Origin of the sequence: Brevundimonas sp., from assembly GCF_051858995.1 — a bacterium.
Taxonomy (GTDB): domain Bacteria; phylum Pseudomonadota; class Alphaproteobacteria; order Caulobacterales; family Caulobacteraceae; genus Brevundimonas.
Window position 1 is genome coordinate 1 of sequence record NZ_JBHYGN010000003.1, and the last position, 55076, is coordinate 55076.

The following is a 55076-nucleotide window of genomic DNA, read 5'->3' on the forward strand; positions in this document are numbered from 1 at the left end:
CGATGGTGTGGTAGCCGGCGTCGATCGCCCCATACCAACCATTCGGCTCGGCAGCGGCGACACCGGCCGACAGGGCGAGGGCCCCGGCGGCGCTCGACGCCAGAATGAAAGTCTTAACGCGCATTGGTGGATGCCCTCCGCAGCCAGGATGAATTCAGCGCGACGTACGTAACGCCGCTAAGCTTTCATAACAGCCCGTTCCGCGAAGGTCGAGCAGCCACAAACAGAACAATGTTCAGCGTGGCTCGAGGGCTACACGGGCAGAACTGACTATAAATTCGACCCCTTGAAGGACAAGCCGGTTCGCTCCGCCGAACCCCTTCGGCGGAGCGCCGGTCAATCCTGTCAGGCCCACGGATCGTGGGCGTGGCCACCCGCCGGAGCGTGGGACAGCAACACACCGTCATCCCCGCCGTGCAGGGTCGGGTGTCCCCGCTCTTCCAGCAGCCAGATCAGACCGTCCCCGAAGCCGGCCACGCCTTCGCGAACCAACAGCAGGTCGTCGGTCGTGACCGGCAAGACCTGCGGGCCGTCATCATGGCCCGCGACGAGGATGAAGTCGTCGTGCGCCATCGGCAGGACCTGCGGCCCACCTTCAACGGAGGCCTTGTCGGCGGCCGGCAGGACCAGCGGCGCCGCGTCCACATCCTTGTCGGACAAGGCGGGCATGACGAAGGCGCCCAGTTCCTTGTCGCTCGGAGCCACGTTCGGCGGCGGCGCGTAGGTCAGGGTCTGGGTCGAACCGTTGCCGAAGCGCAGGGTCTCGATGCTGCTCAGCAGCAACGATCCGTCGCGCCCGGCGACCGTGTCCACCACCCGCCAGTTGTTGCCCTCGGCGGTGATCGTGTACTGGCCCGAGGTCCCGGCCAGCACCACGGTATCGGCGCCGAGACCGCCCTGTAGGGTGTCGTTGCCGCCGCCGCCGCGCAGGACGTCGTCACCGGCGCCGCCGACGATCAGGTTGTTCAGGCTGTTGCCCGTGCCGTTGAAGGCGCCCGTGCCGTTGAAGATCAGGTTCTCGACGTTGGCGGCCAGGGTGTAGGTGTTGATCCGCGCCTCGACCGTGTCGGTGCCCCCGCCCGCCGCCTCGATGACGGTGTCCGCGACCTGAAGGATGTAATAGTCGTCGCCGTCGCCGCCGTAGAGCTCGTTGGCCGCGCCGGTTCCGCCCATCAGGATGTCGTTGCCGCCCAGCCCCATCAGGGTGTCACGGCCCGTGCCGCCGCGGATCAGGTTGTTCTGGGCGTTGCCGACGCCGACGAAGGTTCCCGTGCCGGTGTAGACCAGCTCCTCGACATTGGCGGCCATATTGATCTGCGACAGGGCCGACCGGATGGTGTCGTAGCCCTCGCCCGCATTCTCGATGATCGAGTCCGAGCGGTGCTCGACGATATAGGTGTCGTCGCCGGCGCCGCCGTAGAGCTCGTTCGGCACGTCGCCGCCGCCCATGATGGTGTCGTTGCCGCCCAGCCCCAGGATGACGTCACGACCGGCGCCGCCGATCAGGATGTTGTCCCCGGCGTTGCCGAACAGGGTGTCGTTGAAGGCCGAGCCCGTCAGATTCTCGATGCCGTTGAAGGTGTCGGAACCGCCGTCGCCGTCGTTCGACGCCACGCCGGTGTCGAGACGGGCGGTGACGCCGCCCGCCGCGAGGCTGTAGTCGGCGGTGTCATTACCCAGACCGCCGATCAGGGTGTCATTGCCGCCCCGGCCGCGCAGGACGTCATTGCCCACGCCGCCCGTCAGGACGTTGTTCAGGGCGTTGCCGCCGGCGGTGAAATTCCCCGTCCCGGTGTAGGTCAGGTTCTCGACATTGGCGCCCAGGTTGTAGGCGGCCAGGACCGAGGTGATGACGGTGTCGGTTCCCTCGCCCGCGTTCTCGATGATCGAGTCCGCCGCATCGAGCATATAGGTGTCGTCGCCGAGGCCGCCGTACAGCTCGTTGGCCGCGCCCGCGCCGCCGTACAGGGTGTCGTTGCCCGCCCCGCCCAGCAGGGTGTCACGCCCGGCGCCGCCGCGGATGACGTTGTCCTGAGCGTTGCCGACGCCGACGAAGGTTCCCGCGCCGGTGTAGACCAGCTCCTCGACATTGGCGGCCATGTTGATCTGCGACAGGGCCGAACGAATAGTGTCGTAGCCCTCGCCCGCATTCTCGATGATCGAGTCCGAGCGGTGCTCGACGATATAGGTGTCGTTGCCCTGACCGCCGTACAGCTCGTTCGGCACGTCGGCGCCGCCCATGATGGTGTCGTCGCCGCCCAGACCGAGGATGACGTCGCGACCGGCGCCGCCGATCAGAATGTTGGCGCCCGCCGACCCGATCAGGGTGTCGTTGAAGGCCGAGCCCGTCAGGTTCTCGATCGAGGTGAAGATGTCGGTTCCGCCGTCGCCGTCGTTCGAGGCCGTCTGGCTGTCGAGACGGGCCGAGACGCCCGCCGCCGCACCGGAGTAGTCCGCCGTGTCGGAGCCCGCGCCGCCGTTCAGCACATCGGTCCCCGCCCCGCCGGCCAGGACGTCATCGCCGTCACCGCCATTCAGGGTATCCGCGCCGCCGAAGCCGTAGAGGCGGTCGTTGGTCGCCCCGCCGGTCAGGGTCTCGCCGGTATTGGCCCCGATCAGGGTCAGCCCCCCCAGGGCGCTGACCGCCAGCTCGACGCCCGCGAAGCGCAGGCGTTCGACATTGGTCAGGGTGTCCACGCCGTCCGAGCTGGTCACGGTGACCGTGCCGCCGCTGACTGTGACGGAGTAGGAGACCCCGCCCACGGCGAAGACCGCCGTGTCCGTGCCCGCGCCGCCATTGATGGTGTCCGAGCCCACGCCGCCGGTGATGACGTCGTCGCCGTCGCCAGCGTTGATGGCGTCATTGCCCGCGCCGCCGTCGATGATGTCGGCCCCGGCGCCCGCCTCGATCTGGTCGTTGAAGGCCGTGCCGTTGATGGTGTCGGCGTTCGAGGTGCCCGCGAAATACTGGCCGCCGCCCGCCCCGACGATCAGGGTGATGTCGTCGAAGCGCAGACGCTCGACATTGGTCAGGGTGTCCACGCCGTCCGGACCGGTGACCGTGGTCACGCCGCCCGTGGTGGAGACCGTATAGGCCGAGGCCAGGCCGGCGAAGACGGCCGTATCCGTGCCCGCGCCGCCGTCGATGGTGTCATTGCCCGCCGCGCCGGTGATGATGTCATCGCCATCGCCGCCGTTGACGGCGTCCACGCCCGAGGTCCCGTTCAGGGTGTCGGCGTTGGGCGTGCCGTTGATCGTGTTGACGATCGGCGCGCCCGTCATGTCGTAGAAACCGTCGGCGAACTGCAGCCGCTCGACGTTGACCAGGGTGTCGATGCCGTCCGGACCGGTGATGGTGGTGACGCCGTCCGTGGTGCGCAGTTGGTAGTCGGCCCGAACGCCCGTGAAGACGGCGGTGTCGGCGCCCGCGCCGCCGTCGATGGTGTCATCGCCCGCGCCGCCGGTGATCGTGTCATCGCCGTCGCCGGCGTTGATCGTGTCATTGCCCGCCGCGCCGTTGACGGTGTCGGCGCCGGCTCCGGCGTTGATCGTGTCGTTGAAGGCGGTGCCGGTGAGGGTGTCGGCATTGGCCGTGCCGGAGAACAGCTGGCCCCCGCCCGCGCCCACGATCAGGGTGCCGTCAGCGAAGCGCAGGTATTCGACGTTGCTCAGCGTATCCGTGCCGTCCGGCCCGGTGACCGTAGTGGTTCCGCCGGTGGTCGAGACCGTCGACTGGGCGACCGTACCGCCGAACACCGCGGTGTCCACGCCGTCGCCGCCGTCGATGGTGTCGTTGCCCGCGCCGCCGGTGATCGTGTCATCGCCGTCGCCGGCGTTGATCGTGTCATTGCCCGCCGCGCCGTTGACGGTGTCGGCGCCCGCTCCGGCGTTGATCTGGTCGTTGAAGGCGGTGCCGGCCAGGGTGTCGGCGTCGGGCGTGCCGGTGAACAGCTGGCCGCCGCCGGCGCCGACGATCAGGGTGCCGTCCGAGAAGCGCAGGTACTCGACGTTGGTCAGGGTGTCCGTCCCGTCCGGGCCGGTGACCGTAGTCGTGGCCCCGTTGGTCACGGCGGTCGATCCCGCGATCGTGCCGCTGAACACCGCGGTGTCGACGCCGTCGCCGCCATCGATGGTGTCGTTGCCCGCGCCGCCATTGATGACGTCGTCGCCGCCCAGACCGTTGATCACGTCCGCATTGGCGGTGCCGTTCAGGGTGTCGGCGTTGGGGGTGCCCTGGATCGGAGCCTCGCCCTGGACGGGGTTGCCCGCAATGTCGAACAGGCCGTCCGAGAAGCGCAGCCGCTCGATGTTGGTCAGGGTGTCCGTGCCATCCGGCCCGGTGATGGTGGTCGTGCCCGAGGTGGTGCTGATCGTATAGGCCGAACGGGCGCCGCTATAGACGGCGGTGTCCGTGCCGTCGCCGCCGTTCAGGGTGTCGTTCCCCGCGCCGCCGGTCAGCGTGTCATTGTCCGCCCCGCCGTTCAGGGTGTCCGGTCCGACACCGCCGTACAGGGCGTCGTTGCCGGCGCCGCCGTTCAGGGTCGAGCCGGACTCGACCTGCGGCGTGACCGGCTGGTTGGGAGCCGAGACGTGCAGGGTGTAGGTGGCCCCCACCGCCGGTCCCACGGTGGTGAAGGTGCCGTCCGGGTTGTTGGCCTGCCAGCGACCGACCTGGATGTAGAAGGTGCCCCCCGTCGGGAAGACATAGGTCAGCTGGGAATCCGTCTGGGACCCGCCGTCGCTCGCGTCATCATCGTTGTTGGCCAGCTCGGCGCCGCTCGAATCGAACAGCCGCAGCGTCGAGTCGAAGCTGGCGTTGTCGATATCGAAGGTCACGCCGACGTTCGTGCCGATGACGTTGATCGCATAGTATTCGACGCCGCCGTGGCTCGTCGCGACGACCGTGGCGTGCGGAATGAGCGTCGAGTTGCTGACGTCAGGGCGCGCGATCAGATCGAAGGCTCCGTCCAGGGACACCGCGGTCGCCCGGGTCGAGTTGTTGGTGGACTGGGACTTGAGAATGTCCGGAGCACCGCCCGACAGGCCGGGCGCGCCGGCGTAGAGCTGATCGTCGCCGCCGCCGCCGTTCAGGGTGTCCACCCCGCCGCCGCCGCGCAGGATGTTGGCGTTGCCGTCGCCGGTGATGGTGTCGGCATAGGCCGTGCCGGTGACGTTCTCGATTCCACTGAGGGTATCAGTCCCCGCGCCGCCGCCGGCCATGCCGCCCGCCAGATCGACGATGACCGCCGCGCCGGCGCCGGAGTAGTCGGCGGTGTCGATGCCCGCGCCGCCGTTCAGGGCGTCATTGCCCAGACCGCCGATCAGGACGTCATTGCCGTCGCCGCCGTTCAGGGTGTCGTTGCCCGAGCCGCCGTCCAGGAGGTCCTCGCCGTCCAGACCGTTGACGGTGTCATTGCCGCCCAGACCGCCGAGGGTGTCGCCCAGGGCCGAACCGTTGATGGTGTCCACGCCCGCGTCGCCGCCGACGATCAGCCCGCCCGTCGGGGCGGCCGCGATGGTCATGTCGGAGAATTTCAGGAACTCGACGTTGGTGACCGTGACCGGCGCCTGGCCGGTGGCGGTGATGGTGCCGACGCGGCCGTTCCAGGTGATGGTGTAGTTGGCGCGCGGGCCCGAGAAGACCACCGTATCCGTGCCGAGGCCGCCGTCGATGACGTCCGCCCCGCCGTTGCCGGTGATGGTGTTGTCGGCCGAGTTGCCGCGGATGGTGTCCGCGCCCGTGCCGCCGATGACGTTCTCGATGATCGCGCCCAGAGCGATGGAGACGTTGCCGAGCATGCCGCCGACGCTTGAGAAGGCGCCCTGACGCAGGTCGATGGTCTGGGCCATGCTGTAGCCCGAGAAGTCGAAGGTATCGACGCCGCCCGCATCCCAGACCGCGAAGACCAGCGGGCTGCTGGACGTCGTCGCCTGGAACCAGGGCAGGCCGGCGTTGGAGTTGAAGCCGTAGACGGTATCGCCCGTCCGGGTCGTGGTGTTGGCGCCGTAAAGACGCTGGACGGCGGCGATGTCGTCCAGCATCGGGGCCGAGGCGTAGTAAACCGAGCCCGTGCCGTTCAGGCGATAGTCAGCGCCGGTTTCCCGCTCGCTGAAATAGCTCATCACCGTGTACTGGCGGCTGTCCTCGAAATAGATGGCGTGGGCGCCGTAGGTGACCTGCTGACCCGCGCTGGCGTTATAGGCCGCCGGGTGGCTGAGGCCGATGGCGTGGCCGATCTCGTGCAGCAGGGTCTGCTGGCCATAGCCGTAAAGCACCGGGTTGACGTTGTAGGACAGCGACTGGTTCACCCAGACGTCGCCCTGGACCATGTTCGCGGCCGTCGCGCCGGGCATTCCGCCGGGCAGATAGGCGAAGGCCGCCGCCCCGTCCTGGCCGGTCGAATAGTTGGCGAACAGGATGGTCGCGTTGTTCGAATAGTCGCTGGGCCCGTCGGTGACGCGGTTGAAGGTGATGTTGGCGACGTCGGACCAGGCGGACAGGGCCAGCAGGGTTGCGGCGATCTGGACCTGGCTGAACTGTTCGAAGCCAGTCGTGCCGGCGGGCATGCTGGTCACCGAGGCGCGGAAGGCGAAGGTGACGGTGGCCGCCTGACCAAGTCCCGTGGCCCAGCTGCTATTGGTGCGGGTGATCTGATCCGCGGCGTCGAGGGTGGTCAGCGACGGCTTGCCGTTCGCGCCGTACACGCCACGGTCGTCCCCGGTCGAAACCGCGCCGAACGGACCGCTGATATCGCCATTGGACGCGGCGCCGTGGAAACGGGCGCAGCAGCCGCAGACCTGATAGCTGGCGATCGCTCCGAAGGCGGACGAGACGCCCCCGACCTCATTGGGACCGTTGCCCGAGGCGTAATCGCCGTCGAACGTCTCCACGACACGACCGGAGAGACTACCGCCAGCGCGATTGATGAAGCTATCGAACATCCTGGGACCCACCCGACCGAGAAACGAAGACGGTCAACGTAACGCCGCGCGCCGAAACGACAAGCGTCAGCGCAGCCTTCTCTGCAGGCCGACATTCTGCGCCTCCAAAGAACCCGCCAGGGTTGCGAAATGTCAGCCGCCGCCGCTGCGTCCGGTGGCCTTTCCGGAGCCTTCGCAGACGGGACAGGTCTCGCCGGAAACCCTGACGCCCGCGCCCTGACACTCCGGGCAGAGGGTCGGATCGCCGTGCTGGAGAGACGCCGGATCCGCCGGGTCTGAGGGCGCCAGGTCGCGGTCATCGATGTCGTGCTCGTTCATATTGTCGGAACGGGGCCGGAGAGGTCCGGTTTCATGATGACATGCCGGCCCCTTGGCATTAGGGACCCGCTCGTGATGGACGAGAACGAACGCCAATCCGAGGAACGGGGCTGGGCCACGGCGAAAACGCTGGCCGAGGCGCTGCCGTATATCCAGGTTTACGACCGCGAGACCGTGGTCATCAAATACGGCGGCCACGCCATGGGCGAGGTCGCGGTGGCCAAGCAGTTCGCCGCCGATGTGGTGCTGCTGAAGCTGATGGGCGTGAACCCGGTCGTGGTGCACGGCGGCGGACCGCAGATCAGCGCCATGCTGGACAAGGCCGGGGTGAAGTCGAACTTCGTCGACGGCCTGCGCGTGACCGACAGCGACACCATGGCGGTGGCAGAGATGGTCCTGTCCGGGGCGGTCAATAAAGAGATCGCCCACTGGATCACGGTGGCGGGCAAGGAAGCGGACGTCCGGGGCGTGGGCCTGTCGGGCAAGGACGCCGGCCTGCTGACCGTCGAGAAGACCCGCCGGACCAAGCGCGACCCCGACAGCATGATCGAGCATGAGGTCGATCTTGGCTTCGTCGGCGATCCGACCAAGGTGGACGCCAAGCTGATCAAGGGGCTGATCGCCTCGGAGACCGACGACTGGGTGCCCGTCGTGGCCCCCATCGGCGTGGCCGAGGACGGCGCGACCTACAACGTCAACGCCGACACCGTGGCGGGCGCCCTGGCCGGAGAGCTGAAGGCCAAGCGCATGCTGCTGCTGACCGACGTGCCCGGCGTGAAGGGCGCGGACGGCGAGATCATCCGCCAAATGTCGGTCGGAGAGGCCTCAAAGCTGATCGAGGACGGCGTCGCCACCGGCGGCATGATCCCCAAGCTGCAGACCGCCATGGCCGCCGTGCGCGCCGGGGTCGAGGCCGTGGTCATCCTGGACGGCCGCCGCCCCCACGCCATGCTGGTGGAGCTGTTCACCGAATACGGCGCGGGCACCCTGGTGAAGGCGTCTTGATCGACCTGTCGCACCTCAACACCTGGGTGTTCGACATGGACGACACCCTGTATCCGCGGGAACAGGGGCTGATGCGGCTGGTCCAGGCGCGGATCAACGCCTACGTCGTCGAGGCCGTGGGGCTGAACCCCGACGAGGCCCGGGTGCTGCAGCGGCAGTTCCTGGACGAGCACGGGACGACCCTGGCCGGGCTGATGGCCAACTACACCATCGACGCCCCCCATTTCCTGCACGACGTCCACGACGTGCCGATGGACAGCCTTGAACCCAATCCGGCGCTGGCCGAGCAGCTGCGCCGCCTGCCGGGCCGCAAGATCGTCTTCACCAACGGCGCGCGCGAGTATGCGGGCCGGGTGCTGGACCGGCTGGGCGTGACCGACTGCTTCGACGGCCTGTTCGCCATCGAGGACGCCGACCTGACGCCCAAGCCCGAGCCGTCGACCTTCCGCAAGGTGATTGAGCGCTTCGGCTTCGAGCCCCGGCTGGCCGCGTTCTTCGAGGACACGCCGCGCAATCTGGAGCCCGCCAAGGCGCTGGGCATGACCACCGTCCTGATCGGGGACGGGCACGGCAAGCCGCTGGGCGACCATATCGACCACATCACCCCCGATCTGACAGACTTCCTGACCGACCTGACCTTCAAGGACGCCGCCGCATGACCGACCTGAGCCATCTGGAATCCGTCATCGAGGGTGCGTGGGAAGACCGCGCCAACGTCTCGGCCTCGACCCACGGCGACGTGCGCCACGCCGTCGAGACCGCCCTGGCCCTGCTGGATTCCGGCCAGGCCCGCGTCGCCTCGCGCGGCGAGGACGGCGTCTGGACGACGCACCAGTGGCTGAAGAAGGCGGTGTTGCTGTCCTTCCGCCTGAACGACAACGAGATCATGCGCGCCGGCGACCGGGGCCCGACCAGCCATGCGCCGGGCGTCGGTCCCTTCTGGGATAAGGTGCCGAACAAGTTCGGCGACTGGACCGCCGCCGACTACCAGAGCGCCGGCTTCCGCTCGGTGCCGGGCGCCATCGCCCGCCGGGGCGCCTATATCGCGAAGAACGTGGTCCTGATGCCGTCGTTCGTGAACATCGGCGCCTATGTGGATGAAGGCTCGATGGTCGACGCCTGGGCCACCGTCGGCTCCTGCGCCCAGATCGGCAAGAACGTGCACCTGTCGGGCGGCGCGGGCATCGGCGGGGTGCTGGAGCCCCTGCAGGCCAATCCGACCATCATCGAGGACGGCTGCTTCATCGGCGCCCGCGCCGAGGTGGCCGAGGGCGTGATCGTGCGCGAGGGCGCGGTACTGGCCATGGGCGTCTATCTGTCGGCCTCGACCAAGATCGTGGACCGGGAGACCGGCGAGATCTTCCGCGGCGAGGTTCCGGCCTACAGCGTCGTGGTGCCGGGCAGCCTGCCGGACCCGAAGGGCGGGCCGAGCCTGTACTGCGCCGTCATCGTCAAGCGCGTGGACGCTCAGACCCGCGCCAAGACCGGCGTGAACGAACTGCTGCGCGACTGAGAAAGTCGCGGCCGAAATTCGGGGTCTAACTCGTCCAATTGGACCAGATTGACCACTTTCGGGATTGGCTCTGACGTTAAGCTCCATGGCCCCGGAGCCTAACAGGCCGATGCGTCAGAAACGGACGCATCGACCCGGGGCCTGCGCGTTTTATCGCGCCGACAGGCGGACCAGCTTGCCGTTCTCTTCGTCGGTGATGGCCCAGACCGCGCCGTCGGGGCCAACGGCCACGTCGCGGACGCGTTCGCCCAGGTCGGTCAGCAGGCGCTCCTCGCCCACGACCCGGCCGTTCTGGCGCACCAGACGGGCGATGTGCTTCTCCTTGAGGCCCGCGACCAGCAGATTGCCCCGCCAGCCCGGGAACATGGCGCCCTCGTAGAAGGTCATGCCGCCCGGCGCGATGACCGGATCCCAGTAGTAGACCGGCTGCTCGGTGCCCTCGCGCGCCGTGTTTCCGGCGTTGATGGGGGTGCCCCGGTATTCGATGCCGTAGGCGGCGTCGGGCCAGCCATAGTTCAGGCCCCTGCGGTCAAGGTTGATCTCGTCCCCGCCGCGGGTGCCGTGCTCGACCGTCCAGACGTCGCCGTTCGAGGCGACGGCGATGCCCTGCATGTTGCGGTGGCCCAGCGACCAGATCTCGGGCAGGGCGCCGTCGCGATTGACGAAGGGGTTGTCGGACGGAACCGTGCCGTCGGCGTTGATGCGGATGGTCTTGCCCATATGCGAGCCCAGATCCTGGGCCTGCGGGCGCATGGGGGCGTCGGAACGCTCGCCCAGGGTGATGAACAGGTGACCGGCGCGATCGAAGGCCAGGGCCGATCCGAAATGCTTGTCGCCGTCATACGTGGGCTGGGCGGCGAAGATGACCTGCACGTTCTCGACGCGGGTCCCGTCATCGGACAGGCGGCCGCGCGCCACGGCGGTGCCGTTGCCGCCGTCACGCGGCTGGGCGTAGCTCCAGTAGATCAGGCGGTCCTGACCGAAGGTCGGGCCGACCGCCACGTCCAGCAGGCCGCCCTGCCCGCGCGCGGCGACGGCGGGCAGGCCCGCCAGCGGCTCGCTGACCCGGCCATCGGTTCCGACGATGCGCAGGCGGCCCGGGCGCTCGGTGACCAGCCAGCGCCCGTCCGGCAGCAGGGCCAGCCCCCACGGATGCTCCAGCCCCGAGGCGACCACCGCGTGAGTCAGCGCCGCTTCGGTGCGGACGGCGGGGGCGCGGGTCTGGCCGGCGAAGGCCGGTTGCTGGTCCGCGCCATTGGCGGGCCGGGTCTCGAGCGGTCCGGCGGCCTGACCGGCGGCGGGCTCGTCCTGCCCATTGGCCCCGCAGGCGGCGGCCAGGGTGACGAGGGATACGGTGGCGGCGAGGGCGATCAAACGCATGGTCGGACTCCGGTCAGAACGGTTCGCCGCGGAACGGCTCAGCTGTCGTTACAGTTCCTGCGGAGAGCCGTCACGGGGATGCGGCGGATCGCCCCGATCAAGATGGTCGCGGAAGCGACTTGATCCCGCCCCGTCTCGCCTCTATAGGCACGCCTCTTCCGGCGGTCAGACCAGTTCCCGCCGGGACTCGAGAAATCGGGGCTGGGTAGCTCAGCTGGTTAGAGCGGTGGATTCATAACCCACAGGTCGGCGGTTCGAGCCCGCCTCCAGCCACCATTTCCTTTAGGCATCCGGACATCAAACAGCCTTGGCGGCGGCCTCGGGCGACGTGCATGACGCCAACATCGTCGCGCCCGAAATGACGAGGCCCGAACAGATAAGTTGGCGCAACATCCGGCTCGTTTCCCCCAAGGCCCAGGTCACTGCAGAGCTTCCGCCTTCCGGCGTCACATGCCACATCCGGTAAGGCAAACGAAGGGACCTTGCGGTATCGCGGATCGTTGGTCGGAGAGCCTCTGAATGGTGAGATGTCTTCCCACACTCATCCTTGCCGTCGCGACTCTGTCCGCCGGGACAGCGAACGCCTGTCCGGCGCCGAGGCAGCCGCCTGTCGAGGAGGCTCGCGGCGCCGATGCGGTCTTCGTCGGGTATGTCACCGCCTTTGAGCCCGGGGCCCGGATAGACGTCAAAGTCGACCACGTCATTTCGGACGAGGCGCCGGAACGCGTTACGGTCCTGTGGAGGCGCGCCATAAATTATGGGCCGCCTCAAGAGATGGAAGGGGACTATCTCTTCGCCGTAGACCGACTGGAGGGCACTGCATCGATCTATGTGGTCAATCAGAGATCCTGCGTCCCCGGGCTGGTCTTTGAGAGGGGCAGCTTTCACGCCAACGCGATACGCGAAATGTTTGGCCTGTGGCCCGAACCGGAAGCGCCCAAGAAGAGCGAGCCAGCCGCCGCGCCGGTTCCGGTCGGCCCGGTCGCGGGCCTTCTGCTTCTTCCGCCTGTTCTCGCTGCGGGCGCGATCCTCCTGCGCGGGAAGAGGTGCAAGCGCGCAGACCGGATCGGGCTCTGACGGCCTGACAGAGAAGGAGTCCCCTCGCCCGCCCGTATGATCCGTGAGCGTCCGGTATTCACTCATTCAGCCCGTCGGGCGTTCCGGCGGCTCGGCCCGAACGCCCGACGTGGCGCGAGCCTCAGTCGCCCGCCGCCCCATTCGACGCCTACCGTTCCTGCCGCGCCACGAGCGCGTCGATCACAAGGGAGACGACGGTGATCACCAAGAGTCCGGCGACAAATCACATTGGCGTCGATCCTGGCGCGGACACTGGCCAGGTCGAAAAATCACAGCAGCGCGGCGCCGGCGTAGACGAAGCAGACGACGCCGAAGAGTCTTCGGAAGCTTCCCATTCCTTCGATCCGATCAGGGCTGCGAGACCGTGCAAGCCTACGTTCAGGATAGGGTTTCCGCCAAGGGGCTCAGCTCTCGGCCCGCGATAGGCTCCGTGACACAATCGGAAGCCGACGATGATTTGTGTCGGCGAAGTCCGGAGGCTTTGTTGGGGGCATGCGCATCTTCTCCGGCCTGTCCGCCTTTCCCATCACCCCCATGACCGCGTCTGGCGAGGTCATCGCCGAGGACCTGGCGGGCCTTGTCCGCTGCATAGAGGCCGGCGGGGCCGACAGCGTCGGGCTGCTGGGCAGCACGGGGAGCTATATGTTCCTGACCCGCGAGGAACGACGGCGGGCCGTCGCCGCGGCGGTGGGCGCGGCCAGCTCCATCCCGGTGATCGTCGGTGTCGGGGCGATTAGGACGGACGAGGCCTGCGCCTTGGCCCGGGACGCGGCGTCCGAAGGCGCGGCCGGCCTGCTGCTGGCCCCGGTGAGTTACACGCCCCTGGAGGAGGCCGAGGTGTTCGCGCATTTCGAAGCCGTGGCCTCGGCGACCACCCTCCCCCTGTGCATCTACAGCAACCCCAGCACGACGAAGTTCACCTTCAGTCCGGAGCTCGTGGCCCGACTGGCGCGCGTTCCGGGGATCGCGGCGATCAAACTGCCGCTGCCTTCGGGCGACTTGGCGACGGACCTGGCCGCCTTCCGGGCCGCCGCCCCGGCGCTCTCGATCGGCTATAGCGGGGACTGGGGCTGCAAGGACGCGCTGCTGGCCGGATGCGACGCCTGGTTCAGTGTCGCAGGCGGGCTGCTCCCAGAGGCGGCGTCCGCGCTGGCCCGCGCCGCCATGGCGGGCGACCGGGACGAGGCGGACAGGCGCGACTCGGCCTTCGCGCCCCTGTGGGACCTGTTCCGGACGCACGGCAGCTTGCGCATCGTCTATGCGGCCGCCCAGATGATGGGCCTGACCACGGCGGAACCACCCCGCCCGCTACTGGCGATCAACGACGACCTGCGGGCCAAGGTGGCGGCGGCGCTGCTTTAGGCGGCTTGGAACCGGTGAGACGGAATCCCCGCGCCCATCCGTATCACCCGTGAGCGTCCGGTATTCACTCATTCAGCCCGCCGGGCGTTCCGGCGGCTCGTCCCGAACTCCTGAAGGCGGGGCGGGCCGCTGTCAGTTGGGGGCCTGGGTCTGGTTGCGGCGGCGCAGGATGTCGGCCCAGTGATCGGCCAGGACCAGCAGGGCGCGGCGGCGCTCCTCATCGGGCTCGGCGACAGCGTCGGCGATCAGGGCCGCCATTTCGCGTCGCACTTCCGGGGCTGATCTCAGCTGGCTCATGCGACGTTGACGCGCAGACCTGCGGCCAAGTTTCAGGGAAAACTCAAAAAATCCGGAGGTGTGACCCTAGCCCCGATACCGCAGCGCCTCGACCAGCAGGGCGAAGGCCGAGGTCGGCTGGCGGCGGCTGGGGTAGTAGAGGTGGTAGCCCGGGAACGGCGGACGCCAGTCCTCCAGCACCGGGACCAGCCGTCCTTCGGCGATGGCCGGGGCGGCCTGGTCGGACATCAGGAAGGCCAGGCCGTGGCCCGCCTCCGCCGCCTTCTGGATCAGGGTCATGTCGTTGAAGACCAGCGGGCCGTCGACGCGGACGTTGAGCTGACGCCCGTCCTTCTCGAACTCCCAGGCGTAGAGGCCGCCGCGGGTGGGCAGGCGCAGGTTGATGCAGGCGTGATCGGTCAGGTCATGCGGGGTGACCGGCTTCGGATGCGTCGCGAACCACGACGGGGCGCCGACCACCGTCATGTTCACGTCCGGGCCGATCGGGACGGCGATCATGTCGCGGGCCACCTGCTCGCCCAGCCGGACCCCGGCGTCGAAACGGCGCTCGACGATGTCGGCGTAGCCCAGCTCGGTGGTGATCTCGACCTTCACCTCCGGATAGAGGGGCAGGAAGCGCTCCAGCGCGGGCCAAAGGATGGTGTGGGCGGCGTGTTCGCCCGAGTTGATGCGGATGGTCCCCATGGGGCGGTCGCGCAGCTCGCCCAGCGCCTCGATGCGGGTCTCGATGTCCGAGAAGGCCGGGCGCAGGGTCTCCAGCAGCCGCTCGCCCGCCTCGGTGACCGAAACGCTGCGGGTGGTGCGCAGCAGCAGGCGCAGGCCCAATCGGGCCTCGAGCCGCCGGATGGTGTGGCTGAGCGCCGACGGGGACTGGCCCAGACGGAAGGCCGCCTTGGTGAACCCCCGCTCCTCGGCCACGACCATGAAGGTGGCCAGGTCGCCCAGTTCGTCCCGCTTCATTATTGAATTCCATTCATAGGTTCATGCGGATCATAACGGCTACTCGTCTGGAGATGCGCGTCCTATCTTCATCTGCTCCGGTTGCGGGATCGCGCCTCCGGATCCGCCTAGCCTTTGGAGCCCCCATGAAATCCTACGGATACGCCGCCCCCGCCGGTGACCAGCCCCTCGCGCCGTTCAGCTTCGAGCGCCGTGACCCGCTGGCGACCGACGTGGCCATCGACATCCTCTACTGCGGCGTCTGCCATTCGGACCTGCACACCGTCCGCGCCGAATGGGGCGGCACCCTCTTCCCCTGCTGCCCGGGCCACGAGATCGTCGGTCGCGTGAGCGCTGTCGGCGGTCAGGTGACGCGCTTCAAGGAAGGCGATCTGGTCGGCGTCGGCTGCATGGTCGACAGCTGCCGCACCTGCCCGTCCTGCGTCGCCGGCGAAGAGCAATACTGCACCGGCGCGGGCGCGGTCATGACCTACAACGGCCCGGACAAGGTCCTGGGCGGCCACACCTTCGGCGGCTACTCCAAGCACATCGTGGTGGATCAGGACTTCGTGCTGAGCATCGGCCATGACGCCAGCCAGCTGGCCGCCGTCGCGCCCCTGCTGTGCGCCGGGATCACCACCTGGTCGCCGCTGCGCCACTGGAAGGTCGGACCGGGCCAGAAGGTCGGCGTGGTCGGCCTGGGCGGTCTGGGCCACATGGGCGTCAAGCTGGCCGCGGCCATGGGCGCGGAAGTCTGGGTTTTCACCACCTCGCCGGGCAAGGCGGAAGACGCCGCGCGCCTGGGCGCCACGGGCGTGGTCCTGTCCAAGGACAAGGCCGACATGAAGGCCCACATGGGCAGCTTCGACTTCATCCTGAACACGGTGGCGGCGTCCATCAATCTGGACCCCTATGTCGGCGCCCTTAAGCGCGATGGGACGATGGTGCTGGTGGGCGTGCCCGCCGAGCCGCATCCGTCGCCCTCGGTCGGCAACCTGATCTTCGGCCGTCGCTCGATCGCCGGCTCGCTGATCGGCGGCATCGCCGAGACGCAGGAGATGCTGGACTTCTGCCGGGACCACAACATCGTCTCGGACGTCGAGATCATCCCGATCGACCAGATCGAGGCCGCCTATGAACGGATGATCAAGGGCGATGTGAAGTACCGCTTCTCGATCGACATGGCCTCGCTGACCGAGGCGGCGTGAACCTGATGCGGCCAGCGTCGCCTTGACGCTGGCCGCAACCGCTCGGGCCGGGCCTGCGTTAACCGCGCAGGTTCAAATTGAGAGGACAACGCCATGCGTATTCGTATCGCCGCCCTGACCGCCATCGCCGCCCTGTCGCTGGGCGCCGCCGCCTGCACCCAGGCGGAGCAGGACGAGGCCCAGGCCGACGCCAACGCCGCCGGTGAAAAGGCCGGAGACATCGCCTCACAGGCCGGTGAAGTGATCGAGTCCGGCGCGATGAAGGCCGCCCAGGCGACGGAAGAAGTCGCGGGCAACGCCGCCGACAAGCTGGAAGACAATCAGGCTGAAGCCGCCGCCGAAGGCCGCCCGGGCGCCGTCAATCCGGCCACGGACGAGCGCGTCCCGGTCCCGGCGCACTAAGGCTCAGGCCGGTTCCGCGAGCAGGGCGTCGATCAGCGCCTTGGCTTCGGGACTGGCCCAGTCGGCCTCACCCGAGAAATAGGCTCGAATACGCCCCTGACGGTCAAGCAGGATCGTCTGGGGCATCTTGCCCTTGCCCGGCAGTTCGAAGGGCAGCTGGAATTTCGGGTCGCTGTACATGGGCAGCGGCTCATGCACGTCGATGAAGCTGCGGCCGTCGGCGATGGCGTCCTCGGTGGCGTCGACGTTGATGGGCAGGACCACGACGTCCTGACCGACGTAGGCCTCGGCCAGGGTGGCCAGCGTCGGCATCTCGGTGCGGCAGGGCGCGCACCACATGGCCCAGAGGTTCACCACCACCACCTTGCCGCGGAAGTCGGCGAAGCGCGCATCGGCCCCGTCGCGGGTCTTGAACACATAGGCCGGGGCCGGTTCGAGGGCCGCGGGCGTCTCCAGCCGGGCGATGGTTCCGGTCGCGAAACGGGCCAGTTCGCTTTTCGCGGGCGGTTCGGCGGCTGCGCCTTTGTCGAGCAGGGCAGGATTGGCGTATAGGACCGCCGCGCCGCCGATCACACCGATCAGCAGCACGCCCGCAACCGCGCCGATTACCGCCTTCGAGATAGCCATGTCCGAACAGACGCCCTCCGATCCCGTGACCAAAGCCCCCGGGGGCGCCAAAGGTCAAGACATGTGGGGCGGACGGTTCTCGGCCAAACCCGCTGAAATCATGCAGGCGATCAACGTCTCCATAGGCGTGGACCAGCGCCTGTGGGCCCAGGACCTGGCCGGGTCGCGCGCGCATTGTCGCATGCTGGCCGCGCAGGGGATCATCCAGCAGGCCGACGCCGACGCCATTCTGGGCGGGCTGGACGCCATCGAGGACGAGATCCGCGCCGGGACCTTCCCGTTCCGCGACCAGTTCGAGGACATCCACATGAATGTGGAGGCCCGTCTGAACGAGCTGATCGGCGAGCCGTCGGGCCGTCTGCACACCGCGCGCAGCCGCAATGATCAGGTGGCCACCGATTTCCGCCTGTGGGTGCGCGACGCCTGCGACCGGCAGGTGGTGCAACTGAAGGGCCTGCAGAAGGCCCTTCTGGCCCGCGCCGAACAGCATGCGGCCGACCTGATGCCGGGCTTCACCCATCTGCAGACCGCCCAGCCGGTCACGCTGGGCCACCACCTGATGGCCTATGTCGAGATGTTCGGGCGCGACGCCTGGCGCTTCGCCGACGCCCGCACCCGGATGAACGAGAACCCGCTGGGCGCCGCCGCCCTGGCCGGATCACCCTTCCCCATCGACCGGCACATGACCGCCTCGACCCTGGGCTTTGACCGGCCGATGGCCAACAGCCTGGACGCCGTGTCGGACCGCGACTTCGCGCTGGAGAGCCTGGCCGCCGCCTCGATCTGCGCCGGCCACCTGTCGCGGCTGGCCGAGGAGATCGTGGTCTGGATGACGCCGATGTTCGGCTTCGTCACCCTGCCGGACGACCTGACCACCGGCTCGTCGATCATGCCGCAGAAGCGCAACCCCGACGCCGCCGAGCTGGTGCGCGCCAAGACGGGCCGGATCATGGGCTCGCTGGTCGCCCTGTCGACGGTGATGAAGGGCCTGCCGCTGGCCTATTCGAAGGACATGCAGGAGGACAAGCCGCCTGTGTTCGAGGCCTTCGACGCCCTCGATCTGGCGCTGGGCGCGATGACCGCCATGGTCGCGGCCCTGATCCCCAACACCGAAAAGATGGCCGCCGCCGCCGGCGCGGGCTTCTCGACCGCCACCGATCTGGCTGACTGGCTGGTGCGCGAGCTGAACCTGCCGTTCCGGCAGGCGCACCACGTGACGGGCGCGGCGGTGAAGCGGGCCGAGGCGCTGGGCGTGGGTCTGGCGCAACTGCCGCTGGAAGAACTGCAGAAGCTGCATCCCGGCGTGACGGAAGGGGTGTACAAGGTGCTCACGCCTGAGGCTTCCTGCGCCAGCCGCCAGAGTTTCGGGGGCACGGCGCCCGAGCAGGTTCTGGCGCGCGTGGCCGAATGGAAGATGCGGCTGGGTTAAGGGGACTGGTATGAAAAAGCTCATCATTGCGGGCGTCGCCGCCCTGATCGCGGTCTCCGCCTCGGCCTGTGGTCGAATGGCCGATCTGGACGCCCCGCCCGCCAAACGGACCGAGCGCGGCATGCGCGACGGCCGCGCCCCCGGCCTGCCGGAGCCCGGCACGGTCAATCGCCCGAACCGTGAGCTGCCCATCGACGGCGGCCCCGGCTCCACCCCCTTCGACGGCGCGGGCAACAGCCCACGCTGATCCTCTCCCCGGGATCCTGACTTGAACCATTTCGACCTGATCGACGGCGAACTCCACGCCGAAGGCGTTCCCCTGTCCGCCATCGCGGAAGCCGTCGGCACGCCGGTCTATATCTATTCGACCGCCACCCTGACCCGGCACTACAGCCTGCTGCGCACCGCGCTGGACGACCATCGGGGCGCATTGGGCGAAAGCCTGATCGCCTTCGCGGTCAAGGCCAACTCCAACCTGTCGGTGCTGGCCACGCTGGCGAAGCTGGGCTGCGGGGCCGACACGGTGTCCGAGGGTGAAATCCGCCGGGCGCTGGCGGCGGGCATTCCGGCGGACCGGATCATCTTCTCGGGCGTGGGCAAGACCGACGCCGAACTGGCCTTCGCTATCGAAGTCGGCGTGCGCCAGATCAATCTGGAAAGCGGCGCCGAGCTGGACCGACTGATCGCGGTCGCCGAGGCGAAGGGCGCCTCACCCGCCGTGGCCGTGCGGGTCAATCCGAACATCGGCGCGGGCGGTCACGCCAAGATCACCACCGGTGGGGCGACCGACAAGTTCGGCGTGCCGGTCGAGGAAGCCATCGCCCTCTATGTCCGCGCCACGGCTTCGCCGCATGTGACGCCGGTGGGGCTGGCCTGCCACATCGGCAGCCAGATCACGGACCTGACGCCCATGGAGGCCGCCTTCCGCGCCATCCGGGGCGTGGTGGAGACGCTGCGGGACAAGGGCTGTGAAGTCACCCGGCTGGATCTCGGCGGCGGGCTGGGTGTGCCCTATCACGGCCAGACCGACCTGCCCTCCATCGCCGACTACGCCGCCATGTGCGCGCGGGTTCTGGAGGGTCTGGAGGTCGAGGCGGCGTTCGAGCCGGGCCGCCTGCTGGCCGCCAACGCCGGGGTTCTGGTCAGCCGCGTCATCCAGGTGAACCAGCGCGCGGACGGGCGGCGTTTCCTGGTGCTGGACGCCGGGATGAACGACCTGATGCGCCCGGCCCTGTATGACGCCTTCCATGACCTGGTGCCGGTGTCGCCGCGCGAAGGCGGGGCCGGACTTTACGACGTGGTCGGACCGATCTGCGAGTCGACGGACATCTTCGCCCGCGACCGGATGCTGGCGCCGCTCCAGGCGGGCGATCTGGTCGCCTTCCTGAGCGCGGGGGCATACGGGGCCGTACTGTCGAGCGAGTACAACTCGAGGCCGCTGGTGGCGGAAGTGCTGGTCGATGGCGGCCGCTGGGCGGTCGTGCGGCCGCGCCCGAGCTACGAGGACATGTGGGCACGGGAGCCGAAGGCGGACTGGCTTTGATCTCCTCCCGTCGCGGTCCGCGATGGGGAGGTGGCTCGGCGGCGCTCAGCCGACGGGACAGAGGGGGCGGCGCGGGCGAAGGGATCAGCGGATGGCTTTCAGAAGCCGGAGCCGCCCCCTCCGTCACGCTTCGTATTCGAAACGCGACACCTCCCCATTCGCGACGCGAACGGGGAGGAGAAATCAGTCCAGCGCACACACGTCCGGCAGCCCACGCAACGCGCCCGCGTGGTCCAGCCCATAGCCGACGAGAAACCGGTTCGGGGCGTCCCAGCCGACGAAGTCGGGTTCGGGGGCGCGGGGGAGCGGCCAGGGTTTCTTGGCGAACACCACAGTCAGGACCTCCGACGCGCCCTTCTCCTTGGCGATACGCACAGCCTCGGCCAGCGACAGGCCGGTATCGAAGACGTCGTCGATGATCAGGACGCGGCGGCCCTCGATGGAGCGCTGGAAGTCGGCGTAGACGTCGATCTTGCCCCGGCTGTTCTGCTCATCGCCATAGGAGGCCAGCCAAAGGGCGTCGAAGCGGACGTTGCGACCGATGCGCGACAGGGCGCGGGTCAGGTCGGCCGCGAACCACAGGCCGCCGGTCAGCAGGACGGCGGCGACGGTTTCGTCGTCGATGACAGGGGCGATCTGCGCGGCGAGGTCGGCGACGATGCGCTGCACCTCGGTTTCGGGGAGCAGTACGGTGGGCGTCAGCGGGGAGGTGTCAGCCATGACCCCGCGATACCGCTCTCCGGGGCCGGGAGTCGAGAGGGGCTGAAACGTCTTCCAGAGGCACGGCGTCCACCGGCGCCATGTCCAGCGGCAGGGTCGCGCCGGGCGACAGGGCCGGGCGCAGGCCGACGGAAGCGGACACCGGAATCGTATGCGCCGTCGGCCCGTGAGAGGCGGCAGACGCATGGGCGGGCGGACGAGCCGGAGCGGGCGCCGGGGTATGCGCGGGGGCCTGGGCAGGCGCGTGAGCGGGCGCATGGGCCGGAGCCGCGCCATGTCCGGCCTTGGCCGGGGCGGGGTGATGGGGGGTGGAGGCGTCGTCCAGAACGAAGGCGACATCGACGCCCTGACCGCGCGCGCCGGGGTCGGGGATGATGGCGGCGAAGCCCTGCACCTTGCCCGGCAGGACCGGGGCGGCGTCGATGCGGATGATGGTGTGGCCGATCTCGGCGCCGTGAGAGTCCAGCAGGGCCACCCGGACCGGCGGGGCGATCCGCTCATTGTCGCGCACATTGCGCAGGGCGCCCGAGACCAGGACCTTGCCCGGATCATTGGGCACGGGGCGGGCGCTGACGGCCTCGAAATCCAGACCGGTGGGGTTCACGGTCAGGCCGACGGCGGCGTAGGCGGCGGCGGTGCGCGGCGCCATCTCGACCATCTCGACCCGGAACAGCCAGGCGGCGCCCAGCAGGGCGGCGAAGCCCGAGGCCACACCCGCCCAGACCACTCCGTGGGTCGCGGCGCGGCGCAGGCGGCGCTGCTGCTCGGCGCGGGCGCGGAAGGCGCGCGGCAGCTCCGGCGCCGGGGTCTCGGCCAGTGATTCGGGGACCGGCTCGTCGCGACGGCCGAAGCTGGCCGGCTCCTCGGCGGCGGCCGACAGCTCCAGAGGCTCGTCCAGGGTGGCGCGCCAGGTGTGTTTGCAGGTCTTGCAGCGCACGGTGCGGCCGTTCGCCCCGATCGCTTCGTCCGGGGTGAAATAGCTGGTGGCGCAGGACGGGCAGGTCAGTATCATGTGCGCCGACTGCGGGGCTTTCCGCCCCCTCCTGTCGCGGCCCGGCCGCGTCCCGATCCAGAATTGATGTCCGTCCAGCCCCGTCGCGCCGCCGATGCCGCCTCGTCGCCCACCGCCCGTTTGCGCGGGGTCGGTTTCGGCTACGCGGAGACGCCCGGAGTGCTGAGGGACGTTAACCTGACTTTGCCTGCGGGCTCTTTCCACTTCCTTACCGGGCCGTCCGGGGCGGGAAAGTCCACGCTGCTGCGTCTTTTGACCCTCAGTGAGCAGCCGCAGGCGGGGACGCTGGAGCTGTTCGGCGAGGCGGCCGGGACCGCGCCCCGTTCGGCCCTGCCCGCCTTCCGCCGCCGGATGGGGGTGATCTTCCAGGATTTCCGCCTGCTGGACCATTTGAGCGCGTGGGAGAACGTGGCCCTACCGCTGCGGCTGGCGGGGGTGAAGACCGCCGACTACGCCGACGACGTGCATGAGATGCTGGACTGGGTCGGGCTGGGCGCGAAGATCGACGCCCGCCCCCCGGCCCTGTCCGGCGGCGAGAAACAACGACTGGCCATCGCCCGGGCCGTGGTCACCGGACCGGACCTGATCGTGGCCGACGAGCCGACGGGCAATGTCGACGCCGCCATGGCCGGGCGACTGCTGAAACTGTTCCAGTCGATGAACCGGCTGGGCACCACGGTGCTGATCGCGAGCCACGATGCGGCCCTGGCCGAGCGGTCAGGCGCGACGGTGCTGACGCTGGACAAGGGTCGGCTGACGGGAGGCGCGGCATGATCGGACGCTGGCTGCCCCAACGCGCGCCCATTCTCCCCCGCGACACCGGCGGCGAGCCCTGGCTGGCGGCGGTGATCGCCGTGCTGTGCTTCCTCGCCTGCCTGTCCGCGGTCGGGGCGCTGGCGGCGGATCGGGCAGCGCATGGCTGGGCGCGGGCGCTGCGGGCCGAGGCGACGGTGCAGGTGCGGCCCCGCGTGGGCGAGACCGGCGACGCCGCCGCCGCCCGCGCTGCCGAGACCCTGGCCGGAGTGACTGGGGTGGATGAGGCCGAGGCCATGGACCGCAAGACCGCCGAGGCCCTGCTGCGCCCGTGGGTCGGCGACGCCGTCCTGCCCGACCTGCCCCTGCCCTATCTGGTCACCGTCCGACTGAACAAGGATGCGCCCGCCAGCGCCGTGACCCTGAGCCGCGAACTGGCCCAAGCGGGGGTGGACGCGACGGTGGACGATCACACCCTGTGGCGCGGCGAGGCCGAGCGGTCGGCGGGCCTGATCACCGTGCTGGCCCTGCTGGCCTTCCTTCTGACGGCGGGCGCGGCGGGCGCGGCGGTGGCCTATGCCACACGGGCGGGAATGGCGGCGCAGGCGACGGTGATCGAGACCCTGAGCCTGAACGGCGCTTCGGACAGCCGGATCGCGGGCCTGTACCAGCGGCGCTACGGCCTGCTGGCGGCGGGCGCGGGGGCGGCGGGAGCGTTGGCGGCCATGGCGGCGGCCTCGGCCCTCCGCCTGCTGGGCGGAAGCGAGGGTCTGTCGCCCGCCCTGCCGGTGGCTTGGGGAGACGTGCTGATCCTCTCGCCATGTCCGCTGCTGGCAGCTACGGTGGCGCTTGTCGCGGCGCGCTTCACCGCGCTGGCGCGACTGAGACTCCGCGGTTAGGCTAAAGGCATGAAGTTTCTGACTTTCATAGCCATTCTGGTGCTGATCTGGTTGATCGGCCTGTTCGTGTTCGCCGAGCGCGTTCGCGGCTACACCCCCGCGCCCGAGCCGGAACGCGCCGACGCCATCGTCGCCCTGACCGGTCCGTCTGCGGAACGTGTGAACGCCGCCATCCGACTGCTGGAGCAGGATAAGGGCAAGCGGGTGCTGATCTCGGGCGTGAACCGCGAAGTTCGCCGTCAGGAGCTGCGCGCCCTGACCCCCGGCTCGAACCGCCTGTTCAACTGCTGCGTCGACCTCGGCTTCGAGGCCGAGGACACCATCGGCAATGCCCAGGAGATCGCCGCCTGGGCGGACGCCAAGGGTTATGACAGCCTGATCGTGGTCACCTCGGACTACCACATGGCCCGCGCCTTGACCGAGATCCGCGCCGCCGCCCCGGGTGTCGAACTGACCGCCTACGCCGTCGAGACGCCCTCGCTGGACAATTCGCGCTGGTGGCGGGCCGCCGTCACCGCCCGGCGGATGACGCTGGAATACATGAAATACCTCGCCGCCCTCGGCCGTGTCGCCGTGGGCAAGATCTCCGGCGAAGGCCGCCCCGCCGCCGACCCGGCGTCGGACCCCGCGCCGGAAGAAAAGGCCGCCTGACCGTGCAGACCCTGCGTTCGTTGCTGTTCACCCTGTGGCTCTATCTGTCGATGCCGCTGTTCGCGATCGGCCTGTCGCCCGCCCTGCTGATGCCGCACCGCCCGGCGATCAGCGTGGTCCGGCTGTGGGCGAAGACGGTGCTGTTCGGCCTGCGCTGGATCGCGGGGGTGAAGGTCGAGGTGCGCGGGCTGGAACACCGTCCCAACGGCGCGGCCCTGATCGCGTCCAAGCATCAGGGCATGCTGGATGTCGTGGCCCTTCTGGCCATTCTGCCGGATCCCTGCTTCGTGCTGAAGAAGGAGCTGATGATCCTGCCCTTCTTCGGCTGGTTCGCCTGGAAGACGAAGATGATCCCGGTCGACCGCTCGGCGGGCGCGACCGCGCTGAAGACCATGGTTCGCAAGGCCGGAGTTCGTCTGGCCGAGAACCGCCAGATCGTCATCTTCCCGGAGGGCACCCGCACCGCGCCCGGTGCCCCCGGCGAGTACAAGCCGGGCGTGGCGGCCATCTATCGCGACCTGGACGGCCCCTGCTGGCCCGTCGCCACCAACTCCGGCGTCCACTGGCCGGCCCACGGTTTCATGCGCCACAAGGGCACGGTGGTGTTCGAATTCCTCGAACCCATCCCCGCCGGCCTGAAGCGCGGCGAGTTCATGAAACGGCTGGAAGAGAGCGTGGAGACGGCGTCGGCGGGGTTGTTGGTCAAGGACTGAGGTTTACCGGATCAGACCCCGAAGTCGTCCCGGAACCGGTCAATCTGGTGCATGCGCTCGTGCAGCACGGTGACCACGCCCACATCGCCATTCGGCAGTAGCCGCCAATAGATCACGTGGCGCTCATAGCGGACGAAGTAGCCTTCAACGCCGAACTCGGCCGGGACCGGACGTGACACGGCTAGGTGGCTCTCAATCCCCGCCATCGCATTGAACACGCCATTGATATAGCGCTCGGCCTGAGCTGCTCCCCACTGCTCAAACGTATAGCGGTAGATGTCATCGAGACGGTGCGACGCCGCCTTCAGGATGCGCAGGGGCATGATCAGCCCCGGTTGCGGGCAATGACCTCAGCGGCGGTCAAAGAGATATAGTCACTCTCCGGCGCGGCGAAGGCATGCTGCAGTTCCGCACGCAGCCTTTCGAAGCGCTCCTCATCTTTCCGAGCCTTGTCCCGACGGATCAGGTCGCGAACGTACTCGCTAATGTTCTCGTACTCGCCGCCCTCATCGACATTCGAGGCGACGAAGTCACTGAGCGCGCGATTCAGGCGGACTGTCATGGTGGTAGTGCGGGACATGAGCGCCTCCTGTATTCAATATACATAATATCGAACGCACCTGCCAGATCAGCGCATGCTCTCCCACGCCAGCGCGTGCACCTTGTCCCGGCCCAAAACGGCGACCATGGGCGCGTCTTCGAACAGCCCCGCCACCGCCACGTCCCGCACGTCCAGCCCTCCTGTGAACGCGCCGAAGGCGGGCATCAGCAGGCGGCGGCCATCGGTGACGAAGCAGGGGCGGCGGACGCCGCGGCCGTAGGCGGCGACGCGGGCGGCAGGGTGGAGGTGGCCGGCGATCTCGCCGAGAGCTTCGCCGGGTTGCGGCTTGTGGATCAGGGTCAGGGCGCCCAGCGCCATTGTGGTGACGACCCGGCCCGGAAGCGCATCCAGCGCCCCCTCCAGGGCGACGAGATCGTGGTTGCCCTCCAGCCAGACCCAGTCGCGACCCACGGCCAGCCGGGCCACGCGATCACGATCTTCCTTGGGCAGACGACCGATGGCCTTCGAGTCATGGAAGCTGTCGCCCAGCAGGACGATGCAGGCGGGGTCCAGCGCCTCGATCTCCGCTTCCAGCTTGGCCAGGGTGGCGGGGCTGTCATAGGGCGGGAGCATCTGGCCGCGCGCGGCGAAGGCCGAGCCCTTTTCCAGGTGCAGGTCCGAGGCGATCAGGGTCCGGTGATCCGCCAGCCACAGGGCGCCCGAGCAGCGCAGCACGCAGGCCTCGCCCGCCACGCGCACCTTCAGCCCGCCGCAGGGATGGCGGAAGGGGACGAGGGTTTGGCGCAGGGTCGCGTTCACGCCGCGCCCTCCAGTTCAGGCGGGGCATCGGCCATGATCTCAGCGATCAGGGTCTCCTCGGCGAAGTCCATGGCGGTCTCGGACAGGATCATTTCGGCCGCGCCGCCCCCGACCCGCTCCCGTCCGATCTGCACCAGCACGGGGACGCAGAAGGGCGAGGGCCGATCCAGCGGCTGGTGCACGACCTGCCCCTGGATACGGGTCAGAAGCTGGCCCAGTCGAGCCACGTCCAGCAGGCCCGAGGCGGCGTCGGCGCGGGCGGTGCGGAGCAGCAGGTGATCGGGCTGGTGACGACGCAGGACGTCGTAGATCAGGTCGGTCGAGAAGGTGACCTGTCGCCCGGTCTTCTCCGCGCCCGGCTGGCGCTGCTCGATCAGGCCGGAGATCAGGGCGCAGTTGCGGAAGGTGCGCTTCATCATGAAGCTCTCCTCCAGCCAGCTTTCGAGGTCATCGCCCAGCATGTCGGGCTCGAACAGGGCGTCGAGGTCGAGCCTGTCCATCGGCTTGATCGACCAGATCGCCAGCGAATAGTCGGTCACCACGAAACCCAGCGGACCGATGTTCAGCCGGTCCAGCCGCTTGGTCAGCAGCATGGCCAGAGTCGTATGCGCCAGTCGGCCCTCGAAGGGATAGCAAACCATGAAATGGCGGCTGCCGCGCGGGAAGGTCTCGACCAGCATTTCGCCGGCGCGGGGGATGCGCGAGCGGACCTCCTGCAGCTCCAGCCATTCCTGCACGTCTGGCGGCAGGACGCGCCAGTGATCACGGTCCTGCACCATGTCGCGCACCCGCTCGGCCAGCGAGGTGCCCAGCGGGAATTTGGAGCCGCCGTAGGAGGGGATCTTGGGGTCCTTGTCTGTCGCCGCGCTGACCAGGGCGTCGGTTCCCGAAATGCCCTGGAAAGCCCAGACCTGACCGGCGAAGACGAAGGTGTCGCCGGGCTCCATCTGCTCGAAATACCACTCCTCGGCCTCGCCGATCTTGCGGCCGCCGATCAGGTGTTTCCCTCCCGCGCGACGCGAGGCGACCTTCACATTCAGATTGGCCGCCGAGACGATGGCGCCGACATTCATCCGATGGCTCTGGGCCAGCTGCGCGTTGCGGACCTTCCAGCGTCCGTCCGGCGTGCGCACGATGCGGGCGAACCGGTCGTAGGTGCGCAGGGCGTAACCGCCGGTGGCGACCAGATCGACCACCTCCTCGAACTGCTCCCAAGTCAGCCCGCGATAGGGGCCGCAGGCGGAAATCTCCGCATACAGATCATCCAGCGCGAACGGCTCGGAACAGGCGCAGCCCATGACGTGCTGGGCGAGGGTGTCGAGGGTGCCGATATGGACCGGCTCCCAGTCAAAGGCGTTCTCGGCCACCGCCTCGCGCGCGGCCTGACACTCCAGCATCTCGAACCGGCTGGCGGGGACCATCAGGGCGCGGGACGGTTCGTCCAGCCGGTGATTGGCGCGACCGATCCGCTGGACTAGCCGCGACGCCCCCTTGGGCGCGGCCAGCTGGATGACCAGATCGACGTCGCCCCAGTCGATTCCGAGGTCCAGTGTCGAGGTGCAGACCACGGCGCGCAGGTCGCCCCGGGCCATCGCCGCCTCGACCTTGCGCCTCTGCTCGGCGGCGAGTGAGCCGTGGTGCAGGGCGATGGGCAGGCTGTCCTCATTGATGGCCCAGAGCTGCTGGAAGACGAACTCGGCCTGCCAGCGGGTGTTGACAAAGATCAGGCTCATGCCCGACCGCTTGATGGCGTCATAGACCTCGGGCACCGCATGGACGCCGGTGTGGCCTGCCCACGGCACACGGCCTTCGGAGACGAGGACGTCGATGACCGGCGGCGCGCCGGGGTCGCCCCGAACGATCACCACACTACCCTTCCCCTCTTGCGAGGGAAGGTGGCTCGCGGAGCGAGACGGATGGAGGGTATCGGCTGCGTCTGCAGGCAGGGGCGGGACGGAAACACCCCCCCCATCCGAGCTGCTCCGCGGCCCACCTTCCCCCTCGAGGAGGGAAGGATCGTAGGGCGATAACCAGGAGGCGATCATCTCCGGATCGTCCACGGTCGCCGACAGAGCCACCCGCCGCATCTCCGGGGCGAATTTCTGAAGCCGTCCCAGACCCAGCGACAGCAGGTCGCCGCGCTTGCCGCTCCAGATCGCGTGGACCTCGTCCAGCACCACGCATTTCAGATCGGCGAAATAGGGCCGCGCCCCGTCCCAAGCGCAGAACAGGGCCAACTGCTCTGGCGTGGTCAGCAGGATGTCCGGCGGGAAATCCCGCTGGCGCTGGCGCTTGCTCTGTTTGGTGTCGCCGGTGCGGCTCTCGACGTGGATATTCAGCCCGATCTCGCGGATGGGCGTCATCAGGTTGCGCTCAACGTCGGTCGTCAGGGCCTTCAGCGGCGACAGGTAGAGGGTGTGCACCCCGCTGCCCGGTCCGTGCGGCGGACGCGGCCCGCGCTCGGCCAGGTCGATCAGGGACGGCAGGAAGCCCGCCAGCGTCTTGCCGCCGCCGGTCGGGGCGACCAGCAGGGCGTGGGATCCCGCCTGCGCCGCGGCGACCATTTCCAGCTGATGCCGACGCGGCGACCAGCCGCGCGAGGCGAACCAGTCGGCGAAAAGCGGCGGAAGCCCCTCGGAAAGCTTTGCAGGAACGGCGGTCGGCGTCACGGGAGGGGTATAGCATGTTCCCGTTCCGTTTCACCCGTGTCGTGACGCCTGTCGCGCACGCCGGATCAGGCCCTATAACTCGGGCCAACCGCAGGGAGCCGCGCATGAGCCCGACCGTCCAAGCCTTCTTCGACAGCGCCACCAACACCGCGACCTATCTGGTCAGCGATCCCGAGACCGGCGCGGCCGCCGTGATTGATCCGGTGCTGGACTATGACGCCGCGACCGGGGCGACGGCCTCCCTCGATTCGGTGCAGGCCGCAGCGGAGGCGGCGGGCTGACGTTCCCGTTCCGTTTCGGGGTCAGATTCGCTATCTAGGTCGGGTGACGACCGACTCCCTCACCTCCGCGGGTGCCCTGACCGGAACCGAGCCTTGGCTCGACCTGCCGTCGGCGCTGGCCGTGCCGCCGGGCGCGGGGGCGGTGTGCGATGACGAGGGGGCGCGGAAGATCGGGCGGGGCGGGGCCGAGGGGCTGTTGACGGGCGGCCCAGTGATGGTGGCCCACGCCAGCCTGACGGCGAGACGGCTGGGCATAGCGCCGCCGCCAAGATCAGAAGATTTGCTGGATGTGCTGGAGCTGTTCGCCTTCGTGCGGCCCGCGCGGTTCTGCGCCCCCTCCCCGACCGGGCTGGCCCTGGCCATGGGGCAGCCGGAGCCCAAAGGACCGGAGGCGCAGGCGACAGCCCTGCGCGAGGCGGCGGTGACCTTGCTGAAGGAGCTATCGGACCCGGCCTATCCGCAGCGTGAGGACGCCTTCACCCTGAACGAGACCCTGGGCCGGGCGGGCTGGAGCTGGTCGTGGCGGGTCGCGGGGGCCCTGCAGCATTCGCCGCTGAGGGCGCGCCAGCATCGCGGCAGCGGGCTGGATGTCTGGTCCCGGCTGGCGGAATGGGAGGACGAGGCGCCGCGCGGCGAGGCGGGTTCGGCCCCGGTCGACAGCGAGAGCGCGCGCATCCGGCTGGAAAAGCTGTTGCAGGCGTCCGGGCTGGACGAGACCCGCCCTGCCCAGTCCGACTATGCCGCCGAGGCCGCCTACGCCTTCTCGCCGCGCAATGAGGAGGGGCGCCCCCGCGTCCTGCTGGCCGAGGCGGGGACCGGGACGGGCAAGACCCTGGGTTATCTGGCGCCCGCCAGCCTGTGGGCCGAGCGCAATCAGGGGGCGGCCTGGGTCTCGACCTACACCCGCGCCCTGCAACGCCAGATCGACCGCGAGAGCGCCAGTCTGTGGCCCGATCCGGCCGAACGCAAGAAGAAGGCCGTCGTCCGCAAGGGGCGCGAGAACTACCTCTGCCTGCTGAACCTGCAGGACATGGTGCAGGCGGCGCAGCTGGGGAACGGCGACCTGATCGGCATGGCGCTGGCGGGACGCTGGGCGCTGAACTCGCGCGACGGCGACATGACCGGCGGCGACTATCCCGGCTGGCTGCCCGGCCTGTTCGCCACGCCCGCCAGCCAGCAGGCCAGCCCGGCCAATCTGGTCGACCGGCGCGGCGAGTGCGTCCACGCCGCCTGCCCCCACTACCGCACCTGTTTCGTCGAGAAGACCATCCGGGCCAGCCGCAAGGCCGATCTGGTCGTGGCCAACCATGCGCTGGTGATGACCCAGGCTGCTTTCGACGGCGCGCGGTCGGCGCGGGGGCTGAAGCAGGACGGCGAGACGGCGGCGCTGAAACGAATCGTCTTCGACGAGGGCCACCACCTCTTTGACGCCGCCGACAGCGCCTTCTCCGCCTGCCTGTCCGGGCAGGAGGCGGCGGAGCTGCGCCGCTGGATCCGGGGACCAGAAGGACGCGGGCGGCGCGGACGCGGGCTGGAGCAGCGGCTGGGCGACCTGTGCGCCGATAACGAAGCGGCGACCAAGGCCCTGCAGGACGCCATCCATGCGGCGGCGCAGCTGCCGGGCGAGGGCGCCTCGGGCCGGATCGCCCCGGCGTCTGGCGAGGTCAATCCGATCGGGCCGATCGAGCGATTCCTGGTCGCCGCGCTGGAACAGCTCCGTGGACGGACGACCGACAGCGGCGGACCGGGCGGAATCGAGTTCGGACTGGAGTGCAGCCTGCGACCGGTGACCGATCCGGTGCTGGACGCCGCGCGCGAGGCGGCTAGGGCGCTGGCGGCGGTCGAGGCGCCGCTGTTGGCCCTGTCGCGGCATCTGGAAGACATCCTCGATGACGAGTCGGTCGAGCTGGACGGCTCGTCCCGGGCGCGGATCGAGGGGGCGTTGCGCGGGCTGGACCGACGCGGGCGGATGACCCTGCCCGGCTGGCGCTCCATGCTGGCGGCGCTGGACAATGACACCAGCGAGCCGGACCCGGACTTCGTCGACTGGCTGAGCGCGGAGGCCGCCTATGGCCGAATCGCCGACGTCGCCCTGCGCCGCCACTGGATCGACCCGACCGTGCCGCTGGAAGCCGCCGTGGTCATGCCGTCGCACGGGGTGCTGATCACGTCCGCGACCCTGTCCGATCCGATGTCGGAAGATCCCTTCGACCTGGCCCGAATGCGGACGGGCTCGGCGCGGCTGATCGAGCCGGCCCGGACGCTGAAGGTCGAAAGTCCGTTTGATTATGGGGAAAACAGCCGGGTCATCGTCGTCAACGATCTGACCAAGGACGATACGCGCCAGACGGCGGCGGCGATGCGCGAGCTGTTCCTGGCCGCGGGCGGGGGCGGCGTGGGCCTGTTCACCGCCATCCGGCGGCTGAAGGCGGTCTATGAGCGGCTGGGGCCGGACCTCGCCAAGGCGGGCTTGCCCCTCTACGCCCAGCACGTCGATCCGCTGGAGGTGGGGGCGCTGGTCGATGTGTTCCGGGCCGAGCAGGACAGCTGCCTGCTGGGCACCGATGCGGTGAGGGACGGGGTCGATGTGCCGGGGCGCAGCCTTCGCATCCTCGCCTTCGACCGGGTGCCGTGGCCGCGCCCCGACCTGCTGCACAAGGCCCGGCGCGAGAAGTTCGGCGGCGGCTCCGCCCAGGGCCGCGCCTATGACGACGCTCTGGCCCGCGCCCGCATGGCGCAGGCCTTCGGGCGGCTGATCCGTCGGGCGGACGACAAGGGCGTCTTCGTCATGCTGGACGCCGCCTGCCCCACCCGCCTGTTCGCCAGCCTGCCGCCGGGAACCGAGGTGCTGCGCATGGGTCTGGCCGAGGCGGTCGAGCTGGTCGGCGGCTTCCTCAAGCCCACGTCTTGAAGCCGGGCGGACCGCCGTCCACATCCCCGGAGACGGCAAGCGCGGCCTTAACCGCGAATTGGACTCTTCGGACCCGCTTTTTCATCGTATGGGCGCCGGGAGCGGCTTCGCACGTTTCGTACAGTTCGGACTCTTCGCACCCTGTTTTTCGGACCCCGAATGACCGCTGACAGCGCCAAACCCTATCGCCACCCCCGCCGCGGCATCGTCGGCCCCTTCCTGATCGCCGGGATCATCCTGGCGGCCTGGACCGGTTGGTGGTTCTACCTTGTGCAGCAGATCGAGGCCCGGCTGGAGGCTCAGGTCGCCACGCTGGAGCAGGGCGGCTGGACCATCGAGCACGCCGACGTCACAACCACCGGCTGGCCCTTCCGGGCGCGGGTGGAGATTCCCCACGCCAGAATCCTGGCCCCGTCGGGCCATGGCGTCGCCGCCCCCGCCATCGTGGCCGAGGCGAACGCCTGGAACCCCGACCGTTGGGTCATCATCGCGCCGGACGGCCTGACCCTGACCCGCGCCGACAAGGGCAAGGTCGGGGTGCGCGGCGACGCCCTGCGGATGAGCGTCAGCCATCTGCGCGACCGCTTCCCCGATCTGCGGGTCGAGCTGGTGCGCGCCAACTTCACCCCGCATCCGGGCGCCGATCCCTTCCCCATCGCCTCGGCCGAACACATCCAGCTGGAGACCCGTCCCCATCTGACCAATGGCGAAGCGACGACCGACGAGATGGATGTGCTGTTCAATCTGGTGGACGCCCGGGGCCGTCGCGGCGGCCCGGTTGAGGGCGCGACCCAGGACGGCCGCCTGACGCTGGCCCTGGAGGGCACAGTGCAGCAGGCCAGCCGCCTGAAGGGGCCGAACGCGGCGGGCATCTTCGCCAACTGGACCCGGTCGGGCGGACGCTTCACCGCCGTGCGCGGCGAGCTGACGGCGGGCGAGAGCCGGGCGCGGCTGGCCAGCGAGGCCCTGTCCGCCGACGCCGACGGACGACTGACAGGCGAGATCGCCCTGACCGCCGAGAAGCCCGGCCCGGTCATGTCCGGCATGGCCTCGGCCCAGTCAGGTGCGGTCAACAGGGCGGGCGCCGTGGGCGCGGCGGCGGCGACCGCCGTGAACGGTGATCGACCGGTGGACCTGACCCTGTCGTTCCGCGACGGCCGCACCTGGCTGGGGCCGTTCGCCCTGGCCCCGGCGCCGAAGCTGTTCTGATGCTGAACGCCCCGCCCGAAGATGCCGCACGGCTGGCGCTGGATCGGGCCTTGGCCCAGGCCGTGCGCGCGCGGCTCACGGCCGGACCGCGTCCGACCGTGGACGCCGACGCCATCGCCCTGAGAGACGCGCTGAAGGGGCTGAAGCCCGCCGAAGCCTCCGCCGCCCGCTCGGTGTTGGGTCGGCTGGACGCCGCCACCGGCCCGCGCCTGATCGTCTGGGGCCCGGCCTCACAGGTGCTGGCGGCGGACCGCTACGGCCTGTCGGCCCGCATCGCGGCCAAGCCGGAGGCGGCGCTGAAGGCGGTGCGTGACGGCGCGCGCGCCCTGATGGACCTGACCCCGTCCAACGCCTGGTTCGGTCGCCTGCTGGCCGAGCCCGCACTTCGCGTCATCGCCGCCCTGCCCGACCACGGCGCGGGCGTGCCCCGCTCACTGCTGGTGCAGAAGACCCAGCCGGGCCCGACCGGCCACGACCGCACCTTCTGGGCGACCGACAGCAGCCTGCCGAACAGCCGGATCCTGGACGCCCTGGCCGACGCCGGACTGGCCGCGACGCCCTTGATCGAGGCGGGCGGGTTGAAGCTGTTCGTGCTGGCGGGCTATGTGCAGGCCGAGGACGGGCGGCTGAACGGCGCGCCCGGAACCCTGTCCGGCGTCATCGGCGCCGCCCCCCTGTTCTGAGAGCTCTCATGACCGACGCCATCCAGCCGAAGCCCGGCATCCTCGACATCGCCCCCTACGTCGGCGGCAAGTCGAAGATCGAGGGCGTCGCCGAGCCGATGAAGCTGTCGTCCAACGAGAACGCGCTGGGCGCGGGCGAGAAGGCGCGCGAGGCCTATCAGGCGGCGGTCGGCAACATCCACATGTACCCGGACGGCCGGGCGACCAAGCTGCGCGACGCGGTGGCCGACCACCATGGGCTGGAGCCCGAGCGGCTGATCTTCGGCAACGGCTCGGACGAAGTCTTCGCCCTGCTGAATCAGACCTATCTGCAGCCCGGCGACAACATCGTCACCGGCCAGTACGGCTTCCTGGCCTATCGCATCAGCGCCCTGGCCAATCAGGCCTCGGTCAAGCTGGCCCCCGAGCCGGGCTTCAAGGCCGAGGTCGAGGCCATCCTCGAGCAGGTCGATGACCGCACGAAGATCGTCTACATCTCCAGCCCCTCGAACCCGACCGGCAGCTACAACACCGCCGAGGAGACCCGCCGTCTCCACGCCGCCCTGCCCCCCCACGTCCTGCTGGTGATCGACGAGGCCTACGCCGAGTTCGTCACCGCTCCGGATTGGGAGACCAGCTTCCCGCTGGCGCGCGAGGCCGACAACGTCGTGGTCACCCGCACCTTCTCCAAGATCCACGGCCTGGGCGGCCTGCGCATCGGCTTCGGCTATGCGCCGCTGAAGGTCTGCGAGGCGGTGGACCGCATCCGCCTGCCGTTCAACGTCTCGGTGCCCGGTCTGGACGCCGCCGTCGCGGCGCTGGGCGACGAAGCCCACCAGAAGGCCTCGCGCGATCTGGTCGAGACCTGGCGTCCGCGCCTGACGCAGGCGATCAAGGGCTTCGGCTTCGACGTCTTCCCGAGCGCCGGCAATTTCGTGCTGGTCCGCTTCCCGGACGCCGCGCGCAACGCCGCCGCCGCCAACGACTATCTGAACACCAAGGGCATCATCGTCCGCCCCGTCGGCGGCTACGGCCTGCCCGATTGCCTGCGCATCACGGTCGGCACGGAAGACCAGAACCGCGCGGTTCTGGACGCGCTGAGCGAGTTCGCGGCGAGCTGACCCACCCTACTCGCAGGCGGCGGTGAAGCGAGACGTCCGGCCGTTGATACTGACCTCGGCCGTCGCCTTGTGCCCGAACCAGTTTTTCGACGCGGAGTAGGTCTCGCGATCCTCGCCAACAGGGGCGCCCTGCACGTCAGCGCGCCAGAGCGTGACGGTGAAGGTCGAGCCCCACAGCCTGGTCTGGGTCTGCCGAGTGAGCTCGGTGTTCTGCGCCCGCGCGGCCGCGGGAAGCGGACGGCCTTCCTGATCGACCGCGACGATGGCGCCGTCCGGTGTCACCGGCGGGTTGGCCGGAATCACGAAGGGCTCCAGAATCAACACGGTCTCGTCGCCCCGCTGGACGAAGGCGATGAACTTGCCGGCAGGCGGAGAGATTATGGCTGGATTCGCGCCCTCGACCGCCTGAAAGGGTCCGCAGACCCCCAGCACCTGCGCGCCCGCGCCCGCTTCGGCCAGAGCGGCTTCGCGTTGCCGGACCCTGTCGTCATGGCCTTCCGGAGTCGCCGCGCAGGCCGTCAGGAGCGCTGGCGCCAGCAGCATCAAACCCGTTCGCATCTTCATCCGACATCCCATCGAGCCACCGATCCATTCAGGGAACGATGTTCGCCAATCTTCCTTAAGCCAAAACTCTCGTCAAGCAGGCGCGGAAGGCAGGAAGGTAACCTGTAAGGGAATCGACCTACTGGCGCCTGAACACCCGGCTGGCCGCCCAGCCGGTGAACATGGCCAGCAGCACGCACAGGATGCCGTAGGTCCACGGGCGGCGATGGGCGAACTCGAAGATGTCGCGCTCGATGCCGACCTTTTCAACCGTCAGAGTCAGGTTGCTGACCGAGACCGGCTCGCCCTCCTGGAACAGCCAGACCTCGGCGAAATACTGGCCGGTCGGGGCGACGGCGGGCAGGTCGACCTCGGCGCGGAACAGGCCCTGATCAACGAACTGCACGCCCTTGGGATCACTGTTGTAAAGGGCCGCCGCCTCGCGGAGGCGGATCACCGCGCGGCGGTAGTCGAGGTAGTCCTCGCCGATCCGGCTGACGACCACGTCGCGCACGCCGTAGCGGGTGACGGTGCGGCTTTCCTCCGGCGCGGCGATGCGCAGGTGATCGACGCCGACGCCCAGACGGCGCAGCTGGCCGAAGTCGGCGATGTCGCTGAGCGCCCGGGTCGAGGCGGTCATGTAGAAGCCCGGCGCTCCCTCGAACAGGACGGGGCGGCTGTTCAACCAGACGCCCGAGTTGCGTGTCTTCTTGACCAGACGGACCGGCCCATCCGGCCCGCGCACCACCACCACCACATCGGCGGGAGTGTCGGTCGGATTGAAGACCGCGCCGTACAGGACGATGGAGGCGCCGCGGAAGCTGGAGTCGACCATGACCCGGGCGTCAGTCATGGCGGCGGCGACGCGGACCTGCTGCGTCGTGTCGACCGAGCGCTGGGGCGCGGGGGCCTCGACGGCCGGCGGCGGGGGCGGGAGCTGCATCATTGCGCAATCCCCGGGGCGAAGCTGAACAGGTCGCTGGGCCGGACGAAGAGCTCAAGCCCCATGTAGATGCCGACCAGCAGTACGATGACGGCCAGAACCGCGCGGAGTTCCTCGGCCCGGAAGCGGCCGGACAGGCGCGCGCCATACTGGGCCCCGACCACACCGCCCAGCAGCAGGATGGTGGACAGGACGATGTCCACCGTCTGGTTGCGGCCCGCCTGCAGCACCGTGGTCATGGCCGTGGTGATGATGATCTGGAACAGGCTGGTGCCGACGACCACCTGCGCCCGCATGCGCAGGACATAGAGCATGGCGGGGACTAGGATGAAGCCGCCGCCGACGCCCATGATGGCCGACATCATGCCGACGAAGACGCCCAAGCCGATGGGCGGAATGACGCTGATGTAGAGGCCCGAGCGCGGGAAGCGCATGCGCAGCGGCAGGCCATAGAGCCACAGCGGACGGCGGCGCTCCTTGTGCGGCGTCACCTCACCGCGCACCCTACGCAGGATCTGGCCGAGGCTCTCGTAGAGCATCAGGGCGCCGATGGCCCCGAGGAACAGCAGGTAGGACAGGGCGACCGCCAGATCGGCCTGGCCGAGCAGGCGCAGGTACCGGAACAGCTCAACCCCGAGGAAGGCCCCGACCACGCCCCCGAAGGCCATGATCGAGCCGATCTTGTAATCGACCAGCTTCTGCGAGGTGTAGCTGATCACGCCCGAGGTCGAGGAGGCGACCACGTGGCTGGCCTGGCTGGCCACCGCGACCGATGGCGGGATGCCGAGGAAGATCAGGATTGGCCCCATCAGGAAGCCGCCGCCGATGCCGAACAATCCGGACACAAAGCCGACCGTCGCGCCCAGCAAAACCAGGAGCGGCCAGTTCACCGAAACCTCGGCGATCGGCAAATAGATATCCAAAGGACGCGCCTTCGGCTGGAACTGAGGTCAAACGCCCGAAAGGCGACGGTGGAACTGTCCTGAACGCCTCGGGCCGAAGGTGCAACCCGATCCGTCCGAAAGCTTGATCAATCGCCTAGACCGAAATCGGTTCGGATGTCTTCACATCCGAACTCAGATTCGCTCCGGCATCATACTTGGAGCCTGATTCACGGCATCGATGGATCGCGAAGCAATTCCATCTCAACCGATCAGGCTCTAGGCGATCGGTTCGACGCTGAAGCGGTCGGCGTCGGCCCGGGCCTTGCCGCGGTCGGCGGTCGACAGGCTGGTGCGCAGGCGATCCACGGCCTCCTGGGCGTCGCTGTCCCCCGACCGCGAGGCGATCAGATACCATTTGAAGGCCTGGATCATGTCCACGCGGACACCGCCCACACCGGTCTCATAGAGCCGCGCGACGTTGAACTGGCTGTCCACCAGACCCATCTCGGCCGCTCGGGTCAGCCAGGTCATGCCTTCGTGGCCGTCGACCGACCCGCCCGTGCCTTCGAACAGGTACATGGCGTAGTTGTGCATGCCGCGCGGATTGCCGGCCTCGGCCGCGCGCTTGATCCATTTGCGGGCTTCGATCGGGTCGACCGTCACGCCCTTGCCGCCGTCCTGATACAGGCCCGCCAGCTGCAGCTGGGCGGGGGCGTAGCCGAGGGTCGCCGCCTCTTTCAGCAGGTCCAGGCCGGCGGGGTTGTCGCTGTCCAGCTGGATGATCGCCTGCTGGTACACGCCCGCGGCGCGGGTCAGGTCGGCGGGCGAGGCCTTGACCACGGACGAGGCCAGGGCCGCGACCGGCTGGGCCTCGGCGTTCGAGCCGGGCAGGCCCGGGATGGTGATGCCGGCGTCCGTCAGCTCGCTGAAGGCGACGGCGCCGGTGGCGGTCAGGACCACGGCGACGGCGGAGGCGCCGAGCGCCTTGCGAACCGTGCCGCCTTCCTTGGAGGCCTGCTTGTCCAGACGTTCCTGCAGGCGCGACTTGCCGCCGCGCTTCAGGCCGAAGCCCGAACGGGCGGGCGCGGCCTCGGGCTCGTTCATGGCGGCGCGGGCCGCGTCGATGGCCTGACGGGTCGAGTTGGCGGCGCGGCCTTGCGCCGCCGCGGCGCGCAGGGCGCGCGGATCAACGAAGTCGGTCTCGCCCGCGAAGTCGTCCGGACCGGCGTCGAAGCTGTCCGGAGCGGTGGCGGCCAGGGCGTCCGACACATCGGCGCCGCCGAAGCTCTGGCCGAACGGCGCCGAGGCGGCGGCGGGACGCGGCGCGAAAACGGGCGTGTGCGGCGCGGCGTCGAAGGCTTCTTCCGCTTGGGTCACGAAGGGCTGGGTAATGGCTTCGCGGCTGCCGAACGGGGTCGAGATCGCCGGTTCCGGCGAGGTGCGCGGACCGCGCAGGACCGCGTCGAAGACGGCGTCGGCGGTCAGGGCCTCGGGCTCGTCCTGCAGGTCAGCAGCGGGCGCGAAGGCGGGAATGACCGGCTCGGGCTCGGGCGGGGCCAGCTCGGCCGACCAGGCCTGCTGCTCGGTATAGACCGGGTCCGGATCCTCGAAGGTCTGCCCCTGGAAGGGGGCATCGGGGAAGGCCGTGTCCGGGAAGGCGGCGGCGCGCCAGTCGGGCTGGACGTCGGCGACCGGCTCCGCGACCGGGGCAGGCTTGGCCTCGGCGCGGCGGTCGATGTTGTCGCGCGCCTCGGCGATCAGGGCGGCGGTGCGCTCTTCCGACAGGCGCATGCGCTCGGCCAGCTCGCCCGAGGCGCGGTCGTAGCGCTGCTCGATGCGGGTCGAGCTGTCGCTCAGGCGACGGCTGATGTCTTCCAGCGCCTGCTGCGAGCGGCGCTCGGACTGGGCGATGCGTTCGCTCAGGCGGTCCGAGATGCGGGTGATCTCGCCGCCCAGCTTCTCCAGCGCCAGGGCATGGCGGTCGTCGGCGGCGGTCAGGCGCTGCTCCAGACCCTGGGCCAGACGGCCCATGTCGCCCTCGACCTTGCGGCTCAGGCTTTCGCCCAGCTTCTCGATACGAGTGTCGATACCCGTCTCTATCCGGCCGACGCGGCCGTTCAGGTTCTCGGCGATGCGCAGGACCTCACGGCCCATGGCCTCGACGGCTCCGGCGGAGCGGGTCTCGGACGTCTTGAGCTGTTCGCCCAGCGCCAGCACAGCCCGCTCGATGCGGTCCATCCGGTTCTCGGACTCGGCCGTGTCGAGACGGCGCATCATCTCCAGGCGGTTGCCCTCGACCTGACGGCTCAGGGTCTCGGCCAGCTTCTCGAAGCGGGCGGCCTCGCGGGCGCCCTCGGGCTCGACCCGGCCCTCGGCGGCGCGCAGGCGCTCGTCCAGATGGGCGAAGGAGCGCTCAAGGCCGCGCAGGGCCTCGGTCGTGCGGGCCTGCGCCTGATCCAGACGGGCGCCGACCTGGGCCAGCAGATCCGAACCGGCGCCGGGACCGGCCAGTTTCTCGACCGTGTCCATGCGCTGGCGCAGTTCGTTGACGCCGGTGCGCTGACGCTCCTCAATGTCGTAGAGGCGGCTCGCGAGGGCGCCCAGGCCGGTCTCGACCTTGCCGAAGGTCTCGGCGGTCTTTGGGCCGGTCTCCTGCTCGAACTTGCGCAGGCGGCGGTGGCCCTCGCGCAGTTCCTCGGCCAGATCATCAATGCGGCGGCCGTACTGGCGGCCATCTTGATCCGCGGCCTCGAGGCGCCGGACCAGACCGGCGACGGCCTGATCCACGCCCTGGATGGCGACGGTCGAGCGGCGCTCGGCGGCTTCCAGACGGGCGGCGATGGCGTCGACCGAGGCGGCCAGACGCTGGGTGTTCTCGTCCATGCCATAGGCGTCATCCAGCCGACGGCTGCGGCCACGACGTTCGAAGATGTCGGCGGCATGGGGGCGGCGCGGCAGGGGCGTATAGCCCTCGTCCTCGTCGCCATCTTCCATGATCATCGAGTTCAGCCACTCACCGAGCGTCATGCCGGAGCGGCGCGCAAGGTCCTTGGCGATCTCGCGAGCCTTGGGGTCTATCCCCTTCACGCTCCACGGCGCGGCTGCGCTCACTGATTCGCCTCCCGACCTTTGACGTGGACGCTAGTGCGCCAGATCAAGGGTGTAAACGCACGGTTAACCCCAACATGTAGGGTCACCCACAGCTTCCTGTGGAAAGACCGAACAGCGGCCGTATGGATGCGCCCGACGTGGTTAACAGCCTGTGAAGATTAACTTCTCGGCAAGGACTCACGTCCTCTTGCGCGGAGGCCCTCGTCGGTCCACGTGGCCTTAATGGACATGCCCCAGACCTTGGCCCTGACCGCCGTCGCCCTGGCGATCACCGTCTTCGCGGGCTGGCGCGGCGCGCGTCCGTGGGACCCCAGCCGCAAGGTCCGGATGGCGCCGTGGCGCTTCATCATGGTGATCGGCGGGGCCGTGGTTATGATGCTGCTGATCCACGTCGGCGCCCTGCTGGGCGTGCCGCAGCGAACCTACTGAGACCGGGAACTCCGGCGCGAGCGGACGCTTTCCTGAATCCACAACGAGATCAGGAGAAACCGCCATGGGCGACAAACCCCTCACCGCCGCCGAAGCCGAAGAGCATTTCTGGGACAGCCTGAAGAAATCGAACACCGGCCTGCTGGGCCTGGACCAGCCCGGCTATCACGCCCAGCCGATGACCGCCTTCCGCGAGGAAGAGACTGGGACCATCTGGTTCTTCACCCGCGACGACACCGATCTGGCCAAGGACGCCGCCCTGCCCGGCGGGCAGAGCGCCATGTTCCACTACGGCTCGAAAGACCAGAACGTGTGGGCCTGCATCCATGGCGAGCTGTCCGTGCATGGGCAGGACCGCGAGATCATCGACCGCTACTGGAACCCCGTGCTGGCCGCTTGGTATCCGGAGGGCAAGGATGATCCGCGCCTGACCATCCTGCGCTTCGACGCCGACGACGGACGGGTCTGGGTCAACGAAGGCGGCTTCTTCAAATTCGCATATGAGGTGGCCAAGGCCAACATCACCAAGACCACCCCGGACGCGGGCGGCGTGGCGGACGTGAACCTGCAGTAGGGTTTCGTCAGGTTTCGACGGCGGAAGCGGTCGATGGGGCCCAATAGTCTGCCTTCAGCTCTGGAGGTTCCAATGAAGCCCGCCCTGCTGATCCCCGCCGTCGTCGCCGCCCTGCTCGCCGCCTCGCCCGCGCTGGCCTGCCGCATCCCGTCCGCCGCCGTCATGGCGGAGGCCGCCATGCCCAAGGTCGGGGTGATCGCCAGCGTCGAGGCGCCCGAAGAGACGCTCGGCGTCAACGGCGCCGGAACCGCGTCACTGACCCTGTCGGTATCGCGCGTACTGGATGGAGAGGCGCCGTCGCGGATCACCCTGTCCGCGCCGGTCACCGACATCATCGTCACCACCTGCGGCCCGCTGCGGCTCGAGGGCCGCGATCTGGCGGCCCTGCCGGTCGGCGCACAGGTGATCGCGACCGGCATTCAGCCGGCCGGATCCGCGCCCATCCGGCAGGTCGCCCTGCTGTACAGCGCGAAGGGCCGGTTGTTACTGGAGCGTCCGGAGCGGGACCGGGTCGAGCCCTAACCCGAGAAGCACCACGCCAGCACGGCCTTCTGGGCGTGGATGCGATTCTCAGCCTCATCCCAGACCAGCGACTTGGGCCCATCGATGACCGAATCCGTCACCTCTTCCCCACGGTGCGCCGGGAGGCAGTGCAGGAAGACAGCGTCCTCGTTCGCCAGCGACATCAGGGCGTCGTCGACGCCATAGCCGTCGAAGGCTTCCAGACGGGCCTCATAGTCCTGATCGCCCATGGACACCCAGGTGTCGGTGACCACGACGTCGGCGCCCGCCACCGCTTCGCGCGGGTCCGAGGTCAGCATGACGTGGTCGCCGCCACGGGCGAGGTCGTGCAGGTCGGGGTGATACTCCGCCGGGCAGGCGACCTGCAGGCGGAAGCCGAACTTCGGCGCCGCATGCATGAAGCTGTGGCAAACATTGTTGCCGTCACCGACCCAGGCGATGGTCTTGCCCGCCACCCGCCCGAGATGCTCCTCGATGGTCAGCAGGTCGGCCAGGATCTGGCAGGGGTGTGAGCGGTCGGTGAGGCCGTTGATCACCGGCACGGTCGCCACGCGGGCGAAACGCTCGACATCCTCATGGCTGTTGGCGCGGATCATGACCGCGTCGACCATGCGCGACAGCACCTTGGCGGTGTCCTCGACCGGCTCGCCACGGCCCAGTTGCATGTCGCCCGCGTTGGCGATGATGCCCGAACCGCCGAGCTGGCGGATGGCGGCGTCGAAGCTGAAGCGGGTGCGGGTCGAGTTCTTCTCGAACACCATGGCCAGCACGCGATCCTTGGCCGGAGCGTCGGCGTCCGCGCGGCCCTGCGGCCAGCCCTCGCGGGCCTGCTTTCGCGCATGGGCGTCGTCCAGAATGGCGCGCAGCTCTTCGGCTTCGAGCCGATAGATATCGAGGAAGTGACGGACCATGGGGACCTGAACGATCAGACGTTGTCGGTGAAACCGACGACGAGACCATCAACGAAGCCGTTGATCTCGTCGCCGACGAGGGCGCGCGTGGCGAAGACGGACAGGACGACGAGCAGGACCATCGCGATCCGGTTCGATTTCAGACGGGCCATCTTCACGCTCCCTCTTGGTTGAAGTCAGGCGGCGGCCAGTTTGGTCCGCGCGAACTCGCAGGTCTTCTCGAAGCGCTCGACGGCCTCGCGGGCCTCGTCCAGCGTCAGCACCAGCGGCGGCAGGATGCGCACGCAGTTGTCGCCGCCGCCGGCGACCAGCAGCTGCTGGTCATCACGCGCCCAGGCCATGAATTCGCGGTTGTTCGGGACCAGCTTCACGCCGATCAGCAGGCCCTTGCCGCGCACGTCGACGATGACGTCCGGAAAGCGCTGCTGCAGGCCGTGCAGTTGCTGTTTCAGATAGCCGGCGATCTCGTTGACGTGGGCCAGGGTTTCCGGGGCCGACAGTTCCGAGAAGGCGGCCTGACCAACCGCCATGGCCAGCGGGTTGCCGCCGAAGGTCGAGCCGTGGACGCCGACGGTCATGCCCTTGGCCGCGTTCGAGGTCGCCAGGCAGGCGCCGATGGGGAAGCCGCCGCCCAGCGCCTTGGCCACCGCCATGATGTCCGGGGTCATGCCCGCCCACTCGTGGGCCCACAGCTTGCCGGTCCGGCCCATGCCGCACTGGACTTCATCGAAGATGATCAGGACGCCGGTCTCGTCGGCCAGCTCGCGCATCCAGCGCAGATCCTCGTCCGGGGTGGCGCGGCAGCCGCCCTCGCCCTGCACGGGCTCGAGGATGATGGCGGCCGTGGTCGGGTTGCGGAAGGCGGCCTCGAGCGCGGCCTTGTCGCCCCACAGCAGCTGGTGGAAGCCCTCCATCTTCGGGCCGAAGCCTTCGGTGTAGGACGGGTTGGCGGCGGCGTTGATCGCGCCATAGGTCCGACCGTGGAACGAGCCGTCAAAGCCGTAGATATCGATGCGTTCCGGGTTTCCGTTGGCGACGTGGTGCTTGCGCGCCGTCTTCAGGGCGCACTCGACGGCTTCGGTGCCCGAGTTGGTGAAGAAGACGACGTCGGCGAACGACTTCTCGCACAGGGCGTCAGCGAGCGCTTCCTGCCCCGGAATGCGGAAGATGTTGGAGACGTGCCACAGCTTCTGGGCCTGCTCGGTCACGGCGGCGACCAGCTTGGGGTGGGCGTGGCCGAGGCCGTTGGTCGAGATGCCGGCGACGCAGTCGAGGTATTCCGTGCCGTCCGTCGCCCATAGACGCGCGCCCAGACCACGCTCCACCTCCAGCGGCGCGCGGTTGTAGACACCCATCAGATGCTCTTGGGACACGGGACTGAACCTCCAGAAGAGAGACGGCCCCGTCGCGGGTGCGACGGAGCCGATAAAAAGTGTCCGGTCTTGTCGGACGCGAACCGGGGTTAGTCAACACCGGGTCCGAGATGCCCGGAGGCCGTGACATTCTCGACCAACTGCCGGATTGCGGCCAACTGCGCCTCCGTGAGCAGACGTTTCGGCAGGACCGGATTGCTGGCCGGGCTGAGCAGGAAAAGAAACCGGTCGCGCTCCTCACGGACGGCCTTGATCCCGGCCCAGCTGACGCGAGCGGACGAGACGCCGGTACGGAACTCCACGCCCTGCTCATCGAGGACCCAATCGCTCAGCATTCCGCCGCCCGGCGCGGATCGCGCCGCCCGCACCGTCAGCCGCGCATGAAGCCAGCGCGTGACGATCCAGACGACTGACGTCAGGATGACGATGGCAGCCGCGATCGTGCCCAGCGCACTGGTCGCCCGAGGGTCAGCGACAGCAAAGAGTGCGAGGCTCCAGAGGCCAAGGAACGGCGCGAGGATCGGCAGGCAGGCCCACCAGTGGAGCCCGCCCCATCCCCGGGTCAGCGGGCGCATCTCGCGCACCGTCGGCTGAACGCCCTTGATCTCGATCATCGCTATTCGTCCCGCGCCAACCGCAGGGCCAGGTCGGCGACGAAGCCCGAGGTGCGCAGGATGTCGTCACCATCGACCCACTCCATCCGGTCATCGGCCGAGTGGATGCGCTGGAACACCGGCGGGACGAAGCCTTCGGCGAGGCCATTGGTCTCGCCACCGTTGAAGGCCAGCCACATCTGGTGGGCGCCGACGGCGTCCTGCGAGCCGATCGAGATCACCGGCAGGCCGGCGGCCGAGAAGACGCGGTCATCGCTGGGCGGATAGCTGGGGAAGGCCACGCAGTCGAAAGCCCGCTCGGCGCACTGGGTCCGCATGGCGGCCAGCACGAAGGCCGAGGCCTCGCCAACGTTCTCGCCGTACATCAGCGTCTCGCCATAGGCGTTCACGTCCATATTGATGACCGCGTGGATGCGGCTCTTGTCCTGCGACTCCAGCCATTTGCGGGCGCCGATCAGACCCAGCTCTTCCTGATCGGTGAAGACGAAGACGTAGCGATAGGCGCCCGGCGCCTGATCGACCTGCTCCTTGATGGCGACGGCGGCGTCTATCAGGGCGACGACCGAACCGGCGTTGTCGACCACGCCCTGCGACATCGATCCGTCACGCAGGGGCACGGCGTCGAAGTGGGCGGTCAGCACGATGTCCTTGGCGCCTTCTCCGACTGTGACGACCACGTTGGCGCCCGGACGCGGGCCAGTCCGCTCATTGCCGCCCTCGAAGGGTACGGTCCGCGGGGTGAAGCCCTGCTCACGAAGTTGGGCCACGACGACGTCGCGACGCTGGTCATTGGTCTTGGCGGCATAGGCCTGGATGGCCGTCTCGACGGCCTGCCCCTCGGTGGTCAGAGCCTCGTCCTGGACTGGCGCGGCCAGCAGCGAAAGCGCGAAAAGCGACTGGATCAGCATGGAAACCCTTCCCGTTGGTTCCCGTCCTGACTAACCGCCGGATCGCCCCGCCGCCAGTGCGACGGAAGGAACGTCAGGTTTGGAGCAGCCGCTTCAGGGCGGCGAGGTCCTGCGCCACATGGGCCGCATCGGCCTCGAACGCGGCGTCATCCTGGGCCGCCTGCCGGATGACGACGAAGCTGACCTCGGCGCCGTCATGGTTGGGCGTGACGCGCAGGGCGTTCTCCACCACCGTCCCGTCCGCCAGGGTGACCGTGTGGTCGATGACGCCGAACGGATTTTCGGGGGCGAAACGGACGCGGATCTCGCCGATGGGACCGCCGTCGCCGACCCAGTCCTCGCCGTCGCGCCTCAGGCCCGCGGCCAGACCGGAGGCCCAGTGCGGCATGTTCTCCGGCTTCGAGGCGAAGGCGTAGACCTCACGCCAGTCCCGGTCGACGCTGAGATGGACGACACGGGCGGCGTGGACGGACATGGGCTCAGCTCTTCAGGCGCCAGCCCGATTTGAAAACGGCCCAGCAGGCGTACGACAGGATCAGGGTCAGGAACGCGCTCATCGCGACGCCGATCCAGATGTTGCCTTCGGCATGGCCGATGAAGCCCGAGCGGAAGCCGTCGATCATGTAGAAGATCGGGTTCCAGTGGCTGATGGTGGCGAACGGCTCGGGCAGATTGTCGACCAGATAGAAGGCGCCGCTCAGGAAGGTCATCGGCAGGATGACGAAATTCTGCACGGCGGCCAGTTGGTCGAACTTCTCGGCCCACAGACCGGCGAAGACACCCAACATCCCCATCATCAGCGAGGCGGTCAGGCCGAACCACAGGATGGCGAAGATGTTGGCCACGCCCAGTTTGGCGAACGGCATCACGCAGATGGCGGTGACCAGACCCACGGCGATTCCGCGCGTCGCGGCGCCCAGCGAGAAGCCGATGGTCAGCTCCAGCGGGCTGAGCGGCGGGGTCAGGAAATCGGTCGCCGTGCCCATGATCTTGGCCTGGATCAGGCTGGACGAGGCATTGGCGAAGGCGTTGTTCAAAATGGCCATCATGATCAGGCCGGGCGCCACGAACTCGGGAAAGGCGGTGCCGTGCAGCGGCGGCCGCGAGCCCTTCAGGGCGACCACGAAGACCAGCATATAGAGCAGGGTCGTCACCACCGGCGCGGCCACGGTCTGGGCCCCAACCTTCCAGAAGCGCCGAACCTCCTTGAAATACAGAGTTTTAACCCCCTCCCAGTTGACGCCGCTATAGCGGCGCGGCTGCGGGAGCCCGGACGGGCGCGTGGAGGCGAGATCGGTCATGGGCGGGCAGATGCGCCTCGTCTGGCCGCTTCGCAAGGGGGCCTTCGCGGTCCCACCGACGGGACCATCTTAACCATACTAGATATGGTTCCTGTGGACGGACCAATTCCCACATATTGCGCGTTTTAAGAGGTGGTTTACGATTAGGAGTAGGTCGGCCCCACAGGAGGGACATCCCGACCCCATATGTTGAATCCCTGGAGGGCGACCATGACCGCAGGCTGGACCGAAGATCGCGTCGGCGCGCTGAAGAAGCTGTGGCTGGAAGGCCAGTCGGCGAGCCAGATCGCCAAGGCCTTGGGCGGCGGCGTGACCCGCAACGCCGTGATCGGCAAAGTGCACCGTCTGGGCCTGTCGGGCCGGGCCGCGCCGTCGCAACCGGCTCGCGCCACCTTCCGCCCGTCGCGTCCGCGCCCCGCCGCGCAACCGACCCAGGCGCCGTCGGCTCCGCGCCGCATCGAGGCCGCCCAGCCGCGCGTCGCCGCGCCAGTCGCCCCGACTCCGGCCCCGATCCCGGACCTGCCCGGCACCGCCACGGTCATGACCCTGGGCGCCCACATGTGCAAATGGCCGATCGGCGACCCGTCCTCGACCGAGTTCAGCTTCTGCGGCCGCCGCGCCTCGGAAGGCGTTTATTGCATGGAGCACGCCCGCGTCGCCTACCAGCCGCAGATCCGCAAGGGCGGCAAGGACGGCGCCTCGGAGCTGGCCCGCTCGCTCCGCCGCTACATCTAGGTCGTTCTGACCTGTCCAAGGCGGCTCGCTCCACCCGGCGGGCCGCCTTTCTTTTTATCCAGCCACACGGCTGTCACAGATGGCCCCTAGAGGGGCCGCCGTCCGCGTTGACGCCGCCCGCCGCGGCGATGACGCCGGGGGCGGGGGCTGCGGTTATCCGGGTTGACGCAGCCCCTGGCCTCCCGAGCCGCCCGCCGCCCGGCGGGCGTTTTCAATTCAGCACGCGTCTCTCGCCCGGGACATCGAGGCTGAAGGCCGGGATGGCCGCCTCGAACATGCGGCCCAGGTCATCGACCATCGAATAGCCGCCGACCATGGAGCCGGACGGCGTGCCCAGCGGACAGCCCGAAGCATAGGAATAGCTGTCGCCCGGCTGGATGGTCGGCTGCTCGCCGACCACCCCCGCGCCGCGCACCTCCTCGGTATGGCCCCTCGCGTCGGTGATCAGCCAGCGGCGCGCCACCAGCTGCACCGGCGACGGCGACAGGTTCACGATCTCGACCTGATAGGCCCAGACCCAGCGCCCGCCGTCCGGATCGGATTGGCCGGCCAGATAGCTGGGCCGGACGCGGACCACGATCCCGTCGGTTTCAGCTTCGTAGGCGCGTCCGTCATGCATGGGGGAATGGTCCCGGAACCCGGCCCCACGTCAAGCGGGGCCTTGCTCGCGCGGCGGAATGGCGCGAGAGAGACAGGCCGCGAATTCGTGTAAGCGATAGGCATGACCCTGAGCATCTCCCGTCCCGGCATTCTGCCGTCCCAGTCCATCGAGGTTCTGATCGCCGGCGGCGCGATCGCCTCCGACACCCCGTTCGACGTCGATCAGGTGCAGCCGGCCAGTCTGGACCTGCGCCTGTCCGAGGTCGCCTGGCGCGTCCGCGCCTCCTTCCTGCCCGGGAAGCGCAAGGTCGAGGACCGCATCGCCGACGTGGCCATGCACACCATCGACCTGTCCGCCGGCTATGTGCTGGAAAAGGGCTGCGTCTATATCGCCAAGCTGCAGGAGCGGCTGAGCCTGCCCAAGGGCCTGATCGCCCGCGCCAATCCCAAGAGCTCGACGGGCCGCGTGGACGTCTTCGTCCGTCTGCTGACGGATCGCGGCGGCAGCTTCGACGACGTGGACGAGGGCTATGAAGGCCCGCTTTATCTCGAGATCGCGCCCCAGACCTTCTCCATCCTGGTCCGCCCGGGCACCCGGCTGAACCAGCTGCGCCTGAAGGCGGGCGAGCCGCCCAAGCTGGAAACCCGCTCGGTCGGCGTCGACCTGCAGGCCAGCGAGATCGTCGGCTTCCGCGGTCGTCGCCATGCCGGCGTGGTCGATCTGGACAACATCGACGGCCACGACCCGCGCGACTTCTGGGAGCCGCTGACCCTGCGTCGCGGCGAACTGCTGCTGGATCCGGGCGAGTTCTACATCCTGGCCTCGTCGGACGACGTCGAGATCCCCGTCGATCAGGCCGCCGAGATGACCCCGATCGATCCGTCCGTCGGCGAGTTCCGGGTCCACTATGCGGGCTTCTTCGATCCGGGTTTCGGCACGGACGAGGCCCACGGCGCGGGCTCCAAGGGCGTGCTGGAGGTTCGCACCCACGACACCCCCTTCCTGCTGGAGCACGGCCAGATCGTCGCCCGGCTGGTCTATGAGCCGCTGACCGAACGCCCCAGCCGCCTCTACGGCGAGGGCGGCAGCCACTATCAGAAGCAGGGGCTGAAGCTGTCGAAGCACTTCAGGCCTTGGGGCTGAGAAGGGACTAGGGATTAGGGACTGGGGATTAGTGGGCGCGGAGCCCGCTTCATCGACCTAATCCCTAATCCCCGGCCCCTAATCCCTACGACAGCTTGTCCGCCTTCCTCAGCCCTGGGAACATCGCGGCCCATGCGCCCGTGGCCGCCAGCGCGCCCGCACCGCCGAAGCAGGCGGCTCCGACCGCGCCGAGCAGGCGGACCATCAGGCCGGAATAGGCCTCGCCCAGTTCGTTCGACGCGCCGATGAACAGCATGGACACCGAGCTGACCCGGCCGCGCATGTGATCGGGGGTGGCCAGCTGGATCAGGGTCTGGCGGATGTTGACGCTGATCATGTCCGCCCCGCCGCCGATGAACAGCGCCAGACCTGATAGCCACACGATCTTCGACAGGCCGAAGGTCAGGGTGCACAGGCCGAAGACAGCCACCGCCGCGAACATCCAGCGCCCGCCGTGCTGCACGATGGGGAAGCGGCTCAGATAGATGGCCACGGCCATGGCGCCAACGCCGAACGAGGCGCGCAGCAGGCCGAAACCCTCCGGCCCGACATGCAGGATGTCACGCGCGAAGATCGGGGTCAGCAGGGCCACCCCCGCCAGCAGCACGACCACAAGATCCAGCGAGATGGCCCCCAGAACGATCTTGGTCTTCCAGACATAGGCCAGACCTTCCTTGACCGACTCCAGGGGCGACAGCTTGTGCTCGACCGGGGCGGGCTTGCCGCTGGTCTTGATCAGGATGAAGGCGGCGACCGCCAGCAGGAACAGGCCCAGCGACACCGCATAGGCCAGCGGAACATTGATCCCGACAATCACCCCGCCCAACGCGGGACCGGCGATGGCCCCGGTCTGGAAGGCGATGGATTGGGCCGCGATGGCGGGCGGCAGGGCTTTGCGCCCGACCACCATGGGCAGGAAGGCCTGACTCGCGGGGGCGAGGAAGGCGCGGGCCGCGCCGAAGACGGCGGCGACCGCCAGCAGGCCCCACAAGGGCGGCGAGCCATGGATGGCCATGGCGAGAAAGGACCCGGCGCAGGCGGACTCCACCAGGATGGAGATCCACACCGTCTTCTTGCGATCACGCCGGTCGGCCATGGCCCCGGCGGGCAGGGTGAAGGCCAGCAGCGGCAGGAACTGACACAGGCCGACGAGGCCGAGGTACAGGCTGGCCTCGGCCACCGGGTGATCCCGGCGGGCGATCTCATAGACCTGCCACAGCAGGGCCGAGGACTGGATCTGGATGCCCAGCACGGCGACCACGCGGCCGAACCACAGCAGGCGGAAGTCGCGGATGCCCCACGGACTGGCGGGACCTTCGGGCGGAGCGGGGGGAACAGGGGGCGTCGGCGAGCCGGCGTCGAGGCTTTCAACAGTCACGTGCGTCGATCGTATTTCGGGTAGGGGGAGCCGTCCCGGTGGAAGTAGCGATCCGCCCCTTGGGGCAGGACCATGTCGATATCAGGGTAGTCGCAGGCGTCGGTCGTCTTGGAGCGTGTACCCACCTCCAGCAGAACGGCCTCGCTGTCTGAACGGTTCTCGATCTTGTGTCCGTCGGGGACCCCGGCCTTGAAACCCGCGCAGTCGCCCGCGCGCAACACCGTCTCGCCGTCGCTCTCGACCAGAACGACCTCGCCGGACAGGACCATGACGAACTCGTCCTCGGTCGCATGCCAGTGCCTCTGGCTGGACCAGGCGCCAGCGGGCAGACGCAGCATATTGACCCCGAACTGGCTGAGGCCGACCGCATCGCCCAGCTTCCAGCGACGGCGCGGCTTGCACGGACCGGCGTGTTCCTCCGGATAGGAGGTCCCGTGTCCGGTGGGCGCGGCGTCGATGTCGATCTTCGGCATGGCCGTGACCTTCTCCCGATCATCGGGACCACGTAAAGGAAGGAACCATGAGCGACGCATCAACTCCCGTTATCGATCCTGTCGAACTGACCCGCGACCTGATCCGGATTCCGTCCGTCACCCCCGCCGACGAAGGCGCGATGGATGTGCTGGAGCGGACCCTGACGGCGCTGGGCTTCACCTGCCGCCGACTGGCCTTCGGAGATCCGGACGGCGTGGGCGCGAACGCGCGGATCGAGAACCTCTACGCCCGGCGCGGGACGGCTTCGCCCAACCTCTGCTTCGCGGGCCACACCGATGTGGTGCCGACGGGCTCGACCGAGGCGTGGTCCTCCGCGCCGTTCGGAGCCGAGGTGAAGGACGGGGTGCTGTACGGACGCGGCGCGGTGGACATGAAGGGCGGGATCGCCGCCTGGGTCGCGGCGGTATCGAAGGTGCTGGCGAAAGGCGACGTCCCCGGCTCGCTCAGCTTCCTGATCACGGGCGACGAGGAAGGCCCGGCCCTGCACGGCACCAAGAAGGTGGTCGAGGCCCTGATGGCCGAGGGCGAGGTGATCGACGCCTGCGTGGTCGGCGAGCCGTCGTCGCAGCAGCGACTGGGCGACATGATCAAGATCGGTCGTCGCGGCTCGCTGAACACCTGGTTCACCGTACATGGCAAGCAGGGCCACGTCGCCTATCCCGACCGCGCGGCCAATCCGGTGCCGGTGCTGGCCAAGCTGGCGGCGACGCTGGCGGCGCATCGTCTGGACGAGGGCTATGAGGCCTTCCAGCCGTCGAACCTCGAACTGACCACGCTCGACGTCGGCAACACCGCGACCAATCTGATCCCCGCCGAAGCGCGCGGGCGGCTGAACATCCGCTTCAACCCCTCGCATACGGGCGAAAGCCTTATGGCCTGGCTGAACGCCGAGGCAGGCAAGGCGCAGGCCGAAAGCGGGCTGCGCGTCGAGGTCGAGCACATGCACTCGGGCGACGCCTTCCTGACCCAGGCGGGCGTGTTCGTTCAGGCGGTGCAGGACGCGGTGGAGACCGAGTTGGGCGTCCGCCCGGAGGCCTCGACCACCGGCGGCACCTCGGACGCCCGCTTCATCCGCGCCATGTGCCCGGTGCTGGAGCTGGGCCTGGTCGGCCAGACCATGCACCAGATCGATGAGCGGGTGCCCACCGCCGAGCTGGAGGCGCTGGCCGGGACCTATGAGCGGGTGATCCGGACCTATTTCGAACGGATCTGACCGCCCGGCTCAGCGGGCCGCGACGACGATGATCTCGACCCGATACTCCGGCGCCGCCAGCCGGGACTCGCCCGTGGCGCGGGCGGGCGGGTTTTCCTTGTCGACCCAGGCGTCCCAGACGCCGTTCATCGCCTCGAAGTCACCGATGTCGGCCAGCCAGATGGTGGCCGACAGGATCTTCGACTTGCTGCTGCCGGCCTCGGCCAGCAGGCTCTCGATCTCGGCCAGGGCGGTGCGGGTCTGGGCGACCACGTCCTCGCCGGGCTCGCCGACCTGCCCGGCCAGCCATATGGTGTCGCCGTGGATGACCGCCTGGCTCATGCGGTCGTCGGGATGCAGTCGGGTGATCATGGCCTCACTCGCGTTCCAGGAATCTCAGCGCGCTCAGTACATGGGTTTTGACGCCCAGCGGCAGCACCTTCTCGTTGACGTCGAAGCCCGGCGAATGGTTCGGGGCAGAAGTCGCGGGATCGACGCCGTCGGGCGTGGCGCCGAGGTGGTAGAAGACGCCCGGGACTTCCTGCGAGAGATAGGAGAAGTCCTCGGCCACCGTCGTAGGCGGGGTGGCCGGATTGACGTTGCCCTCGCCCGCCGCTTCGGTCAGGACAGGGGCCAGCCAGGCGGAAAGTTCCTCATTGTTGAACACCAATGCCGCGTTCTGCCGGACCGAGAATTCGGCGTTCGCGCCGAAGTTTTCGGCGACATTGCTGATGGCGCGCTCGGCCCGGCGGACGAGGTCGTCGCGCTGGGCAATGTCGAAGGTGCGCAATGTGCCCGACAGCGTCGCCGTGTCCGGGATGATGTTGTAGCGCACGCCCGCGTCCAGGGTGGCGATGGTGAAGACCGTTGGCGTGGTCGTCGGGTCGATGGTCCGGGCGGTCAGGCTGTTGATCGTCTGGATCACGTCGGCAGAGGCGGCGATGACGTCCACGCCCTTCCACGGCCAGGCGCCGTGGGTCTGACGCCCATGCAGGACGATATCGATCCGGTCTGATGCGGCCATGAAACCGCGCGGGCGATAGAAGACGGTCCCCGCCCGACCCGGCACCACATGCAGGCCGAAGATGGCGTCGGGGCGCGGGTCACGCAGCGCGCCTTCCTCGATCATCAGGGCCGCCCCGCCCTTGGGCTCGCCCGGAGGCGCGCCCTCCTCGGCGGGCTGGAAGATGAAGACGATGGTCCCGGCGATGTCGTCCTTCATACCCGCCAGCACTTCGGCGGCGCCCATCAACATGGCGATGTGGGCGTCGTGGCCGCAGGCGTGGGCCACCGGCACGGTTTGGCCCATGTAGGTCCCGGTCGCGGTCGAGGCGAAGGGAAGTCCCGTGGCTTCCAGCACCGGCAGGGCGTCCATGTCGGCGCGCAGGGCGACCGTGCGTCCCGGCTTGCCGCCGCGCAGGATGCCGACCACGCCGGTGCGCCCGACGCCGGTGCGGACCTCCAGCCCCAGCGCGCGCAGATGGTCGGCGATCACGCCGGCGGTGCGGGTCTCGGCGAAACCCAGTTCGGGATTGGCGTGCAGGTCGCGCCGCCAGTCGATGACACGCGGGCGGACCTGCTCCACCGCCGCCTCGACCCGCGCCAGCGGGACCTGCGCGGCGGCGTTTCCGGCGATGACCAGCCCGAGGGCGAGCGACGAAAGGGCGATCAGGCGGCGGACGATCATGGCGCTCCCCGGACGACGACCCTTGCAGAAGACCACCGGTCTCTCGATTTGTCAGCCATGACCCTGAAGCGCGCGAAGACCCAATGGCAGGACGTGGTGCTGGTCTGCCGCAAATGTCAGCGCAAGCTGGACGGCGAGGGCTTCGGCCCCGATGGCGAACGCTCGCTGAAGAAGGCCCTGCGCAAGACGCTGAAGGCGGGCAAGAGCCGCAAGGCCGGGGTGGCGGTGTTGGAGACCGACTGCTTCGACGTCTGTCCGAAGAACGCCGTGGTCGCGGTGCGGGCGGGGCGGCGGGACGCGCCCCTGCTGATCGTGCCCCGGGGCGCCCCGATGGACGAGGTCCGGACCGCCCTTGATCTGGATATCGACCGACCGGCCCGCCGCTGAGGGTCGTCAGTGGGGGGGTGACCCCGCCCCGGCGAACGCCTAGGCTTGCGTTCGTGAACCTGCGCTCTCCCGCCTTCGTCATGCTGTTCGCCGTCAGCCTGATCGCGGCGGCGGGGAACATGGCCCTGCAATCGGTGCTGCCGAACATCGGCCGGGCCTTCGGGCTGCGCGACACCCTGGTCTCGGCGGCGTTCGCCATCTCGGCCCTGATGTGGACCCTCGCCTCGCCCTTCTGGGCGCGCCTCTCCGACCGGATGGGACGCAAGAAGGTGATGATGATCGGCCTGACCGGCTTCATCCTGTCGATGACCGGCTTCGGACTGGCCACGACCTCAGGCCTGC

General features: G+C 68.9%; 55 protein-coding genes and 1 tRNA gene (1 of these 56 running past the window's edge). 28 read left to right on the plus strand and 28 right to left on the minus strand.

What is annotated here, in order from left to right; genetic code table 11:
* Positions 1-345 precede the first annotated feature (345 nt).
* On the minus strand, positions 346-6891 hold the full coding sequence (locus ACTIEF_RS03375) for a M10 family metallopeptidase C-terminal domain-containing protein (protein ID WP_439470789.1): 6546 nt from the start codon (positions 6889-6891) through the stop codon (positions 346-348).
* Positions 6892-7074: 183 nt separating this feature from the next.
* On the minus strand, positions 7075-7260 hold the full coding sequence (locus tag ACTIEF_RS03380) for a hypothetical protein (RefSeq protein WP_439470790.1): 186 nt from the start codon (positions 7258-7260) through the stop codon (positions 7075-7077).
* 75 nt (positions 7261-7335) lie between these two features.
* Between ACTIEF_RS03380 and argB the strand changes: the two genes are divergently transcribed.
* Genes argB through dapD form a run of 3 tightly spaced genes read left to right on the plus strand, consistent with a single transcriptional unit; the run spans position 7336 to position 9778 of the window.
* Positions 7336-8265 carry an acetylglutamate kinase gene (gene argB / locus ACTIEF_RS03385; RefSeq protein ID WP_439470791.1) on the plus strand — a complete coding sequence of 310 codons (930 nt, stop codon included), beginning with the start codon at positions 7336-7338 and terminating at the stop codon, positions 8263-8265.
* A complete protein-coding gene (locus ACTIEF_RS03390; RefSeq protein WP_439470792.1) occupies positions 8262-8924 on the plus strand; it encodes a pyrimidine 5'-nucleotidase in 663 nt (220 codons plus the stop codon). Before argB ends, ACTIEF_RS03390 begins: the two co-directional genes overlap by 4 nt.
* Positions 8921-9778, plus strand: a complete 858-nt coding sequence (gene dapD, locus ACTIEF_RS03395) for a 2,3,4,5-tetrahydropyridine-2,6-dicarboxylate N-succinyltransferase (RefSeq protein WP_439470793.1) — start codon at positions 8921-8923, stop codon at positions 9776-9778. Before ACTIEF_RS03390 ends, dapD begins: the two co-directional genes overlap by 4 nt.
* 150 nt (positions 9779-9928) lie before the next feature.
* Here the strand turns inward: dapD and ACTIEF_RS03400 are convergent, their stop codons facing one another.
* The gene (locus tag ACTIEF_RS03400) at positions 9929-11158 is read right to left on the minus strand and encodes a PQQ-dependent sugar dehydrogenase (protein ID WP_439470794.1); all 1230 of its coding nucleotides are present in this window, start codon (positions 11156-11158) and stop codon (positions 9929-9931) included.
* Between the two features lie 199 nt (positions 11159-11357).
* Between ACTIEF_RS03400 and ACTIEF_RS03405 the strand changes: the two genes are divergently transcribed.
* From ACTIEF_RS03405 to ACTIEF_RS03415, 3 genes are all read left to right on the plus strand, one after another.
* Positions 11358-11434 (plus strand) — tRNA-Met (locus ACTIEF_RS03405).
* 243 nt (positions 11435-11677) lie between these two features.
* On the plus strand, positions 11678-12235 hold the full coding sequence (locus ACTIEF_RS03410) for a hypothetical protein (RefSeq protein ID WP_439470795.1): 558 nt from the start codon (positions 11678-11680) through the stop codon (positions 12233-12235).
* A 492-nt stretch (positions 12236-12727) separates the two neighbouring features.
* Positions 12728-13597 (plus strand): dihydrodipicolinate synthase family protein, encoded by an 870-nt coding sequence (locus ACTIEF_RS03415; RefSeq protein ID WP_439470796.1) that lies wholly within the window; start codon positions 12728-12730, stop codon positions 13595-13597.
* A gap of 132 nt (positions 13598-13729) precedes the next feature.
* Here ACTIEF_RS03415 and ACTIEF_RS03420 read toward each other — a convergent pair whose 3' ends face one another.
* Both ACTIEF_RS03420 and ACTIEF_RS03425 read right to left on the minus strand, forming a co-directional pair.
* Positions 13730-13894, minus strand: a complete 165-nt coding sequence (locus tag ACTIEF_RS03420; RefSeq protein WP_439470797.1) for a hypothetical protein — start codon at positions 13892-13894, stop codon at positions 13730-13732.
* Between the two features lie 66 nt (positions 13895-13960).
* Positions 13961-14854 carry a LysR family transcriptional regulator gene (locus tag ACTIEF_RS03425; RefSeq protein ID WP_439470798.1) on the minus strand — a complete coding sequence of 298 codons (894 nt, stop codon included), beginning with the start codon at positions 14852-14854 and terminating at the stop codon, positions 13961-13963.
* 125 nt (positions 14855-14979) lie between these two features.
* Between ACTIEF_RS03425 and ACTIEF_RS03430 the strand changes: the two genes are divergently transcribed.
* Together ACTIEF_RS03430 and ACTIEF_RS03435 are read left to right on the plus strand one after the other, a co-directional pair.
* Positions 14980-16041: an NAD(P)-dependent alcohol dehydrogenase gene (locus ACTIEF_RS03430; protein WP_439470799.1), complete on the plus strand. Its 1062-nt coding sequence runs from the start codon at positions 14980-14982 to the stop codon at positions 16039-16041.
* Between the two features lie 93 nt (positions 16042-16134).
* A complete protein-coding gene (locus ACTIEF_RS03435; protein WP_439470800.1) occupies positions 16135-16443 on the plus strand; it encodes a hypothetical protein in 309 nt (102 codons plus the stop codon).
* A gap of 3 nt (positions 16444-16446) precedes the next feature.
* Here the strand turns inward: ACTIEF_RS03435 and ACTIEF_RS03440 are convergent, their stop codons facing one another.
* Positions 16447-17070 (minus strand): TlpA family protein disulfide reductase, encoded by a 624-nt coding sequence (locus ACTIEF_RS03440; protein WP_439470801.1) that lies wholly within the window; start codon positions 17068-17070, stop codon positions 16447-16449.
* Between ACTIEF_RS03440 and argH the strand changes: the two genes are divergently transcribed.
* The 3 genes from argH to lysA are packed head-to-tail and all read left to right on the plus strand — an operon-like array spanning position 17069 to position 20042.
* Complete coding sequence (gene argH / locus ACTIEF_RS03445; RefSeq protein WP_439470802.1) at positions 17069-18499, plus strand: argininosuccinate lyase; 1431 nt, start codon at positions 17069-17071, stop codon at positions 18497-18499. The two genes, ACTIEF_RS03440 and argH, sit on opposite strands and share 2 nt — an antisense overlap.
* A gap of 10 nt (positions 18500-18509) precedes the next feature.
* Positions 18510-18746 (plus strand): hypothetical protein, encoded by a 237-nt coding sequence (locus tag ACTIEF_RS03450; RefSeq protein WP_439470803.1) that lies wholly within the window; start codon positions 18510-18512, stop codon positions 18744-18746.
* A gap of 21 nt (positions 18747-18767) precedes the next feature.
* Entirely contained in the window at positions 18768-20042 is a 1275-nt protein-coding gene (gene lysA, locus ACTIEF_RS03455) for a diaminopimelate decarboxylase (RefSeq protein ID WP_439470804.1), read from the plus strand.
* 183 nt (positions 20043-20225) lie between these two features.
* Here the strand turns inward: lysA and ACTIEF_RS03460 are convergent, their stop codons facing one another.
* A complete protein-coding gene (locus ACTIEF_RS03460; RefSeq protein WP_439470805.1) occupies positions 20226-20762 on the minus strand; it encodes a phosphoribosyltransferase in 537 nt (178 codons plus the stop codon).
* A complete protein-coding gene (locus ACTIEF_RS03465) occupies positions 20755-21774 on the minus strand; it encodes an MJ0042-type zinc finger domain-containing protein (protein ID WP_439470806.1) in 1020 nt (339 codons plus the stop codon). Before ACTIEF_RS03465 ends, ACTIEF_RS03460 begins: the two co-directional genes overlap by 8 nt.
* A 66-nt stretch (positions 21775-21840) precedes the next feature.
* On the opposite strand from ACTIEF_RS03465, the gene ACTIEF_RS03470 reads away from it, so the two are divergent.
* Genes ACTIEF_RS03470 through ACTIEF_RS03485 form a run of 4 tightly spaced genes read left to right on the plus strand, consistent with a single transcriptional unit; the run spans position 21841 to position 24790 of the window.
* Complete coding sequence (locus ACTIEF_RS03470) at positions 21841-22548, plus strand: cell division ATP-binding protein FtsE (RefSeq protein WP_439470807.1); 708 nt, start codon at positions 21841-21843, stop codon at positions 22546-22548.
* The gene (locus tag ACTIEF_RS03475; RefSeq protein WP_439470808.1) at positions 22545-23426 is read left to right on the plus strand and encodes a cell division protein FtsX; all 882 of its coding nucleotides are present in this window, start codon (positions 22545-22547) and stop codon (positions 23424-23426) included. Before ACTIEF_RS03470 ends, ACTIEF_RS03475 begins: the two co-directional genes overlap by 4 nt.
* A gap of 9 nt (positions 23427-23435) precedes the next feature.
* The gene (locus ACTIEF_RS03480) at positions 23436-24077 is read left to right on the plus strand and encodes a YdcF family protein (RefSeq protein WP_439470809.1); all 642 of its coding nucleotides are present in this window, start codon (positions 23436-23438) and stop codon (positions 24075-24077) included.
* Between the two features lie 2 nt (positions 24078-24079).
* Positions 24080-24790 carry a lysophospholipid acyltransferase family protein gene (locus ACTIEF_RS03485; protein ID WP_439470810.1) on the plus strand — a complete coding sequence of 237 codons (711 nt, stop codon included), beginning with the start codon at positions 24080-24082 and terminating at the stop codon, positions 24788-24790.
* 11 nt (positions 24791-24801) lie between these two features.
* On the opposite strand, the gene ACTIEF_RS03490 is transcribed toward ACTIEF_RS03485, so the two are convergent.
* From ACTIEF_RS03490 to ACTIEF_RS03505, 4 genes are read right to left on the minus strand one after another with little or no spacing between them, the layout of a single operon-like run.
* Positions 24802-25113, minus strand: coding sequence for a type II toxin-antitoxin system RelE/ParE family toxin (locus ACTIEF_RS03490; protein WP_439470811.1), 312 nt, complete (start codon positions 25111-25113; stop codon positions 24802-24804).
* Positions 25114-25115: 2 nt separating this feature from the next.
* Positions 25116-25370 carry a ribbon-helix-helix domain-containing protein gene (locus tag ACTIEF_RS03495; RefSeq protein WP_439470812.1) on the minus strand — a complete coding sequence of 85 codons (255 nt, stop codon included), beginning with the start codon at positions 25368-25370 and terminating at the stop codon, positions 25116-25118.
* Positions 25371-25418: 48 nt separating this feature from the next.
* Positions 25419-26150 carry a ligase-associated DNA damage response endonuclease PdeM gene (pdeM, locus tag ACTIEF_RS03500; RefSeq protein WP_439470813.1) on the minus strand — a complete coding sequence of 244 codons (732 nt, stop codon included), beginning with the start codon at positions 26148-26150 and terminating at the stop codon, positions 25419-25421.
* Entirely contained in the window at positions 26147-28819 is a 2673-nt protein-coding gene (locus ACTIEF_RS03505; protein WP_439470814.1) for a ligase-associated DNA damage response DEXH box helicase, read from the minus strand. The genes pdeM and ACTIEF_RS03505 overlap by 4 nt, the downstream gene beginning before the upstream one ends.
* 104 nt (positions 28820-28923) lie before the next feature.
* Between ACTIEF_RS03505 and ACTIEF_RS03510 the strand changes: the two genes are divergently transcribed.
* The 5 genes from ACTIEF_RS03510 to hisC all read left to right on the plus strand — a co-directional run bounded on the left by ACTIEF_RS03510 (position 28924) and on the right by hisC (position 35003).
* Positions 28924-29100, plus strand: coding sequence for a hypothetical protein (locus tag ACTIEF_RS03510; protein WP_439470815.1), 177 nt, complete (start codon positions 28924-28926; stop codon positions 29098-29100).
* A 76-nt stretch (positions 29101-29176) separates the two neighbouring features.
* On the plus strand, positions 29177-32011 hold the full coding sequence (locus tag ACTIEF_RS03515; RefSeq protein WP_439470929.1) for an ATP-dependent DNA helicase: 2835 nt from the start codon (positions 29177-29179) through the stop codon (positions 32009-32011).
* A 159-nt stretch (positions 32012-32170) separates the two neighbouring features.
* Entirely contained in the window at positions 32171-33220 is a 1050-nt protein-coding gene (locus ACTIEF_RS03520; RefSeq protein WP_439470816.1) for a DUF2125 domain-containing protein, read from the plus strand.
* On the plus strand, positions 33220-33903 hold the full coding sequence (locus ACTIEF_RS03525; RefSeq protein ID WP_439470817.1) for a hypothetical protein: 684 nt from the start codon (positions 33220-33222) through the stop codon (positions 33901-33903). Before ACTIEF_RS03520 ends, ACTIEF_RS03525 begins: the two co-directional genes overlap by 1 nt.
* An 8-nt stretch (positions 33904-33911) precedes the next feature.
* Positions 33912-35003 (plus strand): histidinol-phosphate transaminase, encoded by a 1092-nt coding sequence (hisC, locus tag ACTIEF_RS03530; protein ID WP_439470818.1) that lies wholly within the window; start codon positions 33912-33914, stop codon positions 35001-35003.
* Between the two features lie 6 nt (positions 35004-35009).
* On the opposite strand, the gene ACTIEF_RS03535 is transcribed toward hisC, so the two are convergent.
* The 4 genes from ACTIEF_RS03535 to ACTIEF_RS03550 form a co-directional block, all read right to left on the minus strand.
* Positions 35010-35546, minus strand: coding sequence for a hypothetical protein (locus ACTIEF_RS03535; RefSeq protein ID WP_439470819.1), 537 nt, complete (start codon positions 35544-35546; stop codon positions 35010-35012).
* A gap of 139 nt (positions 35547-35685) precedes the next feature.
* On the minus strand, positions 35686-36489 hold the full coding sequence (locus ACTIEF_RS03540; protein WP_439470820.1) for a TIGR02186 family protein: 804 nt from the start codon (positions 36487-36489) through the stop codon (positions 35686-35688).
* Positions 36489-37412, minus strand: a complete 924-nt coding sequence (locus ACTIEF_RS03545; protein ID WP_439470821.1) for a sulfite exporter TauE/SafE family protein — start codon at positions 37410-37412, stop codon at positions 36489-36491. Before ACTIEF_RS03545 ends, ACTIEF_RS03540 begins: the two co-directional genes overlap by 1 nt.
* A gap of 237 nt (positions 37413-37649) precedes the next feature.
* The gene (locus tag ACTIEF_RS03550; RefSeq protein ID WP_439470822.1) at positions 37650-40484 is read right to left on the minus strand and encodes an SEL1-like repeat protein; all 2835 of its coding nucleotides are present in this window, start codon (positions 40482-40484) and stop codon (positions 37650-37652) included.
* A gap of 228 nt (positions 40485-40712) precedes the next feature.
* Here ACTIEF_RS03550 and ACTIEF_RS03555 point away from each other — a divergent pair, with 228 nt between their 5' ends.
* The 3 genes from ACTIEF_RS03555 (at position 40713) to ACTIEF_RS03565 (ending at position 42009) form a co-directional block, all read left to right on the plus strand.
* On the plus strand, positions 40713-40913 hold the full coding sequence (locus ACTIEF_RS03555; RefSeq protein ID WP_439470823.1) for a hypothetical protein: 201 nt from the start codon (positions 40713-40715) through the stop codon (positions 40911-40913).
* 64 nt (positions 40914-40977) lie between these two features.
* Entirely contained in the window at positions 40978-41487 is a 510-nt protein-coding gene (locus ACTIEF_RS03560) for a pyridoxamine 5'-phosphate oxidase family protein (protein WP_439470824.1), read from the plus strand.
* 72 nt (positions 41488-41559) lie between these two features.
* The gene (locus tag ACTIEF_RS03565) at positions 41560-42009 is read left to right on the plus strand and encodes a hypothetical protein (RefSeq protein WP_439470825.1); all 450 of its coding nucleotides are present in this window, start codon (positions 41560-41562) and stop codon (positions 42007-42009) included.
* On the opposite strand, the gene argF is transcribed toward ACTIEF_RS03565, so the two are convergent.
* The 7 genes from argF to ACTIEF_RS03600 form a co-directional block, all read right to left on the minus strand.
* Positions 42006-42920, minus strand: coding sequence for an ornithine carbamoyltransferase (argF, locus tag ACTIEF_RS03570; RefSeq protein WP_439470826.1), 915 nt, complete (start codon positions 42918-42920; stop codon positions 42006-42008). The genes ACTIEF_RS03565 and argF overlap by 4 nt on opposite strands.
* A gap of 14 nt (positions 42921-42934) precedes the next feature.
* On the minus strand, positions 42935-43072 hold the full coding sequence (locus ACTIEF_RS03575; RefSeq protein WP_439470827.1) for a hypothetical protein: 138 nt from the start codon (positions 43070-43072) through the stop codon (positions 42935-42937).
* Between the two features lie 24 nt (positions 43073-43096).
* A complete protein-coding gene (locus ACTIEF_RS03580) occupies positions 43097-44275 on the minus strand; it encodes an aspartate aminotransferase family protein (protein WP_439470930.1) in 1179 nt (392 codons plus the stop codon).
* 107 nt (positions 44276-44382) lie between these two features.
* Positions 44383-44907 carry a YcxB family protein gene (locus tag ACTIEF_RS03585; protein WP_439470828.1) on the minus strand — a complete coding sequence of 175 codons (525 nt, stop codon included), beginning with the start codon at positions 44905-44907 and terminating at the stop codon, positions 44383-44385.
* A gap of 2 nt (positions 44908-44909) precedes the next feature.
* The gene (locus ACTIEF_RS03590) at positions 44910-45815 is read right to left on the minus strand and encodes a M28 family metallopeptidase (protein ID WP_439470829.1); all 906 of its coding nucleotides are present in this window, start codon (positions 45813-45815) and stop codon (positions 44910-44912) included.
* A gap of 73 nt (positions 45816-45888) precedes the next feature.
* Positions 45889-46290 (minus strand): SRPBCC family protein, encoded by a 402-nt coding sequence (locus ACTIEF_RS03595; RefSeq protein WP_439470830.1) that lies wholly within the window; start codon positions 46288-46290, stop codon positions 45889-45891.
* 4 nt (positions 46291-46294) lie between these two features.
* The gene (locus ACTIEF_RS03600) at positions 46295-47116 is read right to left on the minus strand and encodes an ABC transporter permease (RefSeq protein ID WP_439470831.1); all 822 of its coding nucleotides are present in this window, start codon (positions 47114-47116) and stop codon (positions 46295-46297) included.
* A 210-nt stretch (positions 47117-47326) separates the two neighbouring features.
* Between ACTIEF_RS03600 and gcrA the strand changes: the two genes are divergently transcribed.
* On the plus strand, positions 47327-47851 hold the full coding sequence (gene gcrA / locus ACTIEF_RS03605; RefSeq protein ID WP_439470832.1) for a cell cycle sigma 70 cofactor GcrA: 525 nt from the start codon (positions 47327-47329) through the stop codon (positions 47849-47851).
* A gap of 211 nt (positions 47852-48062) precedes the next feature.
* Here gcrA and apaG read toward each other — a convergent pair whose 3' ends face one another.
* Entirely contained in the window at positions 48063-48470 is a 408-nt protein-coding gene (apaG, locus tag ACTIEF_RS03610; protein ID WP_439470833.1) for a Co2+/Mg2+ efflux protein ApaG, read from the minus strand.
* Between the two features lie 102 nt (positions 48471-48572).
* Between apaG and ACTIEF_RS03615 the strand changes: the two genes are divergently transcribed.
* Positions 48573-49595: a 2'-deoxycytidine 5'-triphosphate deaminase gene (locus ACTIEF_RS03615; RefSeq protein WP_439470834.1), complete on the plus strand. Its 1023-nt coding sequence runs from the start codon at positions 48573-48575 to the stop codon at positions 49593-49595.
* A gap of 85 nt (positions 49596-49680) precedes the next feature.
* Here the strand turns inward: ACTIEF_RS03615 and ACTIEF_RS03620 are convergent, their stop codons facing one another.
* Positions 49681-50973, minus strand: coding sequence for an MFS transporter (locus tag ACTIEF_RS03620; protein WP_439470835.1), 1293 nt, complete (start codon positions 50971-50973; stop codon positions 49681-49683).
* On the minus strand, positions 50970-51446 hold the full coding sequence (locus ACTIEF_RS03625; protein WP_439470836.1) for a cupin domain-containing protein: 477 nt from the start codon (positions 51444-51446) through the stop codon (positions 50970-50972). The genes ACTIEF_RS03620 and ACTIEF_RS03625 overlap by 4 nt, the downstream gene beginning before the upstream one ends.
* Positions 51447-51493: 47 nt before the next feature.
* Between ACTIEF_RS03625 and dapE the strand changes: the two genes are divergently transcribed.
* The gene (dapE, locus tag ACTIEF_RS03630; protein ID WP_439470837.1) at positions 51494-52681 is read left to right on the plus strand and encodes a succinyl-diaminopimelate desuccinylase; all 1188 of its coding nucleotides are present in this window, start codon (positions 51494-51496) and stop codon (positions 52679-52681) included.
* 9 nt (positions 52682-52690) lie between these two features.
* Here the strand turns inward: dapE and ACTIEF_RS03635 are convergent, their stop codons facing one another.
* Together ACTIEF_RS03635 and ACTIEF_RS03640 are read right to left on the minus strand one after the other, a co-directional pair.
* Entirely contained in the window at positions 52691-53032 is a 342-nt protein-coding gene (locus ACTIEF_RS03635) for a RidA family protein (RefSeq protein WP_439470838.1), read from the minus strand.
* A gap of 4 nt (positions 53033-53036) precedes the next feature.
* Positions 53037-54347, minus strand: a complete 1311-nt coding sequence (locus ACTIEF_RS03640) for an amidohydrolase (RefSeq protein ID WP_439470839.1) — start codon at positions 54345-54347, stop codon at positions 53037-53039.
* 57 nt (positions 54348-54404) lie between these two features.
* Here ACTIEF_RS03640 and ACTIEF_RS03645 point away from each other — a divergent pair, with 57 nt between their 5' ends.
* Together ACTIEF_RS03645 and ACTIEF_RS03650 are read left to right on the plus strand one after the other, a co-directional pair.
* On the plus strand, positions 54405-54734 hold the full coding sequence (locus tag ACTIEF_RS03645; protein WP_439470840.1) for a hypothetical protein: 330 nt from the start codon (positions 54405-54407) through the stop codon (positions 54732-54734).
* A 53-nt stretch (positions 54735-54787) separates the two neighbouring features.
* Positions 54788-55076, plus strand: partial view of an MFS transporter gene (locus ACTIEF_RS03650; RefSeq protein WP_439470841.1) — the start only. 1013 nt of this gene lie beyond the right edge of the window; the window shows 289 of its 1302 coding nt (coding positions 1-289); its start codon is at positions 54788-54790; its stop codon lies off the right edge, out of view.

Bases quoted from the DNA above. Each gene is read 5' to 3' on its own strand.
- ACTIEF_RS03540 (WP_439470820.1), bottom strand. From the start codon at position 36,489: ATGCAGCTCCCGCCCCCGCCGCCGGCCGTCGAGGCCCCCGCGCCCCAG.
- ACTIEF_RS03600 (WP_439470831.1), bottom strand. From the start codon at position 47,116: ATGACCGATCTCGCCTCCACGCGCCCGTCCGGGCTCCCGCAGCCGCGC.
- ACTIEF_RS03645 (WP_439470840.1), top strand. From the start codon at position 54,405: ATGACCCTGAAGCGCGCGAAGACCCAATGGCAGGACGTGGTGCTGGTC.
- ACTIEF_RS03635 (WP_439470838.1), bottom strand. From the start codon at position 53,032: ATGATCACCCGACTGCATCCCGACGACCGCATGAGCCAGGCGGTCATC.
- ACTIEF_RS03555 (WP_439470823.1), top strand. From the start codon at position 40,713: ATGCCCCAGACCTTGGCCCTGACCGCCGTCGCCCTGGCGATCACCGTC.
- ACTIEF_RS03435 (WP_439470800.1), top strand. From the start codon at position 16,135: ATGCGTATTCGTATCGCCGCCCTGACCGCCATCGCCGCCCTGTCGCTG.
- ACTIEF_RS03475 (WP_439470808.1), top strand. From the start codon at position 22,545: ATGATCGGACGCTGGCTGCCCCAACGCGCGCCCATTCTCCCCCGCGAC.
- ACTIEF_RS03460 (WP_439470805.1), bottom strand. From the start codon at position 20,762: ATGGCTGACACCTCCCCGCTGACGCCCACCGTACTGCTCCCCGAAACC.
- gcrA (WP_439470832.1), top strand. From the start codon at position 47,327: ATGACCGCAGGCTGGACCGAAGATCGCGTCGGCGCGCTGAAGAAGCTG.
- dapD (WP_439470793.1), top strand. From the start codon at position 8,921: ATGACCGACCTGAGCCATCTGGAATCCGTCATCGAGGGTGCGTGGGAA.
- hisC (WP_439470818.1), top strand. From the start codon at position 33,912: ATGACCGACGCCATCCAGCCGAAGCCCGGCATCCTCGACATCGCCCCC.
- ACTIEF_RS03490 (WP_439470811.1), bottom strand. From the start codon at position 25,113: ATGCCCCTGCGCATCCTGAAGGCGGCGTCGCACCGTCTCGATGACATC.
- ACTIEF_RS03520 (WP_439470816.1), top strand. From the start codon at position 32,171: ATGACCGCTGACAGCGCCAAACCCTATCGCCACCCCCGCCGCGGCATC.
- ACTIEF_RS03495 (WP_439470812.1), bottom strand. From the start codon at position 25,370: ATGTCCCGCACTACCACCATGACAGTCCGCCTGAATCGCGCGCTCAGT.
- ACTIEF_RS03535 (WP_439470819.1), bottom strand. From the start codon at position 35,546: ATGCTGCTGGCGCCAGCGCTCCTGACGGCCTGCGCGGCGACTCCGGAA.
- ACTIEF_RS03480 (WP_439470809.1), top strand. From the start codon at position 23,436: ATGAAGTTTCTGACTTTCATAGCCATTCTGGTGCTGATCTGGTTGATC.
- ACTIEF_RS03560 (WP_439470824.1), top strand. From the start codon at position 40,978: ATGGGCGACAAACCCCTCACCGCCGCCGAAGCCGAAGAGCATTTCTGG.
- ACTIEF_RS03640 (WP_439470839.1), bottom strand. From the start codon at position 54,347: ATGATCGTCCGCCGCCTGATCGCCCTTTCGTCGCTCGCCCTCGGGCTG.
- ACTIEF_RS03410 (WP_439470795.1), top strand. From the start codon at position 11,678: ATGGTGAGATGTCTTCCCACACTCATCCTTGCCGTCGCGACTCTGTCC.
- dapE (WP_439470837.1), top strand. From the start codon at position 51,494: ATGAGCGACGCATCAACTCCCGTTATCGATCCTGTCGAACTGACCCGC.
- ACTIEF_RS03400 (WP_439470794.1), bottom strand. From the start codon at position 11,158: ATGCGTTTGATCGCCCTCGCCGCCACCGTATCCCTCGTCACCCTGGCC.
- ACTIEF_RS03565 (WP_439470825.1), top strand. From the start codon at position 41,560: ATGAAGCCCGCCCTGCTGATCCCCGCCGTCGTCGCCGCCCTGCTCGCC.
- ACTIEF_RS03415 (WP_439470796.1), top strand. From the start codon at position 12,728: ATGCGCATCTTCTCCGGCCTGTCCGCCTTTCCCATCACCCCCATGACC.
- ACTIEF_RS03420 (WP_439470797.1), bottom strand. From the start codon at position 13,894: ATGAGCCAGCTGAGATCAGCCCCGGAAGTGCGACGCGAAATGGCGGCC.
- ACTIEF_RS03425 (WP_439470798.1), bottom strand. From the start codon at position 14,854: ATGAAGCGGGACGAACTGGGCGACCTGGCCACCTTCATGGTCGTGGCC.
- ACTIEF_RS03510 (WP_439470815.1), top strand. From the start codon at position 28,924: ATGAGCCCGACCGTCCAAGCCTTCTTCGACAGCGCCACCAACACCGCG.
- apaG (WP_439470833.1), bottom strand. From the start codon at position 48,470: ATGCATGACGGACGCGCCTACGAAGCTGAAACCGACGGGATCGTGGTC.
- ACTIEF_RS03470 (WP_439470807.1), top strand. From the start codon at position 21,841: ATGTCCGTCCAGCCCCGTCGCGCCGCCGATGCCGCCTCGTCGCCCACC.
- ACTIEF_RS03615 (WP_439470834.1), top strand. From the start codon at position 48,573: ATGACCCTGAGCATCTCCCGTCCCGGCATTCTGCCGTCCCAGTCCATC.
- ACTIEF_RS03585 (WP_439470828.1), bottom strand. From the start codon at position 44,907: ATGATCGAGATCAAGGGCGTTCAGCCGACGGTGCGCGAGATGCGCCCG.
- argH (WP_439470802.1), top strand. From the start codon at position 17,069: ATGTCCGAACAGACGCCCTCCGATCCCGTGACCAAAGCCCCCGGGGGC.
- ACTIEF_RS03575 (WP_439470827.1), bottom strand. From the start codon at position 43,072: ATGGCCCGTCTGAAATCGAACCGGATCGCGATGGTCCTGCTCGTCGTC.
- argF (WP_439470826.1), bottom strand. From the start codon at position 42,920: ATGGTCCGTCACTTCCTCGATATCTATCGGCTCGAAGCCGAAGAGCTG.
- ACTIEF_RS03450 (WP_439470803.1), top strand. From the start codon at position 18,510: ATGAAAAAGCTCATCATTGCGGGCGTCGCCGCCCTGATCGCGGTCTCC.
- argB (WP_439470791.1), top strand. From the start codon at position 7,336: ATGGACGAGAACGAACGCCAATCCGAGGAACGGGGCTGGGCCACGGCG.
- ACTIEF_RS03625 (WP_439470836.1), bottom strand. From the start codon at position 51,446: ATGCCGAAGATCGACATCGACGCCGCGCCCACCGGACACGGGACCTCC.
- ACTIEF_RS03580 (WP_439470930.1), bottom strand. From the start codon at position 44,275: ATGGGTGTCTACAACCGCGCGCCGCTGGAGGTGGAGCGTGGTCTGGGC.
- ACTIEF_RS03430 (WP_439470799.1), top strand. From the start codon at position 14,980: ATGAAATCCTACGGATACGCCGCCCCCGCCGGTGACCAGCCCCTCGCG.
- ACTIEF_RS03465 (WP_439470806.1), bottom strand. From the start codon at position 21,774: ATGATACTGACCTGCCCGTCCTGCGCCACCAGCTATTTCACCCCGGAC.
- ACTIEF_RS03440 (WP_439470801.1), bottom strand. From the start codon at position 17,070: ATGGCTATCTCGAAGGCGGTAATCGGCGCGGTTGCGGGCGTGCTGCTG.
- ACTIEF_RS03590 (WP_439470829.1), bottom strand. From the start codon at position 45,815: ATGCTGATCCAGTCGCTTTTCGCGCTTTCGCTGCTGGCCGCGCCAGTC.
- ACTIEF_RS03595 (WP_439470830.1), bottom strand. From the start codon at position 46,290: ATGTCCGTCCACGCCGCCCGTGTCGTCCATCTCAGCGTCGACCGGGAC.
- ACTIEF_RS03380 (WP_439470790.1), bottom strand. From the start codon at position 7,260: ATGAACGAGCACGACATCGATGACCGCGACCTGGCGCCCTCAGACCCG.
- ACTIEF_RS03525 (WP_439470817.1), top strand. From the start codon at position 33,220: ATGCTGAACGCCCCGCCCGAAGATGCCGCACGGCTGGCGCTGGATCGG.